This is a genomic window from Acinetobacter sp. ANC 3813 (assembly GCF_002135435.1).
Classification (GTDB): domain Bacteria; phylum Pseudomonadota; class Gammaproteobacteria; order Pseudomonadales; family Moraxellaceae; genus Acinetobacter.
Genome location: NZ_NEGK01000001.1, coordinates 173,015 through 230,255 on the forward strand (window position 1 = coordinate 173,015; position 57,241 = coordinate 230,255).

58 protein-coding genes, 3 tRNA genes and 1 pseudogene (1 of these 62 only partly in view) are annotated in these 57,241 nt (G+C 42.2%); 36 read left to right on the plus strand and 26 right to left on the minus strand.

What is annotated here, in order from left to right:
- Positions 1–881, plus strand: partial view of an OprD family outer membrane porin gene (locus tag B9T34_RS00810; protein WP_086211273.1) — the 3' portion only. 454 nt of this gene lie to the left of the window's left edge; the window shows 881 of its 1,335 coding nt (coding positions 455–1,335); its start codon lies beyond the left edge, outside the window; the stop codon is at positions 879–881.
- 548 nt (positions 882–1,429) lie between these two features.
- Here B9T34_RS00810 and B9T34_RS00815 read toward each other — a convergent pair.
- Positions 1,430–2,806, minus strand: a complete 1,377-nt coding sequence (locus B9T34_RS00815) for an MFS transporter (protein WP_086211274.1) — start codon at positions 2,804–2,806, stop codon at positions 1,430–1,432.
- A 173-nt stretch (positions 2,807–2,979) separates the two neighbouring features.
- Here B9T34_RS00815 and B9T34_RS00820 point away from each other — a divergent pair, with 173 nt between their 5' ends.
- The 5 genes from B9T34_RS00820 to B9T34_RS00840 all read left to right on the plus strand — a co-directional run bounded on the left by B9T34_RS00820 (position 2,980) and on the right by B9T34_RS00840 (position 7,756).
- Complete coding sequence (locus B9T34_RS00820; RefSeq protein WP_086211275.1) at positions 2,980–3,738, plus strand: SDR family NAD(P)-dependent oxidoreductase; 759 nt, start codon at positions 2,980–2,982, stop codon at positions 3,736–3,738.
- Positions 3,739–3,763: 25 nt separating this feature from the next.
- Positions 3,764–4,504, plus strand: a complete 741-nt coding sequence (locus B9T34_RS00825; RefSeq protein ID WP_086211276.1) for an SDR family NAD(P)-dependent oxidoreductase — start codon at positions 3,764–3,766, stop codon at positions 4,502–4,504.
- Positions 4,505–4,595: 91 nt separating this feature from the next.
- Positions 4,596–5,369 carry an SDR family NAD(P)-dependent oxidoreductase gene (locus tag B9T34_RS00830; protein WP_086211277.1) on the plus strand — a complete coding sequence of 258 codons (774 nt, stop codon included), beginning with the start codon at positions 4,596–4,598 and terminating at the stop codon, positions 5,367–5,369.
- A gap of 3 nt (positions 5,370–5,372) precedes the next feature.
- Positions 5,373–6,080 carry an NIPSNAP family protein gene (locus B9T34_RS00835; RefSeq protein ID WP_086211278.1) on the plus strand — a complete coding sequence of 236 codons (708 nt, stop codon included), beginning with the start codon at positions 5,373–5,375 and terminating at the stop codon, positions 6,078–6,080.
- Positions 6,077–7,756, plus strand: a complete 1,680-nt coding sequence (locus B9T34_RS00840; RefSeq protein ID WP_086211279.1) for an FAD-binding protein — start codon at positions 6,077–6,079, stop codon at positions 7,754–7,756. Before B9T34_RS00835 ends, B9T34_RS00840 begins: the two co-directional genes overlap by 4 nt.
- A gap of 110 nt (positions 7,757–7,866) precedes the next feature.
- Here B9T34_RS00840 and B9T34_RS00845 read toward each other — a convergent pair whose 3' ends face one another.
- Positions 7,867–8,640, minus strand: coding sequence for an IclR family transcriptional regulator (locus B9T34_RS00845; RefSeq protein WP_086211280.1), 774 nt, complete (start codon positions 8,638–8,640; stop codon positions 7,867–7,869).
- A gap of 1,154 nt (positions 8,641–9,794) precedes the next feature.
- Positions 9,795–9,870, minus strand: a tRNA-Arg gene (locus B9T34_RS00850).
- A 188-nt stretch (positions 9,871–10,058) separates the two neighbouring features.
- Between B9T34_RS00850 and B9T34_RS00855 the strand changes: the two genes are divergently transcribed.
- The 7 genes from B9T34_RS00855 to B9T34_RS00885 all read left to right on the plus strand — a co-directional run bounded on the left by B9T34_RS00855 (position 10,059) and on the right by B9T34_RS00885 (position 16,378).
- Complete coding sequence (locus tag B9T34_RS00855) at positions 10,059–10,994, plus strand: ABC transporter ATP-binding protein (RefSeq protein WP_086211281.1); 936 nt, start codon at positions 10,059–10,061, stop codon at positions 10,992–10,994.
- Entirely contained in the window at positions 10,991–11,764 is a 774-nt protein-coding gene (locus B9T34_RS00860; RefSeq protein WP_086211282.1) for an ABC transporter permease, read from the plus strand. The genes B9T34_RS00855 and B9T34_RS00860 overlap by 4 nt, the downstream gene beginning before the upstream one ends.
- On the plus strand, positions 11,764–12,579 hold the full coding sequence (queF, locus tag B9T34_RS00865; RefSeq protein WP_086211283.1) for an NADPH-dependent 7-cyano-7-deazaguanine reductase QueF: 816 nt from the start codon (positions 11,764–11,766) through the stop codon (positions 12,577–12,579). The genes B9T34_RS00860 and queF overlap by 1 nt, the downstream gene beginning before the upstream one ends.
- A 25-nt stretch (positions 12,580–12,604) precedes the next feature.
- A complete protein-coding gene (locus tag B9T34_RS00870; protein WP_086211284.1) occupies positions 12,605–13,255 on the plus strand; it encodes a hypothetical protein in 651 nt (216 codons plus the stop codon).
- A 533-nt stretch (positions 13,256–13,788) separates the two neighbouring features.
- A complete protein-coding gene (gene mltB / locus B9T34_RS00875) occupies positions 13,789–14,790 on the plus strand; it encodes a lytic murein transglycosylase B (RefSeq protein WP_086211285.1) in 1,002 nt (333 codons plus the stop codon).
- Between the two features lie 287 nt (positions 14,791–15,077).
- On the plus strand, positions 15,078–15,689 hold the full coding sequence (locus B9T34_RS00880; RefSeq protein ID WP_086211286.1) for a septal ring lytic transglycosylase RlpA family protein: 612 nt from the start codon (positions 15,078–15,080) through the stop codon (positions 15,687–15,689).
- A 233-nt stretch (positions 15,690–15,922) separates the two neighbouring features.
- A complete protein-coding gene (locus tag B9T34_RS00885) occupies positions 15,923–16,378 on the plus strand; it encodes a DUF962 domain-containing protein (RefSeq protein WP_086211635.1) in 456 nt (151 codons plus the stop codon).
- A 108-nt stretch (positions 16,379–16,486) separates the two neighbouring features.
- Here B9T34_RS00885 and B9T34_RS00890 read toward each other — a convergent pair whose 3' ends face one another.
- The 4 genes from B9T34_RS00890 to B9T34_RS00905 all read right to left on the minus strand — a co-directional run bounded on the left by B9T34_RS00890 (position 16,487) and on the right by B9T34_RS00905 (position 19,064).
- Positions 16,487–16,801 carry an AzlD domain-containing protein gene (locus tag B9T34_RS00890; protein WP_086211287.1) on the minus strand — a complete coding sequence of 105 codons (315 nt, stop codon included), beginning with the start codon at positions 16,799–16,801 and terminating at the stop codon, positions 16,487–16,489.
- Positions 16,798–17,502, minus strand: coding sequence for an AzlC family ABC transporter permease (locus B9T34_RS00895; protein ID WP_086211288.1), 705 nt, complete (start codon positions 17,500–17,502; stop codon positions 16,798–16,800). Before B9T34_RS00895 ends, B9T34_RS00890 begins: the two co-directional genes overlap by 4 nt.
- A gap of 90 nt (positions 17,503–17,592) precedes the next feature.
- The gene (locus B9T34_RS00900) at positions 17,593–18,432 is read right to left on the minus strand and encodes an AraC family transcriptional regulator (protein ID WP_086211289.1); all 840 of its coding nucleotides are present in this window, start codon (positions 18,430–18,432) and stop codon (positions 17,593–17,595) included.
- An 89-nt stretch (positions 18,433–18,521) separates the two neighbouring features.
- Positions 18,522–19,064, minus strand: a complete 543-nt coding sequence (locus B9T34_RS00905; protein ID WP_086211290.1) for a DUF3465 domain-containing protein — start codon at positions 19,062–19,064, stop codon at positions 18,522–18,524.
- Positions 19,065–19,256: 192 nt separating this feature from the next.
- On the opposite strand from B9T34_RS00905, the gene B9T34_RS00910 reads away from it, so the two are divergent.
- Positions 19,257–19,832, plus strand: coding sequence for a DUF6585 family protein (locus tag B9T34_RS00910; RefSeq protein WP_086211291.1), 576 nt, complete (start codon positions 19,257–19,259; stop codon positions 19,830–19,832).
- Positions 19,833–19,962: 130 nt separating this feature from the next.
- On the opposite strand, the gene B9T34_RS00915 is transcribed toward B9T34_RS00910, so the two are convergent.
- The 3 genes from B9T34_RS00915 to rpsB all read right to left on the minus strand — a co-directional run bounded on the left by B9T34_RS00915 (position 19,963) and on the right by rpsB (position 22,342).
- Positions 19,963–20,379: a hypothetical protein gene (locus B9T34_RS00915; protein WP_086211292.1), complete on the minus strand. Its 417-nt coding sequence runs from the start codon at positions 20,377–20,379 to the stop codon at positions 19,963–19,965.
- Between the two features lie 193 nt (positions 20,380–20,572).
- Positions 20,573–21,451 (minus strand): translation elongation factor Ts, encoded by an 879-nt coding sequence (tsf, locus tag B9T34_RS00920; RefSeq protein WP_086211293.1) that lies wholly within the window; start codon positions 21,449–21,451, stop codon positions 20,573–20,575.
- Between the two features lie 141 nt (positions 21,452–21,592).
- Positions 21,593–22,342: a 30S ribosomal protein S2 gene (gene rpsB, locus B9T34_RS00925; protein WP_086211294.1), complete on the minus strand. Its 750-nt coding sequence runs from the start codon at positions 22,340–22,342 to the stop codon at positions 21,593–21,595.
- A 209-nt stretch (positions 22,343–22,551) separates the two neighbouring features.
- Here rpsB and map point away from each other — a divergent pair, with 209 nt between their 5' ends.
- The gene (gene map / locus B9T34_RS00930) at positions 22,552–23,379 is read left to right on the plus strand and encodes a type I methionyl aminopeptidase (protein ID WP_086211295.1); all 828 of its coding nucleotides are present in this window, start codon (positions 22,552–22,554) and stop codon (positions 23,377–23,379) included.
- A 397-nt stretch (positions 23,380–23,776) separates the two neighbouring features.
- Entirely contained in the window at positions 23,777–25,006 is a 1,230-nt protein-coding gene (locus B9T34_RS00935; RefSeq protein ID WP_086211296.1) for a pyridoxal phosphate-dependent aminotransferase, read from the plus strand.
- Between the two features lie 100 nt (positions 25,007–25,106).
- Here B9T34_RS00935 and B9T34_RS00940 read toward each other — a convergent pair.
- From B9T34_RS00940 to B9T34_RS00945, 3 genes and pseudogenes are all read right to left on the minus strand, one after another.
- A pseudogene (locus tag B9T34_RS00940) lies at positions 25,107–25,625 on the minus strand (DUF2711 family protein); the annotation flags it as partial.
- Between the two features lie 24 nt (positions 25,626–25,649).
- On the minus strand, positions 25,650–25,799 hold the full coding sequence (locus tag B9T34_RS18970) for a hypothetical protein (protein ID WP_228147383.1): 150 nt from the start codon (positions 25,797–25,799) through the stop codon (positions 25,650–25,652).
- Positions 25,786–26,679, minus strand: a complete 894-nt coding sequence (locus tag B9T34_RS00945; protein ID WP_086211297.1) for a DMT family transporter — start codon at positions 26,677–26,679, stop codon at positions 25,786–25,788. The genes B9T34_RS18970 and B9T34_RS00945 overlap by 14 nt, the downstream gene beginning before the upstream one ends.
- Before the next feature lie 296 nt (positions 26,680–26,975).
- Between B9T34_RS00945 and B9T34_RS00950 the strand changes: the two genes are divergently transcribed.
- Both B9T34_RS00950 and B9T34_RS00955 read left to right on the plus strand, forming a co-directional pair.
- The gene (locus B9T34_RS00950) at positions 26,976–27,224 is read left to right on the plus strand and encodes a hypothetical protein (RefSeq protein WP_086211298.1); all 249 of its coding nucleotides are present in this window, start codon (positions 26,976–26,978) and stop codon (positions 27,222–27,224) included.
- Positions 27,225–27,372: 148 nt separating this feature from the next.
- Positions 27,373–27,807, plus strand: a complete 435-nt coding sequence (locus tag B9T34_RS00955) for a PaaI family thioesterase (RefSeq protein ID WP_086211299.1) — start codon at positions 27,373–27,375, stop codon at positions 27,805–27,807.
- Positions 27,808–27,870: 63 nt separating this feature from the next.
- Here B9T34_RS00955 and B9T34_RS00960 read toward each other — a convergent pair whose 3' ends face one another.
- Positions 27,871–28,314 (minus strand): hypothetical protein, encoded by a 444-nt coding sequence (locus B9T34_RS00960; protein ID WP_086211300.1) that lies wholly within the window; start codon positions 28,312–28,314, stop codon positions 27,871–27,873.
- A 250-nt stretch (positions 28,315–28,564) separates the two neighbouring features.
- Between B9T34_RS00960 and B9T34_RS00965 the strand changes: the two genes are divergently transcribed.
- From B9T34_RS00965 to B9T34_RS00975, 3 genes are all read left to right on the plus strand, one after another.
- Positions 28,565–28,640: transfer RNA gene (locus tag B9T34_RS00965), tRNA-Asn, on the plus strand.
- A 381-nt stretch (positions 28,641–29,021) separates the two neighbouring features.
- Positions 29,022–29,097, plus strand: a tRNA-Asn gene (locus B9T34_RS00970).
- Between the two features lie 71 nt (positions 29,098–29,168).
- Positions 29,169–29,612: a DUF2726 domain-containing protein gene (locus B9T34_RS00975; RefSeq protein ID WP_086211636.1), complete on the plus strand. Its 444-nt coding sequence runs from the start codon at positions 29,169–29,171 to the stop codon at positions 29,610–29,612.
- Between the two features lie 123 nt (positions 29,613–29,735).
- Here B9T34_RS00975 and B9T34_RS00980 read toward each other — a convergent pair whose 3' ends face one another.
- Positions 29,736–30,509, minus strand: coding sequence for an IclR family transcriptional regulator (locus B9T34_RS00980; protein ID WP_086211301.1), 774 nt, complete (start codon positions 30,507–30,509; stop codon positions 29,736–29,738).
- A gap of 341 nt (positions 30,510–30,850) precedes the next feature.
- On the opposite strand from B9T34_RS00980, the gene fahA reads away from it, so the two are divergent.
- The 5 genes from fahA to B9T34_RS01005 are packed head-to-tail and all read left to right on the plus strand — an operon-like array spanning position 30,851 to position 34,764.
- On the plus strand, positions 30,851–32,134 hold the full coding sequence (fahA, locus tag B9T34_RS00985; protein ID WP_086211302.1) for a fumarylacetoacetase: 1,284 nt from the start codon (positions 30,851–30,853) through the stop codon (positions 32,132–32,134).
- Between the two features lie 18 nt (positions 32,135–32,152).
- A complete protein-coding gene (gene maiA, locus B9T34_RS00990; RefSeq protein WP_086211303.1) occupies positions 32,153–32,791 on the plus strand; it encodes a maleylacetoacetate isomerase in 639 nt (212 codons plus the stop codon).
- Between the two features lie 27 nt (positions 32,792–32,818).
- A complete protein-coding gene (locus B9T34_RS00995; RefSeq protein ID WP_086211304.1) occupies positions 32,819–33,394 on the plus strand; it encodes a VOC family protein in 576 nt (191 codons plus the stop codon).
- Between the two features lie 18 nt (positions 33,395–33,412).
- On the plus strand, positions 33,413–34,114 hold the full coding sequence (locus tag B9T34_RS01000; protein ID WP_086211305.1) for a CoA transferase subunit A: 702 nt from the start codon (positions 33,413–33,415) through the stop codon (positions 34,112–34,114).
- Between the two features lie 2 nt (positions 34,115–34,116).
- Entirely contained in the window at positions 34,117–34,764 is a 648-nt protein-coding gene (locus B9T34_RS01005; protein ID WP_086211306.1) for a 3-oxoacid CoA-transferase subunit B, read from the plus strand.
- A 105-nt stretch (positions 34,765–34,869) separates the two neighbouring features.
- On the opposite strand, the gene B9T34_RS18790 is transcribed toward B9T34_RS01005, so the two are convergent.
- The gene (locus B9T34_RS18790; protein ID WP_086211307.1) at positions 34,870–35,169 is read right to left on the minus strand and encodes a hypothetical protein; all 300 of its coding nucleotides are present in this window, start codon (positions 35,167–35,169) and stop codon (positions 34,870–34,872) included.
- A gap of 141 nt (positions 35,170–35,310) precedes the next feature.
- Positions 35,311–37,053 carry an FAD-dependent monooxygenase gene (locus tag B9T34_RS01015; RefSeq protein ID WP_086211308.1) on the minus strand — a complete coding sequence of 581 codons (1,743 nt, stop codon included), beginning with the start codon at positions 37,051–37,053 and terminating at the stop codon, positions 35,311–35,313.
- A 212-nt stretch (positions 37,054–37,265) separates the two neighbouring features.
- Here B9T34_RS01015 and B9T34_RS01020 point away from each other — a divergent pair, with 212 nt between their 5' ends.
- Positions 37,266–38,159, plus strand: a complete 894-nt coding sequence (locus tag B9T34_RS01020) for a LysR family transcriptional regulator (protein WP_086211309.1) — start codon at positions 37,266–37,268, stop codon at positions 38,157–38,159.
- Between the two features lie 39 nt (positions 38,160–38,198).
- Here the strand turns inward: B9T34_RS01020 and B9T34_RS01025 are convergent, their stop codons facing one another.
- The 5 genes from B9T34_RS01025 to glnA all read right to left on the minus strand — a co-directional run bounded on the left by B9T34_RS01025 (position 38,199) and on the right by glnA (position 43,013).
- The gene (locus B9T34_RS01025; RefSeq protein WP_086211310.1) at positions 38,199–39,650 is read right to left on the minus strand and encodes a lipase family protein; all 1,452 of its coding nucleotides are present in this window, start codon (positions 39,648–39,650) and stop codon (positions 38,199–38,201) included.
- Between the two features lie 123 nt (positions 39,651–39,773).
- On the minus strand, positions 39,774–40,655 hold the full coding sequence (ubiA, locus tag B9T34_RS01030) for a 4-hydroxybenzoate octaprenyltransferase (protein ID WP_086211311.1): 882 nt from the start codon (positions 40,653–40,655) through the stop codon (positions 39,774–39,776).
- A gap of 8 nt (positions 40,656–40,663) precedes the next feature.
- Entirely contained in the window at positions 40,664–41,137 is a 474-nt protein-coding gene (locus B9T34_RS01035) for a chorismate--pyruvate lyase family protein (protein ID WP_086211312.1), read from the minus strand.
- 84 nt (positions 41,138–41,221) lie between these two features.
- Complete coding sequence (locus tag B9T34_RS01040) at positions 41,222–41,497, minus strand: hypothetical protein (RefSeq protein WP_086211313.1); 276 nt, start codon at positions 41,495–41,497, stop codon at positions 41,222–41,224.
- A 100-nt stretch (positions 41,498–41,597) separates the two neighbouring features.
- On the minus strand, positions 41,598–43,013 hold the full coding sequence (glnA, locus tag B9T34_RS01045; protein ID WP_171265089.1) for a type I glutamate--ammonia ligase: 1,416 nt from the start codon (positions 43,011–43,013) through the stop codon (positions 41,598–41,600).
- A gap of 1,074 nt (positions 43,014–44,087) precedes the next feature.
- On the opposite strand from glnA, the gene B9T34_RS01055 reads away from it, so the two are divergent.
- The 8 genes from B9T34_RS01055 to blaOXA all read left to right on the plus strand — a co-directional run bounded on the left by B9T34_RS01055 (position 44,088) and on the right by blaOXA (position 51,048).
- Entirely contained in the window at positions 44,088–44,672 is a 585-nt protein-coding gene (locus tag B9T34_RS01055; protein WP_086211316.1) for an anthranilate synthase component II, read from the plus strand.
- 17 nt (positions 44,673–44,689) lie between these two features.
- Positions 44,690–45,736: an anthranilate phosphoribosyltransferase gene (gene trpD, locus B9T34_RS01060; protein ID WP_086211317.1), complete on the plus strand. Its 1,047-nt coding sequence runs from the start codon at positions 44,690–44,692 to the stop codon at positions 45,734–45,736.
- Between the two features lie 21 nt (positions 45,737–45,757).
- The gene (gene trpC / locus B9T34_RS01065) at positions 45,758–46,564 is read left to right on the plus strand and encodes an indole-3-glycerol phosphate synthase TrpC (RefSeq protein WP_086211318.1); all 807 of its coding nucleotides are present in this window, start codon (positions 45,758–45,760) and stop codon (positions 46,562–46,564) included.
- Positions 46,565–46,795: 231 nt separating this feature from the next.
- Complete coding sequence (locus B9T34_RS01070; protein ID WP_086211319.1) at positions 46,796–48,115, plus strand: flavin monoamine oxidase family protein; 1,320 nt, start codon at positions 46,796–46,798, stop codon at positions 48,113–48,115.
- A 215-nt stretch (positions 48,116–48,330) separates the two neighbouring features.
- Positions 48,331–49,017 carry a Smr/MutS family protein gene (locus B9T34_RS01075; protein ID WP_086211320.1) on the plus strand — a complete coding sequence of 229 codons (687 nt, stop codon included), beginning with the start codon at positions 48,331–48,333 and terminating at the stop codon, positions 49,015–49,017.
- A gap of 93 nt (positions 49,018–49,110) precedes the next feature.
- Positions 49,111–49,659, plus strand: coding sequence for a GTP cyclohydrolase I FolE (gene folE, locus B9T34_RS01080; protein WP_171265101.1), 549 nt, complete (start codon positions 49,111–49,113; stop codon positions 49,657–49,659).
- A gap of 105 nt (positions 49,660–49,764) precedes the next feature.
- Complete coding sequence (locus tag B9T34_RS01085) at positions 49,765–50,124, plus strand: cupin domain-containing protein (RefSeq protein WP_086211322.1); 360 nt, start codon at positions 49,765–49,767, stop codon at positions 50,122–50,124.
- A gap of 90 nt (positions 50,125–50,214) precedes the next feature.
- Entirely contained in the window at positions 50,215–51,048 is an 834-nt protein-coding gene (gene blaOXA / locus B9T34_RS01090) for a class D beta-lactamase (protein WP_086211323.1), read from the plus strand.
- Between the two features lie 181 nt (positions 51,049–51,229).
- Here blaOXA and B9T34_RS01095 read toward each other — a convergent pair whose 3' ends face one another.
- The 4 genes from B9T34_RS01095 to hemE form a co-directional block, all read right to left on the minus strand.
- On the minus strand, positions 51,230–53,116 hold the full coding sequence (locus B9T34_RS01095; RefSeq protein WP_086211324.1) for a DUF4105 domain-containing protein: 1,887 nt from the start codon (positions 53,114–53,116) through the stop codon (positions 51,230–51,232).
- Between the two features lie 70 nt (positions 53,117–53,186).
- Positions 53,187–53,657, minus strand: coding sequence for a DUF3015 family protein (locus tag B9T34_RS01100; RefSeq protein WP_086211325.1), 471 nt, complete (start codon positions 53,655–53,657; stop codon positions 53,187–53,189).
- A gap of 147 nt (positions 53,658–53,804) precedes the next feature.
- Complete coding sequence (locus B9T34_RS01105; protein WP_086211326.1) at positions 53,805–54,608, minus strand: DUF817 family protein; 804 nt, start codon at positions 54,606–54,608, stop codon at positions 53,805–53,807.
- Between the two features lie 23 nt (positions 54,609–54,631).
- On the minus strand, positions 54,632–55,702 hold the full coding sequence (gene hemE / locus B9T34_RS01110) for a uroporphyrinogen decarboxylase (RefSeq protein WP_086211327.1): 1,071 nt from the start codon (positions 55,700–55,702) through the stop codon (positions 54,632–54,634).
- A 202-nt stretch (positions 55,703–55,904) separates the two neighbouring features.
- Here hemE and B9T34_RS01115 point away from each other — a divergent pair, with 202 nt between their 5' ends.
- Positions 55,905–57,137: a L,D-transpeptidase family protein gene (locus B9T34_RS01115; RefSeq protein ID WP_086211328.1), complete on the plus strand. Its 1,233-nt coding sequence runs from the start codon at positions 55,905–55,907 to the stop codon at positions 57,135–57,137.
- Positions 57,138–57,241 lie beyond the last annotated feature (104 nt).

Below are 57,241 nucleotides of genomic sequence, written 5' to 3' on the forward strand. Positions count from 1 at the left end.
CCGTGCTATGGGTGAATACGGCCCGTTTATTGCCAAGCACCGCTACAGGACTAAGCCTGCAGGATAAAAGTTTTGAACATCTCACATTAAATGCTGGCTATTTTTACAGCATGAATCCTGTAGATTCGACCGAAGATTTGAATTATTTCACGACTGATTATAGTGTGGGCATTCAAGGCGAGAGTGTTAAATATCTTGGCGGCACATACAAGTTTCCAGAAGGCAGCGCTACTGCTTATGTATCAGAGCTAGAAGATGTATGGATTCAAACTTATGCAGGTGCAGATTATCTGCACAAGATTAATGAGCAGCAAAGCCTGAAATTAAACTTCAATACTTACAATAACCAAGACACAGGCAAAAAAAATGGCGGTGATATCAGCACCACGATTGCATCAGCCATGCTGGGCTATAGCTTGAATAATCACAAAATCAGCGTTGCTTATCAGCAAGTTTTTGGTGATGAGCCAGCAGACTGGACAGGTTTTGCTACACAAGGGCCAGGCATTGCCATTGCCAATGCTGTTCAGTTTGCAACTTTCTCGGAAGCGAATGAAAAGTCTGCGCAAATCCGCTATGACTTAGATTTTTCACCTTACGGCATACCGGGTTTAAGCTTTATGGGCCGATATCTATATGGCTGGGATATGGATAACCAAGACAGCACCAATGCCTTTTATACCAAGCGCCATGTCTATGATCCGTCTGTAGACAATAAGCATTGGGAACGTGATTTACAGTTGGGCTATACCGTGCAAAAAGGCAAAGCTAAAGGCCTAAATGTGCTGCTGCGCCAAGCGACACACCGTTCAACGCAAGGTTACCGCTATAATGATATTGATGAACTGCGTGTAATTCTGGAATATCCGCTGAACTTTTAATTCATCTTTGCTGAATGATTAAAGAGCAGGCTTCGGCCTGTTTTTTTATGTGCTTCAAAGACTTAATATTCAATCGAAAACACACCAGTGCCAAACCGTTAACCCCTGCAAAACTTCTTAAATCACAAATCTTCTGCATAGCAATTAGTATATACATACGCCTCCTAACCTCACTAACAAAAATATCGCTTAGGAGATGAACATACTCACTATAAACACATATCACCACATCATTTACACGGCATGTAAGCCTGTTTAAGCAGTATTTTAGCCATAGCAATCATAGCTAATAAAATTAGGCATACAGTCTTTGAATATCGTCATTACAGAGCAAAAGAAAGCCTCATGTCAAACAGACTACCTTGAACAAAAAAATATAAATATCAATAAATAACATAGCGATCAACACCCTAATTTTACCGTGATCTTTTAAAGCTGAAATTTGCATGCAAATAACTGAATACTGATCGCCATTCGTTAATCGCTCCATTTACAAATGAAAAAGCCAGCATCACAGGACGCTGGCTCTTATTAAAAATTGATTTAAATCAATGATGGAATACTGCAGATGCAGATTCTTCTTTCGGCGCTTGATAGCCTTTCGGCTTGCGGACAAATAGAATGAAAAAGCTTGCAATCGCTGCAGGCACAATAAAGATAAAGAAGATATTGCTGACATCGGTATTAGAAGCCAATAAATACCCGCCCAAAACTGGCGCCATAATCGAACCAAAACGGCCAATGCCTAAGCCCCAGCCAATCCCCGTTGCCCGCGCATAGTCAGGATAGAAACTGCTGGTAAACGAGTTCATGATCAGGTTGCCGCCAATGATGCAGAAACCCGCTGCCAGCACGCCGACCACTAATAATGTCGGATTGGTGTTTTGAAAACCAATAAATAGGGTCGCAATTGCAGCGCCGACAAACATGGTGAACAAAATAGGCGATTTGTTTTGAACTTTGTCTGCAACATAAGAAATCAATAAGGCACCAATAACACCTGACAGCAGAAATAAAGATGTCATCACATTGGCAACATTAATGCTCAAACCCGACTGTTTCAGCAGCACTGGCAGCCAGCTCAGGTAGAAATAAGTCAACATCATCATAGACATATAAGTACCCCATATGAAGATGGTCGGACGCGCCCAGCCATTACGGAATAAATTCAATACAGGGAATCTGCTTTCACCCGATGCAACAGCCAAATCTTTTGGCAAATGGTTAAAGCTTTCCGGCACATTCCAGCCTGGCATAAAGTCCTTGGTCATTGCACGGAAACGAGTATACGGCGCAGCATCTGACAGCAAATTATTTACTGCTTCAGGCAAGAATCTATAAATAAATGGAAGCATGACAATGGGAATAATCCCGCCAATCATTAACACCACCTTCCAGCCAAATGAGTCCACTAAAGCCGCAGAAACCAAGCCGCTCAGCATACCGCCTAATGAATACCCTGCCGCTGCAACCGTCACCATCAAAGTACGGTAGCGTGTAGGCGAATAGTCCGACATCAGCGCCAAGGCATTCGGCATTGCAGCGCCCATGCCTAAGCCACACAAGAAGCGCACGATCATTAAAGAGGTAATGTCATAAGTGAAAATCATGCCGATGGTGAGTAATGAATAGGTCAATACACACGCCATCAAGACATTACGGCTGCCAAAGCGGTCACCCAAAGGTGAGATCAGCATAGCGCCAAGGGTTAAGCCTAAAATATTTGCAGTAAATACGGGGGCAAAAGTTGCGGCAGGCAGTGACCACTGCTCCGAAAGAATAGGCACCATATAGCTGATGGCTTGAGCATCGTAACCATCGGTAATCAATACAATCAAAATGATGGCGAGCGCCCACCACGTTCTTTTCGAGACTGGGTTCTTATCCAAGGCTTCACGATAAGCCAGTGTTTGCGAATTATTCATAAAAATCCTTTCTACATTTAATCCATGTATAAATGCGTCGTCTGTGATTGCATCTATTACGCTGATCGTAATTCAATTCTATTTTTCTTGCAATAGCCAAAAAAAGTGATTAAGGTAAAAAAAGACAGCACAGCAGCTGTTGTCTTTTTAGCCGAAATAAAAGGGACATTTTCATGACACAACGAACAGTATTGATTACTGGTGCCGGTCAAGGGATTGGCGCTGGCCTCGCAAAAATATTGGCGAACGCTGGCTACAAAATTATTGCGACGGACATCAATCAGCAAAATTGTGAAAATTTATTGCGTGAACTAACGGGAACAGGCCATCTCGCTTACGGCATTGATGTTTCAAACGAACAGCAGGTGCAAAAAATATTTGCAGATGCTGAAGCAAAAGCTGGCGCGATTGACTGCCTTGTCTGCGCAGCCGGTATTCTAATTTTACATGATGGCCAACGCAAACTGATTGTGGATACAGATTTATCTGAATGGGAACTTACTCATGCCATCAATACACGCGGCACTTTCTTGTGTACTCGTGAATTTGTCCGCACACGCATTCAAAAACCTGTGCCACATGGCCGTGTCGTAACTTTTTCTTCCTGTGCTGCTCAGCTTGGCGGTTACCGTTCAAGCTCGGCGTACATTTCAAGTAAAGCCGCAGTATTGGGCTATACCAAAGCATTGGCGCGTGAAGTTGCAGAACATCAAATCACAGTCAATGGCATTGCGCCTGGCTTGATTGACACAGCCATGCTGCGCCTTTCTATGAAAGATGGTCAGGAACAAGCCGCAGCGGCCAATATTCCCTTACAGCGCTTAGGGCAAGTCGAAGACATTGCCGCAGCCATTCAATTTTTAATTTCAGAACAAGCCGCTTACATCACAGGTTCAATGATTGATGTAAATGGCGGATACCGCATGCAATAAACATCTAAGGATAGATAGGTTTTATATGGATACAAATGTAGAAAAGAAATACGCATTGGTGACTGGCGGCGCCAGCGGCATGGGCTTGGCTTGTGTAAAACGTTTATCTCAAGACGGTTTTAGCGTGTTCTTTTTAGACCGCAATGCAGAACAAGTTGAGGCCGTGACGCAAGATCTGAATGCTCAAGGCTTTAACGTTAAAGGCTTTGTCGTCGATCTGACCGATGAGCCTTCACTGGAACAACTTATAGATGAATTGCCAAGCTTATCTGCCCTAGTCAATAACGCAGGTATTTTTGATGAGCGTTTATTTGATGAAGCATCATCTGCAGATTTCCGCCGCATGTTTGAAGTGAACACCATTGCCGTACATAACTTGACGCAATTGGCTGTGCGCAAAATGCCAAATAACTCGCGCGTAGTTATCATTGCTTCACGCGCCTATTTAGGTGCAAAAAACCATATCCATTACGTTTCATCTAAATCTGCCGTGGTTGGCTACACCCGCGCTGCAGCCATGGAACTTGCACCGCGTGAAATCATGGTCAATGCCATTGCACCCGGTTTAATTGAAACACCCATTCTTAAATCGCTGACCCCAGAGCGCCGCAAAGCGCAGGAAGCGCTGCAGCCTACAGGCAAAGCTGGCATGCCTGAAGATATTGCCCATGCAGTGTCATTTTTCAGTAGCGCCAAGACCTGCTTTATTACTGGGCAAGTGCTGTTTGTCGATGGCGGTAAATCACTGGGCGGCAGCTACGCTTAAAACAGCCAAAGTTTAACCTTTACTCTTTTGGCAATATGAATCTCCTTGTCTTTGTCATATTGCCTTTTTTATTCTCTACAAAGGACTGGATATGACTCAATCCCATACCGCCTTGATTACAGGCGGCGGCCAAGGACTTGGCCGTGCAACGGCACTCGAAATGGCAGCAAACGGCATAAATGTACTCATTACCGATTTGAATGAAGTTGCCTTAAAAGAAACGGTCAGCTTGGCGTCAGACGTCAGCAAAATTCACTATATCGTTCAGGATGTCACCGCAGAAAATGCACCTCAGCAAGCTGTGCAGGCTGCTATTGAGCATTTTGGCGGTTTAGACTGGCTGATAAATAACGCAGGCATCGGCAAATCAAAAAGCCTGATGGACACCAGCGATGCGGATTGGGACCGCTACAGCGACCTGAACCTGCGCAGTGTCTTCCGCATGTCAAAAGCGGCCATTCCCCATATGCAGGCTGGCCGCGGCTCAATCATTAACCTTGGTTCTATTTTCGGCTTATTGGGCAATCCGGGTACCGCCCCTTATGCCGCAACCAAAGCCGCTGTCATGGGATTAACCAAACAAATGGCAACGGATTTAGGCCCGCAAGGCATTCGCGTCAATGCGATTGCGCCGGGTTTAATCAAAACACCATTGACCGCGGAACGTATTGATCACGACCGCAATTTCCAAAAACTGATGGTCGAAACCACCCCCTTTCAGCGTGTAGGCCGCCCTGAAGATATTGCCAACGCGATTTATTTCCTCTGCTCTGACAAAGCCAGCTTTATTAATGGCCACACACTGGTGGTCGATGGCGGCTGGAGCACCTCAAATTATGTTTATTCCGCTTTAAACGAGATTTAAAAAATGCAATACGAACTAAGATTTTACTATATCGAAAAAGGCCGCATGGCTGACATTGAAGCGCGTATGCGTGATGGTTTGCCGCCGCTTTTAAATAAACACGGCATCAATGTGGTTGGGCGCTGGAGTGTTTTAGCTGGCCCGCAATGCTCTATGTTCATTTATTTAATGGCATGGAAAGACAATACTGAACGTGATACCAATTGGGGCGGTTTTTACAATGACCCAGAATGGTGGGCATTGCGCGCAGAAACCAACGCAGGCACAGAGCTGGTTGAATATTATGATATTCATTTGCTTTCTCCTGCCATCTCTTGGCTCAACCATGCAGAAAAAAATGGCTTGCCGGCATTAGGCGCCCTGCATGAACTAATCGTGCAGCCGATTGCCAATGGTCAGCCGAAAGCAGCGCAAGAATATTTGGAAAATACGGCTTTCCCTACGCTGATTAAGCATGGCGGCGACATTCTAGGCAGTTTTGTTCCGCAAAGCGGCATGAATATGCCGGGCATAGTCAGCATTATCAGCTGGCCTAGTTTTGAAGCGCGCCTTGCGGGCTGGAAAGCCTATTGGGCAGATGAGGCTATTCAAACAGCGTTAAAACAGCAACGTGAACAGCTGGGGAAATACTTATTGGGTCGTTCAGATATCTACCTGCTCGAACCTGCATCATTTGCGCCCATTCATCCAAGCTTAGGACGGATTAAATGAATAAAGACGTCGATTTACTGGTGGTTGGCAGCGGCGCAGCAGGCATGTGCGCTGCCATTGTTGCTAAACTTTCGGGCTTAAATGTCCTGCTGATTGAAAAAACCAGCAAAATCGGCGGCACCACCGCCTTATCAGGCGGTGGAACGTGGATTCCGCTTAATCATCAAGGCATTGCTCTAGGCGTACAAGATACATTGGAGCAAGCCGAGCTGTATTTAGATACCGTGATTGGAATGGATGCCCCTAAAGCGCTACGCAGCAACTTTTTAAAATTTGGCCCAGAAATGCTGAAGTTCATGGAGCAGCACACTGAAGTTAAATTTTCTGGCCGCAAATATTCACCAGACTATTTGCCGGAAAAATGCGGTGCAGGCACTGGCGGCCGCGCCTTAGATCCGCTGGAATTTGACGGGCGCTTATTAGGTCAAAATTTTGAAAACCTAAAAAGCCCTTTGCCTGAATTTTTAGTCTTTGACGGCATGATGGTCAATAAAATGGATATTGACCTGCTGCTGCGAGCGAAAACCAGCGCAGACGGTTTTTTCCATGCGGCAAAAATGGTCACGCGTTTTGCCCTAGACCGTTTGCGCGGTTACTCACGCGGCACACGCTTAGTATTGGGCAATGCATTGGCTGGCCGCCTGTATAAAAGCATGCTTGATTTAAACATTGAGATTCTGACTGATACAGCCATTCAAAGCCTTGAAAAAAATGCAGATGGACGTGTTGATGCGGCGTATTGCCAGCAGCAAGGCAAAGCACTGTCGATTACTGCAAAAAAAGGCATTGTCTTGGCAACTGGCGGTTTCCCCAATAACATTGAGATGCGTCAAAAGTATTTGCCTGCGCCGACAGGTCTCTGGTCTGCAGGCAATCCGCACAATACAGGTGACGGCATTAATGCCGGTTTGGGCATTGGCGCAAAAATGGGCAGCAATGTCAATAACGGATTTTATTCGCCTATTTCTCAGCGCAAGCGTAAAGACGGCACCACCGCAAATTTCCCACATTTAATGCTAGATCGCTACAAACCCGGCATTATTATGCTCAATGCCGAGGGTAAACGTTTTGTCAATGAAGCCAATTCTTACCATGAATGCGGCGCAGCGCAATATCAATCGAATGCCAATCCGGGCTGGATTATGTGTGATGCCACAGCCATGAAAAAATATGGTTTAGGACTGGTTCGACCCAATCCAAGTGACACAGAACTGAAAGGTTTTATGCAAGAAAACTATTTGATTTGCGCTAATAACATTGTGGAATTGGCACAGCAGATTCAGGTAAATGCCACCGTACTGGAAAAAACCATTCACAATTACAACCAAGATGCAGTTGCAGGCGCAGACCGTGAATTTGGCAAAGGCAGCAATATTTACAATACCTACTTGGGCGACCCAACCCATGCGGGTAATCCATGCCTAGCACCCGTAGATCAAGCGCCTTATTATGCCATTCAGATATTCCCGGGAGATATTGGCACCTCTGCGGGTTTAGTTACCGATGAATTTGCCCGTGTATTAGATGAAAATCAGCAGATTATTACTGGGCTGTATGCTGCAGGCAATGATATGAATTCAATCATGGGCGGTCATTACCCTGGCCCAGGCATCACGCTAGGCCCTGGTCTCACTTTTGGCTATATTGCCGCCAAGCATGCGGCAGGCAAACTTTAGTTCAGCTCCATTCAAAAATGTATTGATAAAATAATTCTTCTTTCACAGCATGCAATAAAAAAGGTGAATCTTTTCAGGCCCACCTTTTTTATGCTGATGATTTTAAAAAATCACATCGCATCGACATTGCAGCCCAGTTTATAACTGGCTTCCCGAGCAGTACGGAGCAATAGTTTTGCGGCATCACTGTCAAAATCAGCATTAAAGGTGTCCTGCATGCCAATCACCGTAATTACACCAACAATACGCTGATGAATATTAAAAATGGGAGCAGACATCGCATTGACACCCGTCATCACTTTTCCATGAATTTGGTTCATACCATGCTCACGGATCTTTAAAATCTTTGCGCGGATTTTCCCAAGATTATCAATTCCATGTGTTTTCTTTAATTCATCTTCTGGAATATATGCACAGAAAACTTGACCTGTAGATGATTCCATTAATGGCAGTACAGAACCCACTTTGGTCACCATTGTAAATGCTTTGATGGCTTCTTCTAAGTGAATCACTGTCGGGCCTTGATTACCCCAAATGGCTAAGAAACAGGTTTCCTGTAAATCCAGACACAATTGATGCACAAAAGGTTTCGCAATTTTTACAACATCTAAACTGCCCAGTGCCGCGGCTGCCACATACAGTGCTGTCGGGCCGAGTTTATATTGGCTGGTTTCTGGATCCTGCTCTGCAAATCCGTTGGCCAGTAACGCCTGTAAATAGCGATGCAATTTACTTGCAGGAATATTCAAATGCTCGGAAAGACCGCTCAATGTTGTTGATGGCGCTAAATCTGCCAGCCCTTTTAAAATATCTGTACTCAGCTCTGCGGCTTGTACTTTTTGCTGACGTTTTAATGGCACTTCTTTGGTTATTTCATTCGCCATAGTTACTATCAACTCTCATAATCTATTAAGTCTAAAACTTTTTTTAATCATATCCTAAAGCGTATCCATAATATCAAATTATGATGATCCCCATTCGTTTAAAATGCTTTTTCGAATATTTTTTTGCGCGATTTCATTAAATTAACACATTATTTTTCAAGTAAATTTAGATGTTTTTCATTTAAATATCAGAAATAAAGTCAATGAGCTAATCCATTGAGATAAAAGATTAAATCATGACAGAAAGCAATCACTATGTTGGCTAAACCTGCAATTGCCTGTTCTATGCAATGTGACTAATCACTGCAGTAGGCTCAAATATAAAGATACTGTCAGCAACTAACTCAGGCTCCCCCCTGACGTAACTCAATAAAGTCTTGAGTGCTTCATTGATCGCCATATCTGTTCATTTACTCATTAAGATAATGGGCTAGGATCAAACTATATGACCCAAAGCACACTCAATCCGCCCTAGCCATTGAGATTCTAAAATAACCAAAAAAATATAAGCAACTGAATAATATTAGAATTAAATCTTATTGATGCCGCTGTTTGCTCAGCCTTCTGCGCAAGTCAAAAAAGAAAATGATAATAGGATGGAATATCAAAAAACCGCAATGGCTCATTTTACTTGCGGATAATACTGTTTAAAATTTTCAGGTGAAGGCATATGCAAACACAACTCACATCAATCTAAATATCATCTCTCATAGCTAAGATACACATCAGCCTACATACTGAAACCTTTCAAATACATGCAAGTTTATCTCACAACAAACAATTCAAGTAATTCAAGTAATTCAAGTAATTCAAAGGATTAGGAAGACGATTCAATTATATAACTCAATATGAGCAAATTGATTCTACCTGCACAGCAGTTTGGTTAAAAAATATTTATATCAAATAAATAGACTATCACCTTACTCCAAAAAGCTTTATAGATAAGTCAATGAAGCAGATAGCTTTTGTCAAAAAAATAAAATTAGACAGAGCTCATACTCGAGTTTTATCTGAAATTAAAGAGGTAGAGCCTATTTTCGAAATTGCAATGTTCAGGCAACTAAGCACTTTTAATGAAAATTACTTGTTTTAGCTTTTTGCGTTATAACTTTAAATTACTTTATACGGGTTTGTACAAGTATTTATAGGAAATTTGGTGCGGCCAGCGGGACTCGAACCCACGCCACAGGCTTCGGAGACCTGTACTCTATCCAGTTGAGCTATGGCCGCTACAGTAGGATTGCGCACATCATATCAAAAAAATCAGTTAGGTAAAGCATCTATATATCTCGCTTCGAATTTAGTGCTTACACTTTGTACAATATTCCATATTTGCAACGCAGTATTCCCTGTCAATTACTTGGTTTATTCGATCAATTCGCTCACAATACCCTCACTATTTACCCTGTGAGATTTTCATGACTGATGCATTGACGCTAAGGGATTTATCCAAAACCTACAGAAATGGGTTTCAAGCGCTGAAAGGAATTAATTTAACAGTTCCAGAAGGCGAATTTTATGCACTGCTTGGTCCAAACGGTGCAGGTAAATCAACCACAATCAGCATCATCAGCTCACTGACAAAAAAAACCTCTGGCAGTGTAGAAATTTTTGGTCATAATTTGGAAACCCACCCATCCAATGCCAAACAGTGCCTCGGTGTTGTCCCTCAAGAATTTAACTTTGGCCAGTTCGAAAAAACTTTTGATATTTTGGTCACCCAAGCGGGCTACTACGGCATTCCTAAAAAAATAGCTGAAAAACGTGCTGAAGAATATCTTGAAAAATTAGGGCTATGGGATAAGCGCAACACTCAGGGGCGTATGCTGTCTGGCGGTATGAAACGCCGCTTAATGATTGCCCGCGCTATGATGCATGAGCCGAAACTGCTTATTTTGGATGAGCCAACTGCTGGTGTAGATATTGAGCTGCGTCGTTCAATGTGGGAATTTCTGACCGAAATGAACGAGAACGGCACATCTATTATTCTAACTACACACTATCTAGAAGAAGCTGAAATGCTGTGCCGCCGCATTGCCATTATTGACCGCGGTGTGATTAAAGAAGACACCAGCATGAAAAGTTTCCTGAATCAGTTGAGCGAAGAATCCTTTATTTTTGACTTAGTCGAACCGATTCAGCCGCTGCATATAGATATTATTGGTGTGCGTTTCAACTTAATTGACTCACTTACTTTAGAAGTCACCATGGACAAAGCGCATACATTAAATGAATTGTTCCAGTTAATGGAAGCGCAAGGCATTCAAGTTCGCAGTATGCGCAACAAATCCAACCGCTTAGAAGAACTGTTTGTAAAAATGGTGGAAAAAAATCTTGATGGAGCAGCGCAATGAATTTCAGCCAGTTAAAAGTCGCGCTCTATACACTCGTTTATAAAGAAATTCGCCGTTTTATGCGAATTTGGCCGCAAACCCTGCTGCCGCCTGCTATTACCATGAGCCTATATTTTGTGATCTTTGGTAATTTAGTCGGTTCACGCATTGGCACAATGGGCGGCTTTACTTATATGCAGTTTATTGTGCCCGGCTTAATTATGATGGCCGTGATTACCAATAGCTATGCCAACGTGTCTTCCAGTTTTTTCAGCGCTAAATTCCAAAAAAGCATTGAAGAGCTGATTATGAGCCCAGTTCCACTGCATGCTGTATTATGGGGCTACATCTTGGGCGGCGTTTGCCGCGGCGTACTGGTTGGCATCATTGTGACTGCCATGAGCCTGTTTTTTACTGACTTGAATATCACCAATTGGTTTGTAACTATATATACAGTATTAATCACCTCCTTCTTGTTCTCTTTAGGCGGTTTTATTAATGCCGTCTATGCAAAATCGTTTGATGATATTTCAATTATTCCAACTTTCGTGCTCACACCGCTGACCTATTTAGGCGGCGTGTTTTATGCGATTTCATCGCTAAGCCCATTTTGGCAAAATTTATCGTTAATTAACCCAGTGGTATATATGGTCAATGCGTTCCGCTACGGCATTTTAGGCCATAGCGATGTCAACGTTGGCATTTCACTTGGCGTGGTTACATTATGCTGTGCTGTACTTTACGGCATTGCTTACTATTTACTTTCTCGTGGTTCAGGAATGCGTGAATAATGAGTGTAGAACATTCTCTTTTAGGTAAAGACACCAACTATCCCACAGAATATCAGCCCGATATTCTGTTCCCTATTGCCCGTGCAACTGCCCGTGCCAGCTACTCGCATGTTGAAGGCATACAGCAAGGCAAAGACTGGTGGCATGTCTTTGAAATTTCATGGCTGAATGCTCAGGGTATTCCGCAAGTTGCTATTGGGCGTCTCACGTTGCCGGCAACATCGCCAAATCTGATCGAATCAAAATCTTTAAAACTGTATTTCAACAGTATGAATTTTACGGCTTTTGATTCTAAAGAGGCATTTAAAGCAACAGTTGAAAAAGATTTATCTGCTGCTGCTGGCGCAGACGTAACGATTGACCTGTTTCATGCTGACGATGTGCAGATTTCTGATCCGCAAGGCTTCTGTATTGATGAACTCGTTCCTTCTGAATTGGAAAATCATCCGAATGCGGCCCTTCTGGCCTTCGATCAAACCGATGATGCCGACGTGGATGTGCAATTTTATTCACATTTACTCAGAAGTAACTGCCCAGTCACTGGACAACCAGACTGGGGCACGGTATTTATAAGATATAAGGGGAAAAAACCAGCTTACGAAAGTATTTTGGCTTATATCATCTCTTATCGTCAGCATAATGGTTTTCACGAGCAATGCGTGGAGCAGATGTATGCCGACATTTGGCAAAACCTGAAACCTGAAAAACTGATGGTTTATGCTGCCTATACGCGCCGCGGGGGGTTAGACATTAACCCTTGCCGAGTATCGGATTTAACATGGATGCCTCGCCCAATTCGATTGGCGCGACAATAAAATAAAGAACATTGAGGTTTATAAGATGCCATTTTTTGGTTTTATTCCATCTGAATCGCTTTTAGGTACGATTGAGACTGCACAAAGTAAAAAGAATTCCAGCGAGCCTTTGTACCCATTACGGGATAAAACTGCCCTGCTGATCAATGATGAAATTATTGATGCGACTATTCTTGGGCCAGTGCGTCTATTTCCCGCCAGCGACAAGCGCGATACAGCTGAAAAACTTGCTGGATATGTCAAATCGACTGTTGCTGTGCTTTTAAAACAGCTTCTGAGCAAAGCATCAAACGATGTTGTACAGCAATCGATCGCTTTTTCAGAAAGAAGCCTATTTACCGATGCTTCTGGTGCAAAACGCGTAGGTGAATCATTAGACAGCAGTTTAGTGATCAATCTAAAATCTGCTTATTCAGAGATTAAAGCTGGCAATGACATCAATAAATCGGCATTTGCTGAGCTATATAAACAGTTTGCAGAAGCCACTGTTCGCCATTTTATGAATGATTTCAACAAAACGTTGGATTTAGGCATGATTAAACGCAAAGCAGCAGACATTGGCTCTGCGGCAGTGATCAAGGCCATTCATATTGCCATTGATAAAATCTTCCCTAATTTAACTAAGGAAGAGTTAGGCGCGCTGGCAGAGGCTCACGACCCTTTATTCCACCCTTAATTTACGTTTCTACTATATATAGCTATATATAGTTAAAAAATCTGTTGAGTTGCCGTATTGGAGCTATGCTTCAGTGCGGCTTTTTAATGCCTGTTTAAAAACAGCTGTATTGGTATAGAGCGCTCAGCAGCACTCATATTGATAAAATCAAAAAAATGTATTCCCTGCTTCATATATACCATGCAGCAACGGTCATAAAACATCTAAGATCTGACCGAACTTCACAGCACCAGCTGTGGAATTAGATGTACATTACTAAGCCCAACATGGCCGAACTATTAATTGAAATTTCTCTTTAACTATATAGAGATACTTATTTCCCCCAATACATCTCACAAAAAATTCTTTTTGGTCAATCCTTGTCTACTTTTATAGAACTTTTTGTTAACTTGCACCCCATGAGTGTTATCTTAAGGAATTGAAAGAAACAGCCTTTAAAATCAGCACTTTTAGATGCTTTTGTATTTCGCGTATCTTTAACGCATTACGGTCATTGGACACGTATTGATAATAATTTTGGAACTTAGCCCAATATGTCTAAACAACATTTTTATAAAAAGCTTAAAACTTTGGCCATTATTGCCGGTGCAGTCTCTGCAACCAGTTTTTGTCAGGCCAATGATTTTCAAAATTCAGCTCAATATTTTAATTTTAAGCAAAAAACCATGCAGACCTATGGCCTAAGCGCGGAACAAGTTGATTGGGCAATGAGCGGTGCGAAAAATCTGCCGAATATTATCAATATCATGAATCGGCCTGGTGAAAGCAAACCTTGGTATGACTACAAAACCAATTTCATAGCCGAAAGCACCATTCAGCGCGGTGTGCGCTTTAAACAGCAGTATGCAGACACCCTGAATCGTGCAGAGCAGCAATTTGGCGTCCCGCAATCCATTATCTTAGGCATTTTAGGGGTAGAAACTGGTTTTGGCACCAATAAAGGCAACTTCGTTACCCGCGATGCGCTGGCAACACTCGGCTTTGGCTATGAACGCCGCGCTGCTTATTTTCAGGATGAATTAAGCGCATTAATTGCTTGGTCATATAAAGATGGCGTACCGGCGAGTTCAATTGTCGGTTCTTATGCAGGCGCAGTCGGCTATCCGCAATTTATGCCAAGCAACATTCCAAAATTTGGCGTTGACTACGATGGCAACGGTCATATTGATCTGAGAAATTCAGCAGTAGACGCCATTGGATCTATTGCAAATTATCTCGCGCAGCATGGCTGGCAGCGCAATCAGCCTATTGCGTTTTCAGCGCGCTACTCAGGCAACAATCCTGCATCGATCATTGCGGCAGATTTAAACCAGCCAACGCCTTACGGTGTTTTAAAGGCTCAAGGCATTAGCCCTTTGAATCCTATCGTAAAAATTGATGACTTAGATTTAGTGAATGTCATCCAGCTGCAAGAAAACTATGGACCAATTTATTACATTACTTACCCTAATTTTCAGGTCATCACGACTTATAACAAAAGCCGCATGTATGCCACTGCTTTGTGGCTTTTAGGGACTGAAATTACCAGCCGATAAGGCTGGTAATTTCCTGCAGAATAAAAAAGTCAACAAAAAAAACAGTTAAAAAGATCACAAAATAGGCTTTTTAAACAACTTGTTACATTATTGGTTATTTTTTAACCATCATTTGTTTATTTTATGTGCTTTTTTGAACTATTTTAATTAAACACTAGACAGCCTGTTGACCGCATGAATATTATCCATTTCGTCAAATGTAGTTGCAAAAGTGAAATAACAGGCAACATTGCATAAATTTCAACTACTTGAAATTCACTGCAAAAACTGCCCTTGGGAGATAAACAATGCAGTCGTCAATTATAAAATATGCCTTAGCGCTTGCCACAACGGCAGTCCTAAGTCAGTCACAAGCTGAGATGGTTCAGTCATCATTTACCAATGATAGCGACAACTCTCGCCTTGCAGCGCGTGCTTTAAACAAAGAAGCGCAAAGCTTTAACTCAAATTTTAAAAATCTCAGCAGCCTTTCAATCACTGAGCGTTCTGGCGACAAAATCCGCCAAGAAACTATCGCTGCAAAAATTGAAATCCCTGAAGATGAGCCTTCAGTGATTGAGAAGTTGAATACCGTAGCATCAAACACTGTACGCCGCTTCAGCCAAACAGGCACTGCTTCGTGGTATGGCCGTCAATTCCATGGCCGTAAAACTGCAAGCGGTGACACATTCGATATGAATGGCCTTACTGCAGCGCACCGCAGCTTACCGCTGAACTGTTTTATCCGTGTAACGAATAAAAACAACGGCAAAAGTGTTGTGGTAAAAGTAAATGACCGCGGCCCGTTCCATGGCAACCGCGTACTAGATCTTTCTTATGGCGCAGCTAAACAACTGGGCATTACCAACTCTGGCACAGCCAAAGTCAGCATCGAACGTGTAGATGGTCCAAACTCTTAATGTTTCACTGACTGCATTTGACCTAAAAGCCACCTAATCGGTGGCTTTTGTTATTCTGCATTAGAACTACAGTTTCATATTCGATAGGCCATCTTCAAACATTCGTCTTTCCGCTGAAATTGACTCGTACATTTCAAAAAGCTTCAATTAAAAATAAGCAAATTTTTATTTTTGACGCTGTCAATTTTATTGCTTATATTTTAGACAGCAATCAGCCAAAGAAGAGAAGCTTGATGAAAACAGTAAATGAATGGTTTGATGAATACTCTGAAAGCCACCAGAACAAAACCAACAAATTGATTCATTGGGTTTGCGTACCAACCATCTATTTTTCAATTCTTGGCATTTTGGCGCACTTTAGTGTTTTGCTCACCGCGCTTTTAGTAATTATGGCTATGATTTTTTATGCCCGATTGGATATTGTGCTGGCCATTGCTATGGCAGCCTTAACATTGCTTATGTCTTGGCTGATTTTTATTTTACCTGCCGGTTTTGGACTCTATATTGCCTTATTCGTTATTGCATGGATTGGGCAATTTTATGGCCATAAAATTGAAGGTAAAAAGCCATCTTTTTTTAAAGATCTGCAATTCCTCCTTATTGGCCCAATTTGGTGCGTTGATGCTTACCTAGGTAAAGTTAGCTCAAAATGGAATTCACGCCAAAAATCGCAAATAGCGAGCATTTAGAGCACTTCTAATTTAAGATTGATGGAAAAAGCTTTTCTTTACACTTTTTCCATCAAATACAGCCGTTATTTATAAAATTTAAGCCTAGTTTTTACATCTGTACCCATACTAAGAAAAAACATAAATCAACAGGTAAAAAAACAGCAAACTTAAGCTCAGACTCAGCATCATTTTTTTACTCAATGCAGTAACCATAACCGTAAATATTGCGCCATAAAAATATAAATTCTCACTTAAACCCCTCCACTCTCCCTGCTGAAAAAAAATGACTGGAGCACAAATTGCAAACATCAGACAAGGCACCGCATATTTCAGCATGCGTATCACTAAATTTGGAAATTTAAGGGCAGTTTTCGGCTCAAGAAAAAAATATCGGTTAAAAAAAGTGACTGCGGTTAAACCAAGCAGCAGTAACCAGCTCATGCTTTTTCTCCAGCCTTGTCACAGATTGCTGCTACAGCCATGCCGCATAGACCTGCCAGTAAAATGCCAGCATGCATATGCAGCTCAGTAAAAAGCACAGACATCAGCGCTGCAGAAATCCCGCCTGCAATAGCCGCCCTACTCTGCAGCTGCATTACCCCCATAACTAAAAAGACCGCCGCAATGGAAAAATCTAAATGAAATGCATGCAGATCAGGCACTTTCCTTGCTAAATAAATCCCAATCCAGCTAAACAGCTGCCAGCTCAAATAAAAGCTTAAGCCCGCTCCCAGCAAATATCGGTAAGGCCGCTGCTGCTGGAGCATTGCAGTTGCATACAGCTCATCTGTGAGTAAAAATCCAAGCAGCAGTCGCTGCAGCACAGGCAATGACGCAGCATCTTTGCGTAAATGCAGCGCATAAATATAGTGCTGGCTGGTAATAAAGAATACAGTTATTGCGATGGCTGCCGCAGAGACACCTGCATTCAGCATGCTTAAGCTGACCAGTTGCGCTGCGCCTGCAAAAACCAAGGCAGACATGCCGGCGGCTTGCATTAAGCTCAGTCCAGCCTGAATCGCAGTCGACCCTGCCAATATTCCCCATGGAATAACTGCAATGGATAATGGGAGCATGTCCAATGCGCCTCGTCTAAAACCCAGCGTCTTGGCTGTCCGAGCCTGCAGTGCACTTTTATTCATCGCATATCAAATTCAAATTCTATGGGCCACACAATGCGGTAAAGCTTGCTAGATGAATTGAATGAAATTGCGGTGTTGCTCTTTTATTTTTTAGCTTAATGATAGTTTTTGGGTATATTGCGCAGGCGTACAGCCCAGTGACTTTTTAAAGTGCCGGTTAAAATGACTCTGATCTGAAAATCCGCAGAGCTGTGCAGTCAAAGCAATGTCCTGTCCCTGCTTTAACAGTTTGAGTGATTTGCGCAAACGGCATTGCACTAGCCATGCATGCGGCGGCAAACCTGTATATTTTTTAAATTGACGCAATAAATGCCATTGGCTAAGTTCCGCCAATTGTGCTAAATCTGAAAGTTGATGCTCTTTTTCCGGCTCAGCGGCCAACACGTCCTTTATCAGCTGAATTTTATCCTGCACGTCCAGATGCGGCTTCAGCTGCTGGTGAGTTTTACCATGTTTGCTAAACAAATAAGCCAATGTCGATAGATATAGGCTTTGTTTAAATAGAGCATTATTCGGCTGCAGCAGCAAATCAAACAGTAAGTGCAGCTGAGCAGCCAGCCCTTCATCATGCACAACTGCTTGCGGAAACCACGGCGCAGTGCCGTGCGCATTAAAAAAATCCTGAGTAATTTCCTGCATCATTTCCGGTGTGGGATAAATTGCACGGTAACACCAGCCCGAGTCTACTGCTGATGAACCTGTATGCACTTCATCAGCATTGACTAAAATAATATCGCCCTTAGGCGCTATATGCTGACTGCCCATACGTAAAAAGGATTGCGCGCCCTCATCAATCAATCCGATACAGTAGCCTTCATGCGTATGCTTGGAAAATTGCGTATGCTGATAGGATGCTTTGAGCAGCTCTAAACCGCCCAGCTCCTTTAAATGCCAATAATCTGCACTTTCATTCACTTTATTTTCCTGCATGACCGCTCCTCTTTCATACAGTACTTAGCTTAGAGCAAGTTGAGCGTCTTTATAGAACAAAATTGCTCTTGGCTCAGAAAACGCTATGGTTATTGATAAGTTTTACCCTGATGTTTTAACCAGCCATCTTCATGACGCTGATTAGGATCGTGATGAGTCCAATGAATCACTCCGCCTTGCGCTGAATACTCATACTCACCAAAAAATGCCACTGTATCACCCTTTTGAAGCTGTTCAATTCGAGGTGATAGATCAATATTGTGTGCAACAAGCACTGTCTGGCCATTACGCAGACTTAAAATAAACTTTTGATGACGCGATCCTTCATTGTCATCACGCAGTACTGCTTTTACCTTTCCGCTGGCCTGAACTTGAACATTACTTTGCTGTTGTTTAAAAGCTTCCGCAATGCGCTGAGTATCATCTCGAGCTGTATCTAACTGCGGTGCATCTTCGGCAGATTTCGAATGGTTAGGATATGGATGATATGGATGCGCTTCAGATTTTTGCTGCTGCGTTTCAGCGCCTGTTGCAGCAGGCTCAATTTTGCTTTGCTGAAGGTCAATTCCAAAATAGGCAGCCACTAACAGCGCAATGACTGCGCCTATGCTGAAGTTTGTTTTATTTGCCATAATCTCAAGAGAAAAACAATTTGCGATAGTATAAGTAAAACATCAGTGAATAAAAATTTGAATTATTTTAGCTTAAGTTTAAAACTGCAAAATGATCTTTTTCTCTCCCTCATCTGAAAAATAAAATTTCAATAGAAAGCCCCCTAATTGTCTGATAAATAAATTAAATAACTTACAATAAGATGAGAAAAAATGACCTATACAAGAAATACATTAACTAAATTTTATTGGATCGTTCTACTCGCATTCCTGATCGTACTGCTGTTTGCTTTTTCCGATCCAATCGGACGATTAATCATTGCATTATTTTTCATTGCTTTAGCATTTCTAGCTATTCGGTCGATAACCAGTCAAATTACCGTAAAAGGCAGAAAAATAAGCTATAAAAATTTATTCACTGAAAATTCAATCAACATCACACCTGAATCTAAAATTTATATCAGAAGAAACATTCAATCATTATTTTTGGTGTTTCGTCATTACGATTATTCGATCAAAATAATGAATCCAAATGAGACATTAACATTAAACTCAAATGTGAATTCTGCAGATGAACTGTATGATGCTATAGCCCAACTTGAACAGCAAATTATTCTGCCTGTTTTGATTGAACGTTTTTCAAAACAGAATTCGCTGGTTATGGATCAAGATTTAAGCCTTAATACTCAGGGTATACGCTATAAAAACAAAGATTACCCTTACGACTCTCTCTCTAAAATTGAGTTTAAAGATGGATATTTTAGATTACTGGCTGAAGGGAAGCTCTAGCAAACAGCAGTCTTAGTACTACCTATTTCTTCAATTCCGAATTCGATAACATTTTCAACTTTACTTTACAGTCAAAGCAGCTAAATCTTTCATTTGCTCAATTCAGCGCTATTGAGCAAATGAACTTAATTTACAAATTAGAGCGGTTATAAATATAAGCAGCTGAACCCAAAATCATCATAAGACCGATTGTCATGAGAAACCAAAAGTTTTTAGTGTTCTGACCTTCAATCATACAAACTTCAGGCGAATTTAATAAATAGCGCACTTTAATAACAGGATTATCTCTTAACCTATCAATAACTGCTTTCGCAACATCGCCGTGACAAGTGTACATAGCTCCATCTTTTGCCTTAAATCTGGGTGAAATATTATAGCCAACAACTGCGCCGCGCTTTGTCCTTTCCGCGTATTGCGTCATTGGCTCACTCATCACATCTATTCCCCTTTTTTCAACTTTTGAATAGTCTCTAGAATCATTAAACGAAGTAATTGATAAAATTAACCCACCAAACAAAATAATAAGTGCAAATATTTTTTCTTTCATAATGTTCCCTGATATTTTTTTAAATTTTCACATAAACTTTTAAATCCATAATAAATTTTAATTATTGAAATATTTTCAGGATTGCATTTATGCCAAATTATTATATTTGATTTTTTTAATTTTAAAAATCGGCATAAAAAAAGCCCCAATCAAATGGGGCTTTTTTCAATTCATTTTAACCTAAAGGCTAAAATTATTGAGCAGCAGCAGCTTGAGCAGCAGCAACTTCGTCAGCGAAGCTCATTTCTGCTTTCTTCTCAATACCTTCGCCTACTTCAAAGCGAACGAATTGAGCAACTGTAGTACCAGTTGATTTAAGAATTTCAGCTACTTTCTTGTCGTTGTCAATTACGTACATTTGACGCTCAAGAACAACTTCGTTCAAGTATTTCTCTACTGAACCAGTAACCATTTTTTCAACGATGTTTGCTGGCTTGCCAGATTCGATCGCTTTCGCTTCAGCAATTTCTTTCTCTTTAGCGATAAGATCTGCAGAAACGTCTTCAGCTGTAATAGCAACTGGATTGAATGCAGCAACGTGCATTGCAATGCCTTTACCAGTGTCAGCGCTACCAGTGTAAGAAACAACAACACCAATTTTAAGACCGTGTTTGTAGACTGCGATGTTTTCGCCTTCAACGATTTTAGCGCGGCGTACTTGGATGTTTTCACCGATTTTTTGAACAAGAGCGATACGCGCTTCTTCAACTGTCACGCCGTCTTCAAGTTTAAGATCAGCAATTTGCGCAGCATCAGTAACGTTTGCAGCAAGAGCAGCAGCAGCAACTTTTGCAGAGAAACCAGCAAAGTTTTCGTCTTTAGCAACGAAGTCAGTTTGGCAGTTAACTTCTAAAAGAAGCGCTTTATTGCCTTCTTGAGCAATCGTGATCGCGCCGTCAGCAGCAATGTTGCCCGCTTTTTTAGCAGCTTTTGCTTGACCAGATTTACGAAGGTTGTCAATCGCTAATTCGATGTCACCGCCCGCTTCTGTCAATGCTTTTTTACATTCCATCATTGCAAGGCCAGTACGGTCGCGCAATTCTTTAACCATGCTTGCTGTAACTGCAGTCATGTTAGTCTCCTAAATTCGGTCGAAAATGAATTCTTTTTAGAACAGAAACGGCCCAGAGTATACTCATGGGCCGCCTGCATACATGACGCTTACATTGCCACCATCACATGTCGCAAAAATGACAAGCTTACGTCAAACGCATTAAGCCTCTGGAGCTTCTTTAACTTCTTCAGCTTTTGCTTGTGCATTTGCTTGTGATTGCGCATATTCTTTACCAGCAAGAATCGCGTTAGCCATAGCAGAAGCATAAAGAGTAACTGCACGGATCGCATCGTCGTTACCAGGAATAACGTAATCTACGTTGTCTGGGTTAGAGTTTGTATCAACGATACCGATAACAGGGATACCCAAGTTTTTAGCTTCTTTGATTGCAATTGCTTCGTGATCTACATCGATTACGAATAATGCGTCAGGTAAACCACCCATGTTTTTAACACCGCCAAGAGCGCGTTCAAGTTTTTCCATCTCACGAGTACGCTCTAAAGCTTCACGTTTAGTAAGCTTAGCGAAAGTACCGTCAGTAGATTGAGTTTGAAGGTCTTTTAAACGGTTGATAGATTGACGAAGAGTTTTCCAGTTCGTCAACATACCGCCTAACCAGCGGTGATCTACATATGGTTGACCAGCGCGTTGGGCTTGTTCACGGATGATTGCAGAAGCTGCACGTTTAGTACCAACGAACAAAACTTTGTTCTTTTTGCTAGCCAAGTTGTTAGCAAAGTTCAAAGCATCATTTAACGCAGGAACAGTATGTTCAAGGTTGATGATGTGAATTTTGTTACGCGCGCCAAAGATGTAGTCGCGCATTTTTGGGTTCCAAAAACGTGTTTGGTGACCAAAGTGTGCGCCTGCTGTTAGAAGGTCGCGCATGCTTACGTTGTAATCTGCCATTTTCTTTACCTTAAAGTTTGGGTTAGGCCTCCATATATCCGCATTCTCCACCCCCAAAAGGGCACCCAGAGAAATGTGTCGATATATGTGCGGATTTTATTGCCCCATCGCACAAAGCCCGTGAAAGATATTCACGAAAAAGCATTTGATAAAATGGGCGGCTATTTATACCATAGTCACATATAAATTTCCAAAAGTTTTTAGAGATCATGAACAGTACTTACGAAGCTCCCCGCCGTTTAATCAAAACACCAGACGAAATTGAAAAAATGCGTGTGGCTGGCCGGCTGGCAGCTGAAGTTTTGGATATGATCAAACCGCATATTGTTCCCGGTGTGACTACCCTCGAACTTGATACGATTTGTCATGACTATATTGTCAATAAACAAGAGGCGATTCCAGCATGTTTAGGTTACGGCGCAGCACCAGGCCGTCCTGCGTTTCAGCATGTGATATGCACATCAGTCAACCATGTGGTGTGCCACGGCATTCCATCTGATAATAAAGTCTTGAAAAAAGGCGACATCTTAAATATTGATGTAACAGTCATTAAGGACGGTTATCACGGCGACACCAATATGATGTATATCGTAGGCGGTGAAACATCTATTTTAGCCAACCGTCTGTGCAAAGTTGCGCAAGAAGCCATGTACCGCGGCATTGCGACTGTAAAACCGGGTTCTACTTTGGGTGATATCGGTAACGCGATTCAAACTTATGTGGAATCTGAACGTTTTGGCGTAGTTCGTGAATATTGCGGTCATGGTATTGGCACGGTATTCCATGACGAACCGCAAGTACTGCATTATGGCCAGCCAAATACCGGCATGATTTTTGAAGAAGGCATGACCTTCACGATTGAACCAATGGTCAATGGCGGCGACTGGAAAACTAAACTGCTTGGCGATAAATGGACTGTCGTGACTAAAGACCACAGCTTATCTGCCCAGTATGAACACACCATTTTAGTGACCAAAACCGGTGTAGAAATTTTAACTGCGCGCCCTGAAGAAGATTTATCACGCTTTCAAAACTAAGCGATGATCTAAGCAGACATAAAAAAGACCGCAATTTGCGGTCTTTTTTATGTCAAAACTGTAAGGATAAGCACGCTGTAAAAATAATGCGGCGTCTCACAATGCCGACCTATTTTTATGGCCATCGTCTAATTTATCTTGCAAGCTAAAAATCATGCTTAATTGAAGCCAAAATACTCATCAAAAGTACATACATATATAGAGCAAGAACAATCAGATCAATTTATTTTCCACTCAAATCCTAAGAGTTTTCAAATTTTTATTCACTTAAAACTTGTCTGCTTATTTTTTACAGACTTTTTTCAGATTGGTGCAATTCTCACTCCCCTTTATGCACCATTTTAGGATAATATAGTGTGCTTTTTAATTTTTAATCCCTATAAGAAGGAATACTGCCGTGGACGTACGTCTCTCTGATCGTGTAAATGCCATCAAACCGTCCCCAACTCTTGCTGTAACGAACAAAGCTGCTGAATTGAAAGCTGCGGGTAAAAACGTTATTGGTTTGGGCGCTGGCGAACCTGATTTCGACACACCACAACACATCAAAGACGCAGCAATTGCAGCGATTAATAACGGCTTTACAAAATATACAGCTGTTGACGGTACTCCAGGCCTTAAAAAAGCAATTATTGCGAAATTAAAACGCGATAATAACCTTGACTATGCTGCCAACCAAATCTTGGTTTCTTGCGGCGGCAAACAATCTTTCTTTAACTTGGCACTTGCTTTGTTAAACAAAGGTGATGAAGTCATTATCCCTGCTCCATTCTGGGTAAGCTATCCAGATATGGTGATCATTGCTGAAGGCGTTCCAGTAATTGTGAAATGCGGTGAAGAACAGCGTTTCAAAATTACACCTGCTCAATTAGAAGCGGCTATTACTGACAAAACTCGTTTAGTTGTTTTAAACAGCCCTTCAAACCCTACAGGTATGATCTACACAAAAGCTGAATTAGAAGCTTTGGCTGACGTACTTCGTAAATACCCAGAAGTTTATATCGCGTCTGACGACATGTATGAACCAATCCGCTGGGATGACGAATTCTACAACATCGCAACTGTTGCTCCAGATCTTTACGACCGCGTAATCGTTCTGAACGGTGTGTCTAAAGCATATGCAATGACTGGCTGGCGTATTGGCTATGCAGCGGGCCCTGCTAAATTGATTGGCGCAATGAAAAAAATCCAATCTCAATCTACTTCTAACCCAACTTCTATTTCACAAGTTGCTGCAGAAGCTGCATTGAATGGTCCTCAAGACGTTCTTGAGCCTATGATTGAAGCATTCAAACGCCGTCATGACTTAGTTGTAAACGGTCTGAATGCAATCAACGGTATTTCTTGCCTACCAGCTGACGGCGCGTTCTATGCTTACGCAAACATCCGTCCATTGATTCGTGCGAAAGGCTTAAAATCTTGCACAGAATTCTCTGAATGGTTATTGGAAGAAACTGGTGTAGCTGTTGTTCCTGGCGATGCATTCGGTTTAGGCGGTTTCATGCGTATTTCTTACGCAACTGCTGACGAAGTGCTTGTAGATGCGCTTGCTCGTATCAAAAAAGCTGCTGATTCAATCGAAGGCGTAGACGCTGCGATTGCTTCAATTGCTGCTGAAAAAAAATAATTTGATTTAAACATCAAATTTGAAAAACCCGCGAATTTCGCGGGTTTTTTTATGGTTTGAATTTCACGGCTTAAATTTTAAAGACTTAATAATTCGGTATCTAAATGTCGTGAAGCCCCCAATAGACTTCTGTTTTAGGCGTACAAAAAAATCCTTCGAAAAAATAAATTTCTAAAATTTGATCAATGATTTTTTTTGAAGAACATAAAAAAGTACAGTGACTGTCCCAATGTGTAGCAAATAGAAGCTGATGATCTTCAGTGTAATCACATACATCAAGCAGATCATTTGCGATCAAATAATCAATCTGCATTTTTTTCGGTTGATTTATCCCATGCTCATCAACTGTCAGCAAAAAGTCATAGCCGATTTCTTTCAATGCATATAAAAGCGGATTTTCTAAAAATGGTGAAATGTGCCCATCGTCACATGGGTTAATAATATTACTTTCTTCGTACAAACGAAGGATTTGTTTTTCCCAAGTTTTATTTTGAAATTGTGGCTTTATTCCGCCAATCATTGTTCTTAATGCAACATCAATTTGAGAGATATTCTCCAGCCCAGCTAAATTTAAAATTTCATGCCATGAAATTGGATAACCGCCTTTGATAAACCCATTTTTTTCAGGCCACTTTTCAACATTTTAACGTTCCAGTTCCAATGTAACTGCTTTATAAAATGGATGCAAAACGATATACACCGATTCAAAAACGCCCTGATAATATTCTAAAACTTTTCCATCATAAGGATAAGAGGCGTAAATTTCAGGAATCAATACATTATTTTCTTTCATGATTTATATCTTCTAATTTTAAATTTTTTGTATCACCCTTCTGAGCCGAAGCCCAAATCACCAAGCCAATCCCTGCTAAAATAATCACCGCTGACAGAATAATACGCCAGCTCAACGGCTCGCCTAAAAACAAGGCGCCGCCAATAATGGCCAAACACGGCACAGACAATTGCACACTGCTGGCCGTTACACGGTCTATCTGCTTCACAATGGCATACCAAAGCACATAAGCGCCACTGGATGCTAAACTGCCTGAGAGTATCGCCAGAATGATACCTTTGGGCTGTGTGAAACTTTGGCTGTACAACGTAATATAAACCAATAGCACAAAAGGAACAGCCAGCACAAAATTGGCAAGGCTGCTCACCAGAGGATTTTGCATATTTTTGCCCGCGATACTGTACATGGCCCAACCTATGCCTGAAAGCACCATCATTCCCGCATAGAGCAGATTAGGCGCAGAAGCACCTGGCAGCAGCAAAATTAAAATTCCTAAAATGGCAATCGCCAGCCCGATACCGCGGCGTACATTAATTGTCTCACCATGGCAAAGCCCATACCCCACCATACTCAACTGTACTGTACCAAACAGGAGCAATGCGCCCACCCCTGCATCAATATGCAAATAGGCCATAGAAAAAGCCACAATATACAGCGCTAAATAAAAGCCGTTTTTAATGTTCCACTCTATTTTAGTGCCGTGCGCAGATTGATCATGAAGTGCTGTTAAAGCATATAAAAGCAGTAAAACCGCCGCCCCGCTGCATACACGGATCAGACTAAAACTCATGGGATCAATCTGATGCTGAGCCAAAGCCAAACGGCACAAAATAGAATTGGCAGCAAAGGCTATCATCGCAATACAAATTTTCAGCAGCATATTTGAGCATCCTTATTCAACTGCATTGCTTAGATATAGCCAATTCCGTTTATGAAATCTATAGGGCTTTTCTACTTATGCTTATTCAATTCATAGATTAAAGATGATCTGGTAGATATGGTCGCATGGGCTGTACTACATCTTAAAATTCAACAGTCCTACCAACTCCATAAATATAAGCCAAAACAGCCAAAATATTTTTTTGATACATTTAACTTTTTAATATCTTTGTAAATAGTTTCATTTAAACTTTAAAATACGTTCAAATAATGCCGTTAGACTATTGAGGGCAACACATGCGCTATAAAATTATTGATGTATATCAAAAAGAAAATATTAAGCACTACATTGCCAAATGCCTGAAGCCCCGTTCGCCTCAATTTATTATTATTCAAAGCTCACAAACGCTCTGTTTGAACTTAGATATTATTGATGTAAACCCCAAAACATCAGTCACCACATGGGCAACAGGTGAAGAAATTGCCATGAAAATTCTGCAGCAATTTGACAGCTTTGATAAAACCTATCTCTCTTATAGCCACTAATAGCTCCATCTATCAGCGCACCGCACATATAAGTCTTACCAAATAGACTCATCATTCTATTTCTATGCGTTGACCTTCAGCCTATTTTTTGATTAATTGTTATTAAGTTCCAAAAAGGAACCTTGATCAAATTAAGGACGAGAACCAAATGAATCCAAAAGAAATGACTGGCTTGCAGCTTCTTCAAGCAATGTGCGCAGGTAGAATACCAGCTGCCAGCATCAGTGAAACGATACCTATGCATCCTTTTGAAGTGTCTGAAGGAAGCATCAGCTTTAAAGCCAAAGCAGATCAGCGCCATTTAAACCCATTGGGCGGCGTGCATGGCGGCTTTGCAGCGACAGTATTGGATTCGGTCACAGGCTGTGCAATTCACACCATGCTCGAAGCTGGCGTAGGCTATGGCACAATCGATCTGAATATTAAAATGTGCCGTCCAATCCCTCAAAATAAAGAACTCTTGGCAATTGGCACTGTGATTAATGTCAGTAAAAATCTGGGTATTTCTGAAGGTAAAATCATTGATGAAGATGGAAAACTTTATGCGCACGCCACTGCAACCTGCATGATTATTCGTCCTTAATCCTACATTTGAAACCCTCTGAGATAGAGTTAAAGTATTGGCCTCTATCTCAGAAAAGGCAGCTTATACCACCTGCTGATAATTTTTGTGCTGAATTTGAGGACGGTTCAAACTCTTCCAAACGCAATAAAATTGAAATAGTGCACTCACATTAAGAGTTGCTTTATCCGCCAAATCAGCAGACCATGCCTGTGCAGAGTTTTTACCCGTCAACAAGTTGCCTTCAATGGCGTATACATACTGGTTTAACTGCGGGTTTGCCTGAGTTTTTTCTCTTAGAATCGTATTAATTAGCGGCTCTTTTTCAGCATTTATAATCCACTTTTCAGCGAGCCACAATTGCAATAAATCGCCTAAGTACAGTGGCTGCTTTGCTGCTGGCCAAATTTTCACATAGGCATTTTCTACAGGCGTATAATATTGCGCAGGGTCATTCACAATAGACAGGTATTGATCTTGATAAGCTTGAAGGTTTGAAAATAGATGAGAAATAGTCAGCGTATTCATTCGCTTTCTCCTGTTTAGCCATTTTAGTGCTGGCAAGTTGGTTTTAAATCCACACCGTTTAAGCTTTCGCCTAAACTCTCTTTGTTAAATTTAGACTAGCAACTGAATTTTCCGATTGCAAGGCTTTAAGGCGATAATTTTTCAAACTAGATTCTTTTGTTTAAATAAAAAGCATATAGCTGAAAAATGATAGAAAGATAACAGTTTTTACTTGACCCTTAGTCAAATCTCCTTATAATCGCATGCAGATTCTCCAATAGCTCAGTCGGTAGAGCGACGGACTGTTAATCCGCAGGTCCCTGGTTCGAGCCCAGGTTGGAGAGCCAAATTCTAAAAAGCCCACGCATTATGACGTGGGCTTTTTTTTGCGTATGAAAAGCAGAGTAAATTATATAACTCTATTTTGATTTCGCTTTTTAGATTGCAAACGTCAAACCAATTTCATCCCACCTTCCTCTTTCATCCCCGTATACGTACCAACTCAAGTTAGCACCTACTCTCCACCCATTTTACGTTTCCAAAAATGAAGCGCATTTTCTCAATTAGCCCTGCCCTACATTCCCAATGTATCAACCAAGCTAATTGCATAAAAATTATCATTTTATTTTAAATCTGATTGTTTTTGCTTCAATTGAATGCTTTTTTTAAGTTTTTTCAATATTCTTGCTTGACCAATGAGCTAGAGCTGTCTAGAATCCGCTTCAGATTCTCCAATAGCTCAGTCGGTAGAGCGACGGACTGTTAATCCGCAGGTCCCTGGTTCGAGCCCAGGTTGGAGAGCCAAATTCTAAAAAGCCCACGCATTACGACGTGGGCTTTTTATTGATCTCACAAATCTTTCCGTGATTGCCGCTGTGTTCGATCTATCCCAAAGCATCTTTTTTATTATTGGCTGTTTAGCAAGTTTTGCTTTAGTGTGCCTGATCTTTCCACGGCTGTTCTGCCGCAGGCAAAAGTTTTTCCCTAAACGTGTGATTACGCCTTTTGAAAGTAAGATGTATGCACGGCTGATCAGCGCTTTTCCGCAGCATCATGTTTTAGCCCAAGTTGCATTTAGCGCTTTAATCACCAACCAAAATTATAAAATTCGCAATCAATTTAACCGCAAAGTAACAGATTTTGTGGTGCTGGATAAAGATTGCAATGTCGTTGTCATAATTGAACTGGATGATCCCAGCCATATTGGCAAAGAAAAAGAAGATGCCGAACGTGATGCCATGCTGAATGAAGCCGGCTACCGCGTTTTACGTTATACCAATATTCCAAGTGCGCATAATCTGCAAAAAGATGTGCTCTAGCCCTTCAATCATAAGCTTCTAGTTATAAAAAAATCCCAGAGCATCTAAACTCTGAGATGTTTTAAAATATGCCGCCCTACATTAGGCACGTAACTGCATAAAGCCGCTTACTTTACCCAGTCTTTAGGCAATAAAGGCTGTTAAGGCTTGTGCAGTGGTTTTAAGCGCTTGAACTTTGGCGCTATTCGGCTCAACCGATAAGTAGGTTTCACTGCCTAAGGCCGCTATACAAAATTCCACTTCGCCTAAACGGTTAAATACCGGTACAGATACGGCATTTACCCCTGCCAGCAAGTCACCAGAAACAGTCGCGGCTCCTATGGCTTCAATGCTGCTTTTCATATTTTGAAACTCTTCCCAGTTGGCTGGATTTACAGGCTGACCCAAAGCCTGACGCTGCTGCCACTCTTTATCTAGCATTGGCCGAACAATTGCTTCAGGCAGAAAGGCTGCAAATGTGCGCCCCGTTGCCGAATTCAGCATCGGCATAATTGATCCTACCCGCGTAATGACAGATACAGGCTGGTCTGGCTCAATCCACTGCACCACCAGCGGCCCTTGGGATGTCCATTTACTGATTTGCAAACCGCAATTAATTTCACGATGCAATGCATAAATCATTGGCTGAGCCGCTTGAATAATGTCTGTACGCTGAATGCAGCTCAAACCTAAACGCCAAGCTTGATCTCCCAGCGCATAGCGGCCGTCATCCAATTGCTTGGCATAGTCCATGCGCACCAAGCTCACCACATAGCGATGCACTTTTGCAGGATGCATCGACAATTTTTCAGAAAGCTCTTTCAGCATCATTGGCGTGCGGTGCGCAATCAGCGCATCCAAAACATTTAAGCCAACTTCTAAGGACTGAACCCCGCCTTGTACTTTTTCTTCAGACATCAGTCTTTAACTCTCTCTTTAATGATCAGCATTCTACGCGAAGCACAGCAAATGAAAAATAATAAACTCAAAAAGACATCTTAACGACCAATGCTTTAGCAACTTCATATTAGCCTGAATATATAAATTACGTATTTCATAATTAATTTATATATTGCGTAATTCATAAAAATGAGTATGATGAACTTAAGCACAAAAATCAAGGCAGCTATAAAAGCTCAACTTAAAATTTATATCTCACTGTTTTTTTTTAAAGATATAAATAAAACTTTTAAGCGCTAAGATTTATTTACACTCTTGCAAGCCCTATGGATTGCTTGTTAGGTCAAAAGGAATAAAGAATGACTCGCCCATTGAAATCTTTTATAGACGTCGCCCAAAACTCAGACTTCCCTATTCAAAATTTGCCTTATGGCATTTTCAGTGAAACCAAAGATGGTGTACGCCGTGCAGGCACAGCAATTGGTGAGTGGGTCTTAGATTTAGCAGCGCTCGAAGCAAAGGGCTATTTAAACATTCAAGATGGCGTGAGCTATTTTGCAGAAAGTACGCTGAATAAATTTATTGAGTCTGGCAAAGCCAATTGGTCAAAAATCCGCGCTGAGCTGCAAGATTTATTGTCTGCAGATAATGCAGAACTGCGTGACAACCAAGCATTGCGTGACCAAGTTTTCTTTAAGCAAGCAGATGTGACTTTGCATTTACCTGTGCATATTCCTGGCTATACAGATTTCTACTCTTCTAAAGAACATGCCACGAATGTTGGCTGCATGTTCCGCGACCCTAAAAATGCATTATTGCCGAACTGGTCAGAACTGCCTGTCGGTTATAACGGCCGTGCCAGCTCTGTAATTGTGAGCGGTACAGATATTGTCCGCCCATCAGGTCAGATCAAATTACCCAATGCTGAACGCCCGCAATTCTCCCCTTGCCGCAAGCTGGATTTTGAATTAGAAACTGGCTTTATTGTCGGCAAGCCGAATAATTTAGGCGAACCGATTGCTATTGAAAACGCATGGGATCACATCTTTGGCATGGTGCTGTTTAATGACTGGTCTGCACGTGATTTACAGCAATGGGAATATGTACCGCTAGGCCCGTTCAATGCAAAAACCTTTGCATCATCTGTTTCACCTTGGATTGTGACCCTAGAAGCGCTAGAACCGTTTAAAACAAGTTCTCCTGCACAAGAGCCGAAGCCTTTGGCTTATTTGCGTGAAGATCATGCAGCAAACAGTTATGACATTAACTTGTCTGTAGAAATCCAAGCAGAAAATGCTGAACAAGCAGATGTAATTTCTGAAACCAATTTCAAATATATGTACTGGTCTATGGCACAGCAGCTGACTCATCACACCATTGCAGGCTGTAATGTACAAGTCGGTGACTTGATGGGTTCAGGCACCATTTCTGGCGCTACACCAAACTCTTATGGCTCTTTGCTGGAAATCACATGGAATGCCACTAAGCCATTGACGCTTTCAAACGGCGAAGAACGCTCATTTATTCAAGATGGCGACACCTTAATCATGAAAGGCTTCTGTGCAAAAGAAGGCTTACGTATCGGTTTTGGTGAAGTGTCAGGCAAAGTGCTGCCAGCCGTGAATTTCAATTTTGCAGAATAACTATAAAGGATCATAGCCATGAAATTTTATAGTTATTTCCGCAGCTCAGCAGCGTACCGCGTGCGCATTGCGCTGAATTTAAAACAGCTAAATGCAGAAATTATGCCTGTACATTTACTGAACCATGGCGGTGAGCAGCATAGCGCGGCTTACCGTGCAGTGAACCCAAGTGAATTGGTTCCCGCCCTGATTGATGATAATTTTACCCTGACACAATCTCTCAGCATTTTGGAATATTTGGAAGAGAAATATCCTGCACACAGCATTCTGCCTCAAGATTTACAGCAGCGTGCACTTGCCCGCGCATTTGGTTTGAGCATTGCCTGTGATATTCACCCTTTAAATAACCTGCGTGTATTGCAGTATTTAACTGGTGAACTGGGCTTAACGGATGAACAGAAAAACGCATGGTACACCCATTGGGTTGTGGCAGGTTTTGAATCTTTAGAAGCACAGCTGAGCAACTCAAATGGCAAGTTCTGCTTTGGTGAATATGCAACAGTTGCTGACTGTTGCCTGATTCCTCAAGTGTATAACGCCCTGCGTTTTAGGATTGATCTTTCAGCCTATCCCCAAATTCAATCTATTTATACACATTGCAGTGCATTGGACGCATTTCAGCTGGCTGCACCAGAAGCACAGCCTGACGCTGCTTAAAATTTAACGTTAATAAGGATATTCAACATGGCAATTCAAATCGAGAAAATTCACCACGTCGCTTACCGCTGTAAAGACGCGAAAGAAACCGTGGAATGGTACAAAAAGAACCTGAACATGGACTTTATTTTGGCCTTTGCTGAAGATCATGTACCTTCAACCAAAGCTTTTGATCCGTATATGCATTTATTTTTAGATGCAGGCAACGGCAACGTTTTGGCTTTCTTTGAACTGCCGACACAGCCAGAAATGGGCCGTGATGAAAATACGCCAAAATGGGTGCAGCATATTGCCCTAAAAGTGAAAGACCGTAATGCCTTAATTGAAGCAAAAGCACATTTAGAAGAAAACGGCGTAGATGTATTAGGCATTACCAATCATGGGATCTTCCATTCTATTTACTTTTTCGACCCAAATGGTCACCGCTTGGAACTGGCTTATGACGATGAAAAAGCGCCTGAAAAAATTGCCATGATTACTGAAGAAATGAAGCATGACATGCTGGAACAATGGTCCCAAACCAAACGCGCGCCTGACCATACACACTTCCTGCATGCGTCTGAATTAGATAACAATTCAGCTTCTGCAAAAGTGGATGCTTAAGATCAAGGAAAATATGACATGAATAAACTGACTGCAAGTGCAGATCTAGCATTAGCGGATATTGCTGCAGACCATCAAACCATTGCTGTTGGCGGGTTTGGCCTATGCGGCATTCCAGAAGCATTAATTGAAGCTTTAAAAAATACCGGCGTCACAGATTTGACTTGTATCTCCAACAATGCTGGCGTAGATGATTTCGGATTGGGGAAATTATTGCAAACCAAACAAATCAAAAAAATGATCGCATCTTATGTCGGTGAAAACAAAGAGTTTGAGCGTCAATATTTAAATGGCGAATTGGAAGTGGAATTAACTCCGCAAGGTACACTGGCAGAAAAACTGCGTGCTGGCGGTGCAGGCATTCCAGCATTTTTTACACAGACTGGCGTTGGTACGCTCATTGCAGAAGGCAAAGAAGTCCGTGAATTTGACGGTAAAGAATACATTTTAGAACCTTCATTAACTGCAGATATTGCTTTAGTAAAAGCATATAAGGCAGATAAAGCTGGCAATTTAGTGTTCCGAAAAACTGCGCGAAACTTCAACCCAGAATGTGCGATGGCTGGAAAATTCACTGTAGCAGAGGTCGAAGAAATCGTAGAGATCGGCGAGCTGGATCCAGACGAGATTCATTTGCCGGGCATTTATGTAAACCGCATTGTGCTGAATGCAGCGCCAGAAAAACGGATTGAACAATTAACCCTGAAGGCGGAGGCTTAATCATGGCTTGGACACGCAATGAAATGGCGCAGCGCGCAGCCCTAGAACTCGAAGATGGATTCTATGTAAATCTCGGAATTGGCCTGCCGACATTGGTCGCAAATTATATTCCAGAGCATATCAAAGTTTGGTTGCAATCCGAAAATGGGCTGCTGGGTATTGATGAATTTCCAACAGCAGAAACAGTTGATGCTGACTTAATTAATGCTGGCAAACAAACTGTGACTGCACGTAAAGGCGCAGCGTTTTTCTCCAGCGCAGAATCTTTTGCCATGATCCGCGGCGGTCACGTCAATATTGCGATTTTAGGCGCGATGGAGGTTTCAGAAACGGGCGATCTTGCCAACTGGATGATTCCGGGCAAAAAAGTTAAAGGTATGGGCGGCGCGATGGATTTGGTGGCTGGCGTACAAAAAGTGGTAGTGCTCATGGAACACAATGCCAAAGATGGCAGTCCAAAAATTGTTCCGCAGTGCGCTCTCCCGCTGACTGGAAAAGGCGTGGTTACCCGCATCATTACTGATTTGGGCGTTATGGATATCACAGCAGAAGGCATTGCTTTGGTTGAATTAGCAAAAGATGTAACGCCAGAACAGATTACAGCCGCAACAGGCACCACACTTTTAACCAATGAAGTAAGCCCTGCCTAATGACTATGGTGCCTCTGCTCAATTGATTTTCATCACTAAAACATGAAGATAAAAAAGTACCGTCTAAACGGTACTTTTTTATTTAACTATTATATCTGTAAGCTTTTACTGAGTTTTCAGCGCATTCACAGGCTGCACCTTTTCCACCTGCGGCTCAGATGCCACAGCTGTTTCTGAAGCTGCATTAGCTTGCTCTGCTTTTAATTTTTCTGCGGCTTCACGCGCTTCAATACGTTTCAGCATGTCTGCCTTTTGCTGCGCATATTTTTCTTGGTTTTTAGCATCACTGTTCACCGCCAAAATTGCCATGCTCACCAGAAAAATCGGAATCAGCAAACCCAGCGCCATCAAAATAATCACTTTCTTTTTGCTGGATTTAACGTTTCTTGGCTCTGTCTGAGACATATCAATTTACCTGCTGAATGGCTGCACTTAAAATTTCAAAAGCGAATATAGCAAATCTGCATGCTTTTTTCGCCTTGAAGATTCAATTTCCTTTAAGCTCCATTCTTGAAAAAAGCCAGCATACGCTGGCTTTTAGATTTTTCAGGCGTTCAGCTGAATATCAGCCAACACTTGCTTTAAACATTGCAGATGATCAAATGCAGCATCTGGCTTTTCAGTCATACGCCATGCCACATAACCATCTGGACGCACCAGCACGGCGCCAGCTTCATGGATTTCAGACTTCGCGTTCCATGTTCCATATACATCGCGGAATTGGCGTGCGCCGATTTGCACCACATCCAAATATGGCACATCCAAATCTGCAGCAGCTGCTTTCCATCCTGTGCCGGATAAACCTGTCAGCAATGTAAAGCGGCCTTTACCCGTAATATCTAAAGTCGAATGCTTTTTGCCTTTGGCATCAATCAGCCATGTATGCGGCACTTTGGCACCTGAGCGTGTAGTTGCCTGCAAGTGAAGCTGTGGATCTTGCAGGAATACTTCTTCTTGTGTTTCAGCAATAATGGCATTGGATGCATAGCGCTGATTCAACTCAGTCCCTTGTGCATTAAACTCATAATGTTTAATTTCCAAAGCCTTAAATAATTGCTCACGAATTTTTGCCGCATCTTCAGTTTCTGCAAAAATCCGTTCCAGCATTTGCGCTTGGGTTGTTATCCCCTGATCAAAACCAAAGACTTCTTTTAAATGCTTATAGTCAAAACGCGATTGATTTGCGCGCGCCACAATTTGTTTACCTACAGGCGCGCGTTCTGCCGTATATGAATCCAGCAGGCTTGGCTGCGCCCAGCCTTTGACTGCATAAGCCAGCTTCCATGCCAAGTTAAATGCATCCTGCATGCAAGTATTCGAACCTAGGCCGCTTGAAGGCGGATGACGGTGTACAGCATCGCCTCCGCAGAACACTCGGCCAACCGAATAATTGGTTGCCCAAGTTTGGTTCACATACCAGTATGAGACTTTTTGAATTTCAACATCTTCAACTTCTGCGCCAACAAAAGCATTTAAACGTGCGCGCACTTGCTCTTCTGTGACTTGCGGCTCACCTTGGTCAATGTCAAAGCCCCAGCCCATAATCCATTCATTCCATGGACTGATGGCGCGCAGCAATCCCATGCCTATGTCGCCAAAGCCCGCTTCTGGGTTCACGATCCATTGCAAAATCGCTGGACGGTGCTGAACATACTGCGACAGATCTGACTTGAACGTGACATACACTGTTCCAGCGCGTGACATAACGCCCTCTAAAGGCAAATTCAGCTGCTCCACAATTTTAGAACGCGCGCCATCCATCCCCACTAAATATTTAGCGCGCAAGCTAAATTCTTGACCTGTAATATTATTGATAAAATGGGCCGTTACGCCATCTTCATCCTGAGTATGTGACATATACTCAGTATTAAAATGATAAATTGCACCGCGCTCACCAGCATTTTTCACCAGCAGTGCTTCCATTTTGGGCTGAATCAAATCCACCAACGGACATGGACTGCCTTGAACATAATCGCCATGACGTTCATCACCTGTGCCCCAAGCGCTCATGCGGGCAATTTCTTCACCGACCAAGCTGGTGGTAATTAAGCTCTCACCCATGGCTTCCCATGGTGTAGCAATGGCTTTGACCTGTTCTTCCACTCCCAGATCACGCAGCACTTCCATTGCGCGCTGATTGGTAATGTGCGCACGCGGGCTGTTGGCGAGCCAATTAAACTGCGTGAATAGCTGCACCTTAAGGCCATAGCCCGCCAAAGCCAAGCCCAATGTAGAACCCGCTGGCCCTGTGCCTACAATTAAAACATCCGTATCGTATTGCTTCGACATATTCAACTCCGCCACTCAACCATCATAAATCTGGGTGCATCGACCCATTGTTTGCAGTTCAGTGTAAAAAAGTTTAATCCAGCCCTACACACCCAGATGTTTAAACGATAGTTGTATAGGTTTTACATCTACTTTATTGCATACTTAATTTTAAGATTCGGCGACAAAACCCGTATTTTATTGATTTTTACTCTCTGTGACGGTTATACGCTATGGAATTGCGCCACCTCAAATATTTTGCTGCCGTTGCCGAATATGGCAGTTTTACCAAAGCCGCCGAACAGCTGTTTACCGCACAGCCTTCTCTGAGCCAGCAAATTAAAGATTTAGAAGCAGAAGTCGGCGTGCAGCTGATTGACCGTTCCAGCAAGCAAATTAAATTGACAGATGAAGGACAGGCTTTTCTAAAGCACGCCATCAATGCCATTGAAAGCGCTAATCTTGCATCGGCTGCCGCTCGTCAAGTTGCCCATCAAAAGAAAAATCAGATTCATATCGGCTTTTTAAATGTGGCTGAATTAAAAATCATGCCGCTGATTTTAGACAAACTGAAACGGCAAATTCCAAATATCAGCATTCATATTCAGAGCCTTACTTGCCTTGAACAAATTCATAAATTAAAAAAATCAGAGCTGGACATCAGCTTTACCCGCTATGCCGTCCAGCATGAAGACTATGAAAATATTCAGCTCATGACCGAAAAAATTTATCTGGTTGCCTCTAAAAAACTGCACAGCAGCAGCCATACTGTGAGTCGCAGCTATTTAAGCAAACAAAGTATCATTATGTGTGAGCAAAGCGCATCACCCGTATTCTATGAAAAGATTAATCAGATTCTTGCACTTGAGCATCTTCCCCGCACACAAATGCACTGGGTGACCAATGTGCTGCAGCATATCAATTTAATCAATATGGGCATGGGCTACAGTTTTGCGCCAGAGTATCTGCTGAAATTTTTAAGTGAAGATGTGCAGGTTGTCGCTGTAGACTTTGAAATTGCACCACTGCATTTATATGCCAGTTTTAGAAAAGGCTCGAGTCATCAAGCCCTGCAGCTGATTTGCAATGAACTTAGAATAACGGCTCAGCCCAATGAACATCAATAATAAAAAAGGAGCCTAAGCCCCTTTTTACTATATAAGCGATTAATTTGAAGCAGCTGCACCGGTACAATGCGGACTCTGACTGGCATCTTTCTGTGCACTGGTTAACACGATACCTGTACCTGCAGACATTTTATCCTGAATAAAATCTACGGCCTTTTCATTTCTGCAGATGATTGCTTGTGTATGGCTCGCGCCTGGCACAATGTCTAATGTATAGCCATCTGCATAATTTGCTTGCGGGAAATACTGCGCGGCTTTCGCCTTCATATTTGCAAACACGATTTGCGTCATTTGCGGTAACACGGCCTGATCATTGCCGCCTTGAATAATATAAACAGGGGCTTTAATCACTTTAGCAGCTGTTGCATTTGTCGCAGGCTGATTGTCACTTAAAAATTTCTGTACAACAGGATCTGAATCGATTTTATTTAAAACAATTCCATACTGCGAAACCATATGTGTTGGGTCTTTTATAAAATTAAGCACGCTGGCTTTGAATTGCGCTTGCAAACCATCGGCACTATACGGATCAGCATAACTTAAACAAGCCCCATCATCCCCTGTGCGGCCATAGGCTTTTTCTGCAATTAAACCTGCATCTGCGGTAAAGATCGATTTCAAATCATAACTCGGGTCATAAGCTTTAATACCCGAAGTGGTTAAAGCCGCATAAGCTAAAAGCTCTGCATAACCATCTGCAATTTGTGCAATCAACGCTTCGCTTTGCGCCACACTGATCTGTTGTTGTGATAGCGCATAACGCACCTGCATTAATTTATCATCCAACATATTGTATGTTGTAAATACACCAGATGTATTTTTTGCAGGATCAAGATAAACCTTAATAATCTCCCCTAAACTTGATGCCGGCGCTGCTGCAACTGCGCCCTTATAACTGCTATCTGCATTAGCAAATTCTGCTGTGCCTAAAGACGCATGTCCACCTTGTGATTGGCCAATCGACATCCATGCTCCATTTAACTGCGCCCCATAATGCTCTTTGGCTGATTTTACCGCTGCAAGTGCAGAATTGGCTGCACTCGATAAATTCAGATATGGATGTACACCAGGCGTCCCCAGTCCCTCATAGTCAGGCGCAACAATTACATAACCTGCAGCCAATAAACTATTTGCCAGTATTTTAAAACGCGGATGAATTGTATTTTTACTCGGCGCACAAGCATCTCCTGCACCGACTGTTCCATGCTCCCAGACCACTACGCGATAACCATCTTTAGGCTTAATTGCTGTAGGAAACATAACCAAGGCTGTCGCTGTTGCTGTCTTTCCTTTTACATTAGTCATGTTATAGGTCATGACTTTAATTGATGATGTGTTGTCTACAGTATCCAAACTATAGTTAGCTTCAGACACATACGTTGGATTTTGATTTGAAGAAGGTGTTGAGTCATTATTGTCATCATTACACGCTGTTAATGACAGCATTGAAACCGCAACTGTCAGCGCTAATGCTATTTTTGAATGGTTCATAAAATATCCTTTTTTAATCATTATTTTTTGAGCATGAAGCTACATGCCGTTTTATTAATGCATAAAAAAAAGCACCCGAATAGGATGCTTTAAATCAATTTAGATGGTTTCAGATCAATGACATTAAACCGAGAATGAAACAAAAATACCGACAAAAATTATGAGGCCCACCCAGCGGTTATGCAAAAAGGTTTTAAAACACCATTGCGGATCGCGGTCTTTGGTTTTAGTCCATTGATAGACAAAATCTGCAGCTACAGCCAGTAAAGCAATTAAACCAAATGGCATCAGCGCCTGCTTTAAATATAAAGCCGATCCAATGAGTACAATACTGATCGCCTGCAGTGCCGATATAATTTCAATATCGTATTTGCCAAATAAAATTGCAGTCGATTTCACGCCAATTTTTAAATCATATTCACGGTCGGTAATGGCATATTGCGTATCATAAGCTACCGTCCAAGCGAGGTTCCCAAAATATAACAGCCAGCAAGTAATATCTAGCGGATGCCCCACTGCTGTATAGGCCATTGGTATAGACCACGAAAATGCTGCACCTAAAAACACTTGCGGCAAATGCGTATAGCGTTTCATAAAGGGATAAATGAAAGCTAAAAACAGCGCGCCAAAAGAGCAGTAAAAGGTTTCAATCGGCAAAAAGAACAGCATGCAGGCACTGGCCGCCACCAAAAACAAAAAAACATAAATTGCTTCTTGGGCCGAAATAATCCCTGTAGCCAGCGGGCGCGTCTTGGTGCGTTCGACATGCGCATCTACTTTACGGTCAGCAAAATCATTAATCGCACAGCCTGCAGCACGCATGAAAATGGTGCCCAGAATCATCGGTATCAATATAGACAAGCTGGGTGTGCCTGAATTTGCCAGCCAAAGCGCCCACATGGTTGGCCAAAAAACCAATTCTGTACCAATCGGCTTATCAAACCGGCAAAGATAATAATATGCTTCTAAACGTTCACGCCAAGTAATTTGATGCGCAGCTGTCATGACTGTCCTTAACCCGCTGAGTGTTGCTTTTGCAAATACAGTTCGAAACTTTCTAGAAAAGTTTCCTGCACTATGAATTTGCAGCCATGCCAAGTATAACAGCTCTGCCGTGTCCAGCCATCTTTAAGCCAAATGACACGGCGCTCACATGCTGGATTTGTCCGCTGAAATAAGAAAAAGCCAATCGGCTTTGTGCCAATGTGCTGAAAAATCCGCGCCCGCTTTTGTAAGCTTAAAATAGGAAAAATACTTTTCGCTTTGACCCAAGGCTGAGATTCACAGCCATATAGTAAGCTTTCTCTGACCCATGACGTATGCTGATTGGGCATGCCCATCCATTTTGCATCGCTAAAACGCATTCGCTGAAAATGTTCTTTCGTGGGTTCGACTTGAAATTGACCATTCGCTAAATCTGTCAGCTGCTGCGTTAAAGAACCTGACGCATACAGCCATGTTTTCAGTTCAGCTGAGATTTGATGCATACATATACCCATGCAATTGCACTGCATGACGCACGTGCATTCGTTTTCTAAATCTAATTAACATTTTAATAAAATCAACAATTGTTAAGCATTGTCTGTTTTGGCAATCACTTCAAATTTACCTTGCGGCGTTTTAATTAAAACCAGCCCTTCAGCACTGATATAAAAACTTTTCGGATAATCAAAACTCAGCGCCAGTTCAGGATTCTTTAAAGCAACAAATTCTGCTTGCTTATACCCTTCTAACGTACGCCCAACTTCTATATAGGTCACTTCAGAGAAGTTTAATTTAAATCCTTTATCATGAGCTTTAGGATCAATCCAAGGAAAGAAGCCCGTATGTTTTTTACGTTGTGCCATGCAATTTCTTTCAATTCTTTAATATTTACATCATACAAAAAAAACCCGCACTAGGCGGGTTTTTTTACAGATGTAATTCTTGGTCCGTAGACCAGATCAATTACAGGCTGTAGTACATATCAAACTCAACAGGGTGAGTAGTCGTATTTAGACGACGTACATCTTCACGCTTAAGTTCTACATATGCATCCAACATTTCTTGAGTGAACACGCCACCTTTCAATAGGTATTCGTGATCAGCTTCAAGCGCGTCAAGAGCCATCTCTAGGCTATGCGCCACTGTTGGGATTTTAGCTTCTTCTTCAGGAGGAAGGTCATACAAGTTTTTGTCTGCCGCTTCGCCTGGGTGGATCTTGTTTTGAATACCGTCAAGACCAGCCATAAGAAGTGCTGCGAAACCTAAGTACGGGTTCATCATTGGATCTGGGAAACGCGCTTCGATACGTTTGCCTTTAGGGCTAGAAACGTAAGGAATACGGATAGAAGCAGAACGGTTACGCGCTGAGTAAGCAAGCATGATCGGCGCTTCGAAATGCGGAACTAAACGCTTGTACGAGTTTGTAGAAGGGTTAGTAATTGCGTTCAATGAACGAGCGTGCTTGATCACACCGCCAATGAAGTACAATGCCATTTCAGAAAGGCCTGCATATTCGTCACCAGCAAACAAGTTCTTGCCATCTTTAGCGATTGACATGTGAACGTGCATACCAGAACCGTTGTCGCCAACCATTGGCTTAGGCATGAATGTAGCAGTTTTAGCATATTGGTGAGCAACGTTCCAAACAGCATATTTGAACTGTTGAACTTCGTCAGCTTTGCGAACCATAGTGTTGAAGCTTACGCCGATTTCTAATTGGCAAGAAGCAACTTCATGGTGATGCACTTCTACACGGCCTGGGCCCATGATATCTTCAATTTTTGCACACATGTCTGCACGCATATCTTGTGAAGAATCAACCGGTGGAACTGGGAAGTAACCGCCTTTAACACGTGGACGGTGGCCAGAGTTGCCAGCTTCGTAATCTTTACCAGTAGACCAAGCAGCTTCTTCAGCGATCAATGTGTGGCGCGCGCCAGACATGTCGATGTCCCATTTCACTTCGTCAAATACGAAGAATTCTGGTTCTGGACCAAAGAATGCTGTATCACCAATACCTGTAGATTTAAGGTATTCTTCTGCACGGCGAGCGATAGAACGCGGATCACGGTCATAACCTTGACCAGTTGAAGGTTCAATAACGTCACAAGTTACAACAACAGTCGCTTCAGCGAAGAACGGATCTAGGAAGCAAGTTTCTGCATCTGGACGTAAAATCATGTCAGATGCTTCGATGCCTTTCCAGCCAGCAATTGAAGAACCGTCAAACATTTTGCCGTCTTCAAATGTGTCTTCGTCAATTGTATCAGCAGGGTAAGTTACGTGCTGCTCTTTACCCTTAGTGTCAGTAAAGCGAAAATCGACCCATTTTGCGCCACTTTCTTGGATGAGTTGAAGGACCTTGTTCGCCATGCTCATTGTGCTCCGATGTTTTTTGTTGCACGCACCCAGTGCGTGTTAGTAGTTGGTTGTTAATAAGCAATTACTATACCAACTTTTAAAAGAAAAGCTAAAATGTTGAATTCCTTATCAGAATTGAAGATTAGGCAGCTTTGCTTTTACACCATTATACTGTGCCTCAATGTAAATGCACCATATTCAAACACTGTCTTTTAATTTTGTTCAAAAAGCGTCACAACATGAACCAATTTGGTGCGTTTATTTTTATAAAGCTAAAGCCTATTGCCCTCTCTGTGCAACTTTTATCTTATCACCCGTATCGATTGAGTAAAAAACAATCAACCCTGATCTTTTTGTTTAAAGCTCAATAGTTAAGAGTTCTTAACTCATACTTTTTAGCTCAAAACATCAGTCGTTTCATTGAAATTTTACAGGGCGAGCACATGCAAAAAATTTTACAGCTCAATATTGAGAATCTATATCAAATAGCCCAGTTTGAAATTTAAGCGAAAATTAAAAAAATGCACCATTTGAGTGAATAAATCTTTTTTCACGTCAATTTCAACCCTGCCAAAATGCTGCTTATACACTTTTATCTGTGCTTTAGAGCGCTTATAAATGCTATACAAATTTGCAGCATTTTTAGTTACAGATCTATACACATTTATGTTCATTCATTTACTGCAATATTTATGCATGCACTCAGCTTCAAACTTCAGATACTGAATCAGCAAGCAACAGACTTATTGCCCATATTAAGGAAGCAATTCAGTATCATTTCGTTGGGCAGCATGCCAGTATCACAATGCATTGACGATTACTCTATAAAAGCATAATGCATAGCCGCCCCCCTTGATTATCACTAAAACCTAATACGCATATTGGCAGAATCCAAAAGGCATGCAGCCCTTTAGGAGAAATAGTTCAGCAGAAAATGTTTATTTTTTGCTATGATGACCTGCGCTCCATTTTTCAGCTTTATTTTTGTTTATATAACGGATAAATAATGCGTTTTAAACGCCGAAAAACAGTGAGCCGATCCAGACTAAATAGGCACAGTTAAGTGCAAAATTTCAATAGGTTATTAAACTCATGCTTCTGATGATTGATAATTACGACAGCTTTACTTATAACATCGCCCAGTATTTTGGCGAGTTAAATCAAGAAGTTAAAGTCGTTCGCAATGATGCCGTCACTTTGGAAGATATAGAGCGATGGCAACCGAAGTATTTGGTCATTGGCCCTGGCCCTTGTTCACCAAGTGAAGCTGGCATATCTATTCCAGCGATTCAGCATTTTGCAGGCAAAATCCCATTGCTCGGTGTGTGCTTAGGCCACCAAGCAATTGGACAGGCTTTTGGCGGTGATATTATCCGCGCCAAAAAAGTCATGCATGGCCGCCTGTCAGACATGTATCACAGCGACAAGGGTATTTTCAGCAACCTTCCATCCCCTTTTTCGGCAACGCGCTATCACTCTTTGGTGATTGATCAAGCAACGCTGCCGGAATGCTTGGAAGTCACTTGCTGGACCAATGAAGCAGATGGCACGATGGAAGAGATCATGGGTGTGAAGCATAAGACATTGCCTGTTGAAGGCGTGCAGTTCCACCCTGAGTCAATCTTAAGCCAGCACGGCCATCAGATTTTCAAAAACTTCCTCGAAATTTACGCATAATTGAAGCAATTAAGACTATGAATATTCAGCAAGCTTTAAACAATATTACTAAAAATATCGAACTCACTCAGCCGCAAATGGAAGATGTCATGCGCACCATCATGAATGGTGAAGCGACTGAAGCGCAAATTGGCGCTTTCATGATGGGTCTGCGCTTAAAAGGCGAAAGTGTAGATGAAATTACCGCTGCAGCCCGTGTCATGCGTGAATTGGCGATTAAAATTGATGTCAGTGATTTGCCCAATTTAGTCGATATCGTCGGTACAGGCGGTGATGGCCAAAACCTGTTTAACGTCTCTACAGCGTCTTCTTTTGTAATCGCTGCTTCTGGCGCCAATTTAGCGAAGCATGGCGGCCGCGGTGTATCTTCAAGTTCAGGATCCTCTGATCTGCTGGAGCAGGCAGGCATTAACCTTGACTTAAATATGGAACAAACTGAGCGCTGCATCCGTGAGCTTGGTGTGGGTTTCCTCTTTGCGCCAAACCATCACAAAGCGATGAAATATGCCGCCGGCCCGCGTAAAGAGCTTGGCTTCCGCAGTATTTTCAACTTGCTCGGCCCGCTTACGAATCCGGCTGGGGTAAAACGCTTTGTGATTGGTGTGTTCTCTACTGAGTTATGCCGTCCAATGGCGGAAGTACTTAAACAGCTCGGCGCTGAACATGTGATGGTGGTGCATTCTAAAGATGGTTTAGATGAAATCAGCCTTGCATCGTCAACCTATGTTGCAGAACTGAAAAATGGCGAAATTACCGAATGGGAAATTCAGCCTGAAGCTGTAGACATCGAATCGCAAACTTTAACCGGCCTTTCGGTTGAAAGCGCTGCTGAAAGTCTGGCGCTGATTAAAGATGCGCTTGGCAAGAAAAAATCAGCAAAAGGTGAAAAAGCGGCCCACATGATTGCTTTAAATGCAGGTGCAGGCATTTATGTTTCTGGCGTGACCACATCTTATAAGCAAGGTGTAGCGCTGGCGCATGACATTATCTACGGCGGCCAAGCTTTAGAGAAAATGGATGTGCTGTCTGAATTCACCAAAACGTTAAAACAATACGAAGCTTAATCGGTCAAGGACATTTAAATCATGGTTGATATCGCAAATACCATCTTGGGTAAAATTGTTGACCGCAAGCAGGAAGAATTCGCTGCGCGCTTAAAACAGAAAAGCTATAAAGATGTTGAAGAACTGGCGCAGGCGGCAACACCTGTACGCGGTTTTGCACAATCTTTGCTTAGTAAGCGTCCGGGCGTGATTGCTGAAATTAAAAAGGCATCACCTTCAAAAGGGATTATTCGTGAAAACTTTAATCCAGCAGAAATTGCACAGCAGTATCAAGATGCTGGCGCTGCATGTTTGTCTGTTCTCACCGATGTGGACTTTTTCCAAGGTGCAGATGAAAACATTCAAATTGCGCGCACGCATTGCGACTTGCCAGCCCTGCGTAAAGACTTTTTGATTGATCCATACGGTGTGATTGAAGCACGCGCATTACATGCAGACTGCATTTTGCTGATTGTGGCATGTTTGTCGAATCAGCAGCTTGAAGAAATGTCAAAAACTGCATTTGAGCATAACTTAGATGTATTGGTTGAAGTGCATGACGAAGAAGAGCTCGAACGTGCCCTGCGTTTAGATGACCGCTGCCTGCTAGGTGTAAATAACCGCAATTTAAAAACCTTTGATGTCGACTTAAACACATCACTGCGTTTGAAAAAATTGCTTGAACCTTCTCGCCTGCTGGTGACTGAAAGCGGTATTGCTACACCTGCAGATGTTGCCATGATGCAGGAAAACGATATTCACGCATTCTTGGTCGGTGAAAGCTTTATGAAGCAGCCAAGACCAGATCAAGCCTTTGCTGAATTGTTTGGTGTACCTAAATTGCAATAAATCAATTCGTTTAGAGGTGCATGCGTGCACCTCTAAACCATTAAATTTTGAATAATTAATTATATCTACTCAAACTATATAACTCATTTTAAGAATAAAATTTCTAATCCTAACGAATAACCAACTGTAAATTTAAGTAAAATTAAATGGTAGTGATGTTGCAAGACCTCATTCGTTTTCTGTGTTTTAATAGAATTAACTCATAAATCAAACTTCCAATTAAAACTTTATATGACTCATACAACAGGCCAAGACCTGCCCATTTATATTATCGGTGCAGGTATTGCAGGGATTAGTTGCGCAAAGCAGCTTCAAGATGCCGGCAAAAAAGTCATTATTTTAGAGTCCCGAGATCGAATTGGCGGACGTATTGAATCTAAACAAATCAATAATGATTTTTTTGATTTAGGCGCCTCATGGATTCATGGAATTAAAGGCAATCCTATTTGGGCACTGAGTCAGCAGCTCCATATTGAAACTCAAATATTCAACTACAATAAACCGCAATATTTTCACGCAACGGGTCAATTATTTAATGAAAGTGAAGTTCACGTTTTTGAAAGCTATATTAGAAAAATACAATCCGCTTTATTCAAAACTGCGCATGAATCTGCATTGGTTGCTGTGCAAGACATCATAAATTCACTTGATTATCAGAACGATGAATTTGCAGCACAAGACTTAAAAACACTTTTGCTGACGTTTTTTCAATATGTGGCGAATGATCCTTATGCCACAGATCTTGAACAACTATCTAGCCAATACCAAAATTATGAAGGCTATTTTGAGGGGGATGAAGTCATCTTCCCTAAAGGCTATGCACAAATTATCCATCATCTTGCACAAGATCTTCAGATTCAGCGTAACATTCATGTTCAAAAAATATCGATTAAATCAGGCTATGCCGAAATTCAGGCTCAAAATAATCAAACTTTTCAAGCCTCTAAAATTGTCATCGCAGTGCCATTGGGTGTTTTAAAAAAACAGCATATACAATTTAACCCGCCCTTGCCTGATGCATATTGTCATGCCATTAAAAATATGGGCTTTGGCTCATTTAATAAGGTTTTTTTTCAATTAGATATACCGCTGCCATTTTGCCCACCTTCATTAGACAATGAATTCAGCACGCTGTATTGGAACAATAATAAATTATTTAATCTTTTAGATTTGACGCAGATATATCAGAAACCAACCTATCTCATGTTATTTGGCGGTTCAGTTTCCGATTTTATTGATCATGCCGATGATGATGCGGTCTGGGATAAAATTGGCCAAAGCTTGCAAGAGACATTTCAAACATTTATAGAAAAACCTAAAAATCTGCTGATCACCCGCTGGGGCGCAGATTCAAATAGTTATGGCTCATTTAGTTTTCCAGCGCTCAAGCAGAGCGAACAGCTGACCAAAGTCTTTGAGGGCAATATTGATCAAATGCTGTTTTTTTCAGGTGAACACTGCAGCCTAAAATATGCTGGGACAGTCCATGGCGCCTATTTAAGCGGCTGTGAAACAGCACGCCAGTTACTAAATTTACAGATAGAGATGTAAATGCGCATTTATCATATTATTTTTAGATGCGCATTTGATGCACAACCTCTTGAGTCCTCAAACATTATCTTACCGCCGCATATTCTAATAAATATCGATAAACACCTATTCCAGCTAAGCTTTAAAATAAATCAACAAATGCAATAAATTTCTCATTTTTCACAATTGAGACTATAATTTAGCTCTGTCTTACCCTCTTCTCTTGTTTTTTCCTTATGAGCAAACACGATTCTTCGCTGTCTAAAGAACAATACAACTTACTGAATGCTTTTAAAAAGCAAATCAGCAAACCGGCGCCAGTGCCAGAACCCGTTGCGCCCATAGAAAAAACCACTGAACAGGAACAGCAGGAAGATTTAGATTTTTTCCGCAAGCAAATGCAAGGCGTGCAAAAAATGGCGGCTGGCAATACTGCAAAAACCATTAAAACCGCAGTTAAACGCAAACCAGATGCGCAAACACTGGCTAAACGTGCCGCAGCTATAGGTCCAATGGAAACCGATGATGCCTTGCTTTCTGATACGCAAGCCATGCTGAATCCTGTTGCGAGCCAAGCCAAACTCAGCTACCGCATTGCTACCCTGCAGCACCGTGTTTTTGAAGATTTAAAAGCCGGCAATCTGCGCTGGTTTGAAGCGGTCGACTTGCATGGCTGCACCATTGAAGATGCCCGCAGTGCAGTCCTGCAAATTATTCAAATGGCCAAAGAAAACAATGAAAATGTCCTGAAAATTGTGCACGGCAAAGGCCCTGAAGCTATTTTAAAAACACATGTCAACAGCTGGCTGCGTCAGCACAGAGATGTGTTGGCTTTTGTCAGCGCACCTGAAAATCAAGGCGGTACTGGTGCGGTTTTGGTTCTGCTTAAACGCGCAGAAAAGAACCCAAAGTTCAAACAGTAATCGGTTTCATCCTTAAATGCAGGCATTGCAATAGTTTTCTGCTACAATGCCGTCCTTGTTCAATCTCTGTGTAAGTGAACACGTCTTATGTCTATGCAGCAATCCTACGCTAACATTCTTACTGCCGTTGGTGAAGACCTGAATCGCCCTGGTCTAAAAGATACGCCTATGCGTGCTGCTAAAGCCTTCTCCTATCTAACGTCTGGATACAGCCAAACCTTAGAAGAAGTGACCAATAATGCGGTCTTCCCTTCTGACAACCGCGAAATGGTGCTCGTAAAAAATATCGAGTTCTATTCATTATGTGAACACCATTTATTGCCATTTTACGGCCGTGTGCATATTGCCTACTTGCCTGAAGGCAATGTTTTGGGCTTATCTAAATTTGCCCGCATTACTGAAATGTTTGCGCGCCGCTTGCAAATTCAAGAAAATTTAACGCAGCAAATTGCAGAAGCTGTTGCTGATGTCACAGGCGCACGCGGTGTTGCCGTAGTTATTGATTCTGCACATATGTGCATGATGATGCGCGGTGTCGGCAAGCAGGAATCAACAACACGTACCGTTTCTTTTGTGGGTGACTTCAAAACCAATAAAGAAGAGCGCCGTGAATTTTTAAGCGCTGTTCCAGAAAGCTACTGATTGCGATTAAATAAAGCCTCAACCTGTGTTGGGGCTTTTTTGAGCCAAAAATTCTAAATTTTGAGCTTAATTTCCTTATTCAATTTATTTAGTGAGGCATCCGCCATGTCGACAATTTCAGTTGCAGGTCAAGGACAAACTCAAAGCGAATGTTCTATTGATTTTCCTCGGGAAGAGCGCTTAGTCAAAGGCAATCCAGAACGTCACACTTATAATCTATATGAACATCCCAACATGGACTGCGGCATTTGGCAGTGTGAAGTGGGCGCATGGAATATTGTTTTTGCAGAGAATAAGCAAGAATTTTTTACAGTGATTGAAGGCAAAGTCCGCCTGCATGCAAAACATTCTGATATTGTGATTGATGTGGGCGCAGGTGAAGCTGGGATTATTCCGCCTGGCTTTGAAGGCACCTTTGAAGTGCTTGAAGCCGTAAAAAAATACTATGTTAATGTCATGGTTTAATACGATCATTTTACAGTTTAAACACAAGCTTTTTATCTAAAACCTGTCATTTTAATGCACTCTTTTCGCGTATTTTTATGAGTTTAATGGATGAACGTTTTTCTTCGATGCTGTGCTATTTTCCTACATTTAACATTATTTAGCGCCTGTACACTTAGCCCAAAATTTAATTATACCGCCAGTGCCAATACACAGACCGAACAAAACAATAAAGAGGCCATTGCTGAATTATTTAAGCAGGCACATGTTTCGGGAGTTCTATTGGTCAAACATCAGGGCAAAGTTCAAGCCTATGGCAATGCCGTAGATCGCGCAAACACAGCATATATTCCAGCATCTACCTTTAAAATGCTCAATGCATTAATTGGCATTGAACATCATAAAACATCACCTGAAAAAGTTTATCCGTGGCATGGTGAAAAGCGCGCATTTCCTGCATGGGAAAAAGATTTAAGCTTGTCTGAAGCCATGACTGCCTCGGCTGTTCCCGTATATCAAGCGTTAGCGCGAGACATTGGAATTGATCTCATGCGTCAGGAAGTAAAACGTGTGAAATTTGGCAATGCAGAAATTGGCACACAGGTGGATAATTTCTGGCTGGTCGGCCCACTCAAAATTACACCGCTGCAAGAAATTGAATTTGTAGATCAACTCGCGCATGAACAGTTGCCATTTAGTCAGTCCACACAACAGCAAGTTCAAAAGATGCTGTTTATTGAAAAAATTAACAGCCGTACACTCTATGCCAAAAGCGGCTGGGCCATGGATGCAGAACCTCAAGTCGGCTGGTATACAGGCTGGATTGAAGATGAACATGGGAACATCAATGCATTTTCACTAAATATGGAAATGCAAAAAGACATGCCTCTCACTCTGCGTAAAGAATTGGTCATCGCCAGTTTAAAGCAACTAAAAGTGTTATAACTCGATTTTCCGCATTTCATCGCCAAGCTCGCGGCATGAATAGAAAAGATATTCGGCCGCTGCTGCAGTTGAAAACTGCTCATAATTTTCGAGTCATAAATTTGATTGATCACCCATGGCCCATTGATTGCCCCAACCAAACACTTGCAACTCAATAAAGATCATTTTCCCGCACGGCATATTAAAAATAATGCACCAATTCCATCGCCGCATTATTCCAATCTAAATGATTCTGCTGCTGGTATTCCCAGTTTAATCGAATGGCATTTTGCGGATTTATTGCATATTGAATTTGACTGTTTAACCTGAAATTCCACTGATTTTGATCTGCCCAATAAGGGAGTTCGACTTGTACAAGGCTGTTGATTCTTTCTGACCAAACATTCTGACAACCCAAAGCTGGCCCTGCCCCAGCACGCCAACCCTGATCTAGCGCCTGACTGCCTTGTACGTGCATCTGCATCTGCATATAACAAAGATGGGTTCGCTCCTGATTGGCCCAGCTATAACCTGCCTGTGTATTCAGATTCGCCACACCATGCTGCTGCGTATCACTAAACTGACCATGATCTTGCAGCGCTTCCTGCTGCCAGCCAAAATTGAATCCCCACGACAATGGCGTTTTGAATGGCGTTATCGGGTTATAGGAATTGACCGACAAAAAATCAAAATGTTCCAATTTCAGCCGATTCTGACGATATTGCAGTGCTCCATCCCAGAACATCAACTGTGTTCCTGTCCTGAAGCCGCCTTGAGTATCCATAAGGTCATGATAGGCTTGACGGTGCCCCAGTTCATAAAATGCATCGCCCTGAAGCTGACCTGCTGTGAATGAGATATTTTTGGCATGATGCCCTTGCGTCGGATCAACAGCAGGACGCGCTGCATCTTTGCGCTGCTTTTCCAACTGAATTTCACTGCGCAGCACCAATAACTGCCGCAGGCGCGGCTGCGCAAAATCGCTCTGCACTTTGCGTGAAGTTAAATACAGATATAAATCGTCATAAGCCATTTCTAAAATCTGAGCGCGCTCAATTTCAGTATATGACGCCAATTGATCAGCCATCTGCTCAGGGGCTGAGAAAGCTGTTTGATGCGCTTTTTTTGCCAATGCCTGACCGTGCTGCGTGGCCTGCGCCTGCAGCTGCGTTTCCAAGGCTGGACGGTATACCGTATCTGCAACTAAACCTTGCTGTTCGACAGCGCGGATGGTTTCAATTGGAATGGCATCGATGTTAAATTGCGCTTTCAGATTCAAGTTTGGACGCACCAGATCCATGAGGCCAAGCAAGCGGTATGCACAGTTATCACTGATAAAATAATATGGAAAAGTGACGTGTTTCATTTCCCAAATATGCTGTACTAAAAACCGAGTTTCTTCAGGGCTTAAGCTGAGTTCATATTCCCACAAATCTCGGCTTTCCAGATCACCGTATTCTTTTACCTTACGGTAATAGGGCATTAAGGAATATTCACCTGGATATTGCCCCGTGAGGCCATTCCATGCAAAAGACCAGCTTTGCCCTTCGGCGACTGTCGCCGCATAATTTACAGCATAAGAAACTAAATTCAGCTGCTTTTGATCTTGAGGGTCCAGCCGCAGCAAGGTATGCCCAAACATTGAACTGGGATTTCCCATAAAGTCGGTGGCATAGATGAGTGTGGCCTTATAGGGCTTGATCTGCCCAATCCAGTCTTCCAATTCAGGACAGGCCACTGCAGGCAATTGCTGTTCTTGAATATTTAGCCGCTGCATTAACCAGTGACTGCGCGCTGGAAAACGGCAGCGTACCGATTGATTCGGCTCCGCAGCTTGAAATAGGGCCTTTATATTGGCTTGCAATTCGAGTTTTAAATTGGCTTTTCCTTCAGCAGATAAAAAGTAACCTGCATAGCTGACCTCACTCTGCCCTTTGCTGTCTGCATACATCAGCCTGCGCCAAGTGATATCCTGATCCAGCTGCTGCTGGGTAGCTTCATCAAAATAGGACTGAACGGTTTGAGTGTCTGTAGCTGCATACGCAAGCGGAGAGGAAATTAAAGCAAAAATGAAAGCAAATGGTTTCATGCAAACCTGATGTTTATATTTATATCATAAGAAAAACCCCGCCAGAGCTGGCAGGGTTTAACAGCAATTCTTATACGTAAGCTTTCAGCACTTCATCTTTAGCCATGACCGCTTGTAACGATGCAAGAACCTGAAGTGAATCAAGGTTTTCTGCAGAATAAATGGTAGAGAAGTTTTGTTTAGAAACTGCAAAGAAATGGGCTTTGTCTTGTGCTTTAATATTCAGAAGTTCTGCAAGCACGTTCAGGCTTTCGCCTTGGCCCACTGCCATATCGCGCGCTAATGATTCAGAGTTTTCATTGGTAAAAGTCACTGCTTGCGCTGTCACTGTGCCTGTGCCGCTACAGCCCAAAGTACCAAAAGTAATACCAAATAGCTGGTTGGCAAATAAACCGTTGGTTGTTGCCGCTAAAATTTTAGGCACTTTACCAGATTGCCCTGCCCAAACTTGAGAACCAATACCGCAACCCGCATCTTTATCTGCAAATGCTGCTGTAGAACCGAGTGCAACAACAGCTGCTAAAGCTAATTTTTTCAACATGGTTATTCTCCAGAATTTATTATCCAAGTGTTTTAATTCTTTACAGTCGTGCATTTTTTATTGCACCTTTGTAAGATAGCTGTAACTTTCTCATAACGCAAAGCAATTTATACTAGAGTCCTTATCCACCACCCTATAATACTGAAATCATTTATCTTTTAATTCCCAAACACCGTCTTTGCTGCGGTTTCCAAGTATTTTCAAGACCAATACCAAACTCAACAGCAGCAATAAATACCACGAGCCTAATTTGCCCCAGCCCACCATATGCCAAGCATCAACCTGACTTGGATACAGCCAGATTTTATAAAATGTGCTGATATTCTCCGCAATCCAAATAATAAATGCCAACAGCAACAATATAGGTAACATCGGTAGCTGAAATTGGTGCTGCTGCAGCTGAAACTTAATTTTGGTTTTCCAAAAAATCAGCACACTCCATGCAAATAGCAAGATACGGATATCTGGCACAAAAAATTTGCTCATAAAATTGATATAGGACAGCACCGCCAAAGCCAGCATATTGCCAAAGCGCGGTAAATGCTCAAAGGAGACTTGATACAATCGCAATGAACGTGCAAAAAAACTGCCTACAGCGGAATACATAAAGCCAGCAAACAGCGGTACCGTCATAATTTTAAACACTGCAGGCTGCGGGTAATGCCATGAGGCAATTTGCGGATGGGTCAGGAAAATTTCCATCACCATAGCCATGAGATGAAATAAAGCGATCACTTTCGCTTCAGCCCATGATTCCAGCTTCAGATAAAGCAGGCAAGCTTGAATGATCAGCGCAAAAAACAACAGATAGTCATAACGGAAAAAACCGTAGTATTCCTGACTGCCCATGGCGGCCGTAACCACAAAAGCGCCCAGCAATAAAATACCAAATAAGGCAGCCGAAGCTGCCTTATAGGTAAATTCACATCCAGATTTAAAAATCGCAAGCACACTAAAACCCTAAACTTAATGGATTACAAATATTTAGCGCTATATTCATGCACAGTATCAATAAATGCTTTTGGATTTGCAGGATCGACCCACTGCGTAATGCCGTGGCCTAGGTTCGCCACATAGCCTGTTTTTTCGCCATTGGCATAGGCGTCATCCAGCATGGCTTTGGTGGCTTTTACAATCGATGCTGAGTTGCCATACAACGTTGCCGGATCTAAATTCCCTTGCAGCGCTGCACGGCCTGCAACAGTTTGACGCGCCACATTTAAAGGTGTAGTCCAATCCAGACCAAAGGCATCAGCGCCTGTTGCAATCATCGGCTCAAGCCATTGACCGCCGCCTTTGGTAAATAGAATCACTGGCACTTTACGGCCTTCATTCTCACGCTTTAAGCCAGCAACAATTTTTTGCATGTAATTCAGCGAAAATTCGATATATTCGCGATGCGCCAATGCCCCGCCCCAGCTGTCAAAAATCTGGACAGCTTGCGCGCCTGCATCGATTTGCGCATTCAAATAATCAATGACAGCCACCGCCAAACGGTCTAATAAAGCATGCAATACTTCTGGCTGCGCATACATCATCTGCTTGGTAAAGCGGAAGTCCTTGCTTGAACCGCCTTCAATCATATACGTCGCCAAAGTCCACGGACTGCCAGAAAAGCCGATTAAAGGAACTTGACCGCCCAAGGCAGAACGGATGGTGCTCACGGCATTCATCACATAGTCTAAATCTGACTTGGCATTAAAAGACGGCAGATTGGCAACATCTTGCTCTGTACGGATGGTTTTATGGAATTTCGGACCTTCGCCAGCTTCAAAGTACAAACCTAGACCCAATGCATCCGGCACAGTTAAAATATCGGAAAATAAGATGGCAGCATCTAAGTCATAGCGGCGCAAAGGCTGTAAAGTCACTTCACAGGCAAAATCGTTGTTTTTACATAAAGACAGGAAGTCTCCCGCTGTAGCGCGGGTTGCACGATACTCTGGTAAATAACGCCCAGCTTGACGCATCATCCATACTGGAGTTGCATCTACTGGCTCACGCAGCAATGCACGCAGGAAACGATCATTTTTTAGAGCCGTCATTTACTTTTCCATCAATTATCAACTTGGCAACATCATAACAAAAAGCCTTCATATTGAGTAATTTCTCAGAACTCAAAAAATCGATTACTGTCAAAGATAAATATGATATTTACACAAAACAAATACTGCATCACAATTCATTTTCTGCAATACTTGCACCGTTTTTAACACTGTAAATGAATAATTCTTAAGGTTGAGTTACATGTTCGTTCGCACAATGCTCGCAATGAGCCTAAGTTGCATTTTTGCGGGTTCAGCTATCGCCGCAACCACTGCAGAACAACCATTAAATCCAAAAGTTATTACGGATGTTGCCATTCAGGATCCTATTGATCCGCTTGCGGCAGATTCTGCGTCATCAGTTCCAACAACAATTACGTCTCAAGAACAACAAGATTTAAATAAAGCGTCTCAAACACTCAATGATCTGCAGAAAACTGAAGATCAAACTGCCGATGTCAGCGCCGCACCTACTCCAGCACCTAAAGCTGCGCCAAAAGCTTCTGCAGGCAGCGCATCTGCTGCCAAAGTTGCTTGGACACTGGACGGCATGAACAATGCGCAATGGTTTGAAGATATTGGCAAAGGCCAATTCCCTGTCTATGCGCGCGCGCATGTAATGCTGAATAATGCACATGCTTCGCCAGGCGCAATTGATGGTTCAAGCGGTAAAAATACCCTGAAAGCGATTGCATCTTTCCAGCAAATTCAGGGAATCAAGCCTACAGGCACTTTAACTCAAGAAACTTGGGATGCATTGCTTGCACAGCAAGGCAGCAAACCTGCATTTATTGAGTACACCATTACTGCGCAAGATATTGCTGGCCCGTATGCGCAATCTATCCCTCACGATTATGCCCTGCAAGCCAAAATGAAAGGCTTGTATTACACACGCGTAACCGAAATGCTGGCTGAGAAATTCCATATGGATGAAGATTTCTTAAAGAAATTGAATCCTAATGTGACATTCAAAAAAGCTGGCGAAAAAATTATTGTCGCAAACATCCGCAATGAAGTGCCTGAAGACATTCATTTGATTGTAGCGCACAAAGGCGCTAAGCAGCTGTATCTATTTAACAGCCGCAATCAAATGATCGGCTCTTTCCCTGCAACGATTGGCAGTTCAGATACTCCATCGCCTACAGGTACATATAAAGTGACTGGTGTAGCGCCAAACCCTTGGTACAGCTACTCACCTAGCAACTTTGTGCAAGGCAACAATAAAAAGCCGCTATCTTTACCGCCTGGTCCAAACGGTCCTGTCGGCAACATTTGGATTGGCTTGAGTAAAAAGTCATTTGGTATTCACGGTACGCCAAACCCGTCTGCCATCTCTAAGACAGCTTCTCATGGCTGTATCCGCTTAACAAACTGGGATGCCAATGACCTTGGCAAGAAAGTTAAATCAGGCGTAACGGTTAAATTCTTAGAATAATGATTTAACAAGATTCTCATAAAGGTGTTTTAGTTCTAAACTAAAACACCTTTTTTATATTTATTATAATAATTTCAAAAATTGAATTTCACTTCAAACTTTTA

Bases quoted from the DNA above. Each gene is read 5' to 3' on its own strand.
- B9T34_RS00815 (WP_086211274.1), bottom strand. From the start codon at position 2,806: ATGAATAATTCGCAAACACTGGCTTATCGTGAAGCCTTGGATAAGAAC.
- B9T34_RS00820 (WP_086211275.1), top strand. From the start codon at position 2,980: ATGACACAACGAACAGTATTGATTACTGGTGCCGGTCAAGGGATTGGC.
- B9T34_RS00825 (WP_086211276.1), top strand. From the start codon at position 3,764: ATGGATACAAATGTAGAAAAGAAATACGCATTGGTGACTGGCGGCGCC.
- B9T34_RS00830 (WP_086211277.1), top strand. From the start codon at position 4,596: ATGACTCAATCCCATACCGCCTTGATTACAGGCGGCGGCCAAGGACTT.
- B9T34_RS00835 (WP_086211278.1), top strand. From the start codon at position 5,373: ATGCAATACGAACTAAGATTTTACTATATCGAAAAAGGCCGCATGGCT.
- B9T34_RS00840 (WP_086211279.1), top strand. From the start codon at position 6,077: ATGAATAAAGACGTCGATTTACTGGTGGTTGGCAGCGGCGCAGCAGGC.
- B9T34_RS00845 (WP_086211280.1), bottom strand. From the start codon at position 8,640: ATGGCGAATGAAATAACCAAAGAAGTGCCATTAAAACGTCAGCAAAAA.
- B9T34_RS00855 (WP_086211281.1), top strand. From the start codon at position 10,059: ATGACTGATGCATTGACGCTAAGGGATTTATCCAAAACCTACAGAAAT.
- B9T34_RS00860 (WP_086211282.1), top strand. From the start codon at position 10,991: ATGAATTTCAGCCAGTTAAAAGTCGCGCTCTATACACTCGTTTATAAA.
- queF (WP_086211283.1), top strand. From the start codon at position 11,764: ATGAGTGTAGAACATTCTCTTTTAGGTAAAGACACCAACTATCCCACA.
- B9T34_RS00870 (WP_086211284.1), top strand. From the start codon at position 12,605: ATGCCATTTTTTGGTTTTATTCCATCTGAATCGCTTTTAGGTACGATT.
- mltB (WP_086211285.1), top strand. From the start codon at position 13,789: ATGTCTAAACAACATTTTTATAAAAAGCTTAAAACTTTGGCCATTATT.
- B9T34_RS00880 (WP_086211286.1), top strand. From the start codon at position 15,078: ATGCAGTCGTCAATTATAAAATATGCCTTAGCGCTTGCCACAACGGCA.
- B9T34_RS00885 (WP_086211635.1), top strand. From the start codon at position 15,923: ATGAAAACAGTAAATGAATGGTTTGATGAATACTCTGAAAGCCACCAG.
- B9T34_RS00890 (WP_086211287.1), bottom strand. From the start codon at position 16,801: ATGAGCTGGTTACTGCTGCTTGGTTTAACCGCAGTCACTTTTTTTAAC.
- B9T34_RS00895 (WP_086211288.1), bottom strand. From the start codon at position 17,502: ATGAATAAAAGTGCACTGCAGGCTCGGACAGCCAAGACGCTGGGTTTT.
- B9T34_RS00900 (WP_086211289.1), bottom strand. From the start codon at position 18,432: ATGCAGGAAAATAAAGTGAATGAAAGTGCAGATTATTGGCATTTAAAG.
- B9T34_RS00905 (WP_086211290.1), bottom strand. From the start codon at position 19,064: ATGGCAAATAAAACAAACTTCAGCATAGGCGCAGTCATTGCGCTGTTA.
- B9T34_RS00910 (WP_086211291.1), top strand. From the start codon at position 19,257: ATGACCTATACAAGAAATACATTAACTAAATTTTATTGGATCGTTCTA.
- B9T34_RS00915 (WP_086211292.1), bottom strand. From the start codon at position 20,379: ATGAAAGAAAAAATATTTGCACTTATTATTTTGTTTGGTGGGTTAATT.
- tsf (WP_086211293.1), bottom strand. From the start codon at position 21,451: ATGACTGCAGTTACAGCAAGCATGGTTAAAGAATTGCGCGACCGTACT.
- rpsB (WP_086211294.1), bottom strand. From the start codon at position 22,342: ATGGCAGATTACAACGTAAGCATGCGCGACCTTCTAACAGCAGGCGCA.
- map (WP_086211295.1), top strand. From the start codon at position 22,552: ATGAACAGTACTTACGAAGCTCCCCGCCGTTTAATCAAAACACCAGAC.
- B9T34_RS18970 (WP_228147383.1), bottom strand. From the start codon at position 25,799: ATGAAAGAAAATAATGTATTGATTCCTGAAATTTACGCCTCTTATCCT.
- B9T34_RS00945 (WP_086211297.1), bottom strand. From the start codon at position 26,679: ATGCTGCTGAAAATTTGTATTGCGATGATAGCCTTTGCTGCCAATTCT.
- B9T34_RS00950 (WP_086211298.1), top strand. From the start codon at position 26,976: ATGCGCTATAAAATTATTGATGTATATCAAAAAGAAAATATTAAGCAC.
- B9T34_RS00955 (WP_086211299.1), top strand. From the start codon at position 27,373: ATGAATCCAAAAGAAATGACTGGCTTGCAGCTTCTTCAAGCAATGTGC.
- B9T34_RS00960 (WP_086211300.1), bottom strand. From the start codon at position 28,314: ATGAATACGCTGACTATTTCTCATCTATTTTCAAACCTTCAAGCTTAT.
- B9T34_RS00980 (WP_086211301.1), bottom strand. From the start codon at position 30,509: ATGTCTGAAGAAAAAGTACAAGGCGGGGTTCAGTCCTTAGAAGTTGGC.
- fahA (WP_086211302.1), top strand. From the start codon at position 30,851: ATGACTCGCCCATTGAAATCTTTTATAGACGTCGCCCAAAACTCAGAC.
- maiA (WP_086211303.1), top strand. From the start codon at position 32,153: ATGAAATTTTATAGTTATTTCCGCAGCTCAGCAGCGTACCGCGTGCGC.
- B9T34_RS00995 (WP_086211304.1), top strand. From the start codon at position 32,819: ATGGCAATTCAAATCGAGAAAATTCACCACGTCGCTTACCGCTGTAAA.
- B9T34_RS01000 (WP_086211305.1), top strand. From the start codon at position 33,413: ATGAATAAACTGACTGCAAGTGCAGATCTAGCATTAGCGGATATTGCT.
- B9T34_RS01005 (WP_086211306.1), top strand. From the start codon at position 34,117: ATGGCTTGGACACGCAATGAAATGGCGCAGCGCGCAGCCCTAGAACTC.
- B9T34_RS18790 (WP_086211307.1), bottom strand. From the start codon at position 35,169: ATGTCTCAGACAGAGCCAAGAAACGTTAAATCCAGCAAAAAGAAAGTG.
- B9T34_RS01015 (WP_086211308.1), bottom strand. From the start codon at position 37,053: ATGTCGAAGCAATACGATACGGATGTTTTAATTGTAGGCACAGGGCCA.
- B9T34_RS01020 (WP_086211309.1), top strand. From the start codon at position 37,266: ATGGAATTGCGCCACCTCAAATATTTTGCTGCCGTTGCCGAATATGGC.
- B9T34_RS01025 (WP_086211310.1), bottom strand. From the start codon at position 39,650: ATGAACCATTCAAAAATAGCATTAGCGCTGACAGTTGCGGTTTCAATG.
- ubiA (WP_086211311.1), bottom strand. From the start codon at position 40,655: ATGACAGCTGCGCATCAAATTACTTGGCGTGAACGTTTAGAAGCATAT.
- B9T34_RS01035 (WP_086211312.1), bottom strand. From the start codon at position 41,137: ATGCATCAAATCTCAGCTGAACTGAAAACATGGCTGTATGCGTCAGGT.
- B9T34_RS01040 (WP_086211313.1), bottom strand. From the start codon at position 41,497: ATGGCACAACGTAAAAAACATACGGGCTTCTTTCCTTGGATTGATCCT.
- glnA (WP_171265089.1), bottom strand. From the start codon at position 43,013: ATGAGCATGGCGAACAAGGTCCTTCAACTCATCCAAGAAAGTGGCGCA.
- B9T34_RS01055 (WP_086211316.1), top strand. From the start codon at position 44,088: ATGCTTCTGATGATTGATAATTACGACAGCTTTACTTATAACATCGCC.
- trpD (WP_086211317.1), top strand. From the start codon at position 44,690: ATGAATATTCAGCAAGCTTTAAACAATATTACTAAAAATATCGAACTC.
- trpC (WP_086211318.1), top strand. From the start codon at position 45,758: ATGGTTGATATCGCAAATACCATCTTGGGTAAAATTGTTGACCGCAAG.
- B9T34_RS01070 (WP_086211319.1), top strand. From the start codon at position 46,796: ATGACTCATACAACAGGCCAAGACCTGCCCATTTATATTATCGGTGCA.
- B9T34_RS01075 (WP_086211320.1), top strand. From the start codon at position 48,331: ATGAGCAAACACGATTCTTCGCTGTCTAAAGAACAATACAACTTACTG.
- folE (WP_171265101.1), top strand. From the start codon at position 49,111: ATGCAGCAATCCTACGCTAACATTCTTACTGCCGTTGGTGAAGACCTG.
- B9T34_RS01085 (WP_086211322.1), top strand. From the start codon at position 49,765: ATGTCGACAATTTCAGTTGCAGGTCAAGGACAAACTCAAAGCGAATGT.
- blaOXA (WP_086211323.1), top strand. From the start codon at position 50,215: ATGAACGTTTTTCTTCGATGCTGTGCTATTTTCCTACATTTAACATTA.
- B9T34_RS01095 (WP_086211324.1), bottom strand. From the start codon at position 53,116: ATGAAACCATTTGCTTTCATTTTTGCTTTAATTTCCTCTCCGCTTGCG.
- B9T34_RS01100 (WP_086211325.1), bottom strand. From the start codon at position 53,657: ATGTTGAAAAAATTAGCTTTAGCAGCTGTTGTTGCACTCGGTTCTACA.
- hemE (WP_086211327.1), bottom strand. From the start codon at position 55,702: ATGACGGCTCTAAAAAATGATCGTTTCCTGCGTGCATTGCTGCGTGAG.
- B9T34_RS01115 (WP_086211328.1), top strand. From the start codon at position 55,905: ATGTTCGTTCGCACAATGCTCGCAATGAGCCTAAGTTGCATTTTTGCG.